Origin of the sequence: Methylotenera mobilis JLW8, from assembly GCF_000023705.1 — a bacterium.
Classification (GTDB): domain Bacteria; phylum Pseudomonadota; class Gammaproteobacteria; order Burkholderiales; family Methylophilaceae; genus Methylotenera; species Methylotenera mobilis.
The window spans coordinates 1,903,159-1,960,829 of sequence record NC_012968.1 but is presented as its reverse complement, the minus strand read 5'-3'; the positions used below and the strand labels follow the sequence as shown (position 1 = coordinate 1,960,829).

Sequence of the window (57,671 nt, the reverse complement as noted above, 5' to 3'; positions counted from 1 at the left end):
ATATTTCTAGTTTGATGTATCACGACCGAACTTTTACTGGCAGAACTGCTATTTGGGATTTTTCTGGATATTATATTAACCAATCACCTGTTGTTGGTTTTGGATATGGCTCGTTTTGGGGAGTCGGTTCCAGTTCAAAAGCTATTGGCCAAGGCTTTATTGATGGCCTGTTGCAGGCTCATAATGGATATGTTGATATCGTTTTGGAGCTAGGTTATTTAGGGTTGGCTGTGGCCACACTATTTATTCTAGTATTGGTTAATAATATTTTTAAAACATCAAAAAAGCACAAAATGCTTGGGATGCTTTTGTTCTCCAGCCTACTGTTTGTATTGCTAAACAATACGATGGAGTCGAGCCTATTTCGAGGGTATGCACCACTTTGGATTGTGGTTTTACTTTGTGTCGGCTTGGCTAGTCCCGAGTATGAAAAAATTGATCAAGAAAGATTATAAAAGTGGGATGTTTTGTTTCTACATTTTGCTTGTCCAGTTTTAGGTGCTCGGTAAATATGTGGCTTAGTAACTTAGCTTGTGAAAACTTTTTATTCAGTGCATTTGCTCTGCTAGGTTGCATTGGTCAATGTTTAAATTTTGTTGTGTGGATTGGGAAATGACGATAAGAGTAACTGTCTGTTTATGTACGTTTCGGCGTCCAGCTTTGAGTAATGCGTTGCAAAGCCTTGTTAATCAGATAATTCCCGATGGTGTAACGATGGATGTCGTGGTTGCGGATAATGATCCGCACGAGTCAGGTAGACCGATTGTTGAATCATATGCAAAAGAGGGATCACTACCCATTACTTATGTCGTGGCTCATGAACCAGGTGTTGCCTCAGCTAGAAATTGTTCAGTGGCTAATGCGCGCGGTGAGTGGCTTGCATTTATAGATGATGATGAAGAGGCTGATGTAGATTGGGTGCAAGCGTTACTTAAGTGTGCTGAGGCTCATCAGGCGTCGGTCGTTATTGGCCCAGTAATTGCTTGTTATCCATCTGAGGCGCCATCTTGGATTGTTAATGGCGATTTTTTTGGAAAGCGTGTTCCTGCGTCAGGCACTCAGCTTGGAACTGGTGCAACTTGTAATGCTTTAGTGCGAAAAGATGCACTGCCAGATCAGCTTTGTCCCTTCAGTTTAGAATTTAACACTACCGGTGGAGAAGACACTGAGATGTTTTCTCAGATGGTATCGGCAGGACATCGGATTGTATCTTGTCAGGAAGCACGCGTGACTGAAACCGTGGAGCCACATCGCTTAAATGAGGATTTCTTATTACGTAAAGCAAGGCGTGTTGGAGAGACCTATGCACGAATCTTTATTTCGCCCAAAGGTATAGCACTACAAACTATAGATATTGTTAGAGCCTGTATACAAACACTCGTTGCAAGTGTGATTTCGTTAATGTTGCACCCTTTAGGTATGGAGAAATCAATGCACTATAAAATCAAAGCTTATGCAAACTTAGGTAAGTTGTTACACATGATGAAACGAAATCCGATTGAACTTTATAAAGGATGATTAGTTGAGAGTATTGCATGTCGTTCGTCAATTCCATCCTGCTATTGGAGGATTGGAAAATTTTGTTTACTGCCTTGTGCTTGAACAGCTACGCACTGGAATAGATGCTGAAGTATTGACCTTAGATTCAGTTTTTCATCAGAGACCGTTTGTCCGGTTACCTTATGAAGAGCTTGTTGGTCCTATTAAAGTTAGGCGTATTAATTGGTCTGGATCCTATAAGTATCCGTTTGCCCCCACAGTCCTCAATCATTTAAAAGGGTATGACATTGTTCATGTACATGCAGTAGATTTTTTTATTGATTTCCTCTCTATTACACGCTTATTGCATGGTAGTCGGCTTGTACTATCCACGCATGGTGGGTTTTTTCATACGCAATATGCCAGCACTCTTAAAAAAATATTCTTTAACACAATCACGCGATTCTCGTTGCGTAATTACAGTCAAGTTTATGCTTGTAGTAATGGAGATTACCAATCTTTTGAGCCCATTTGTAAGGGTAAATTAAGGCTTATTGAAAATGGTGTTGATGTAAATAAATTTTTTGATGCGTCAGCAAAGCAAGCAACTAGAAAATTCGTGTTCATCGGTCGATTTTCAGATAACAAGCGTATTGATTTGTTGGTTTCTGTGTTTTCAGAACTCATCAAACTACATCTAGATTATAAGTTGTTAATCATTGGTAAGGATTGGGATAATAATCAAGCACGGCTTATTCAACAGATTCATTCGCTTGGGCTTGGTTCTAATGTTGCAATACATAATGGTTTAGATGACGCTTCGATTAAAGCGATGTTTGCTGAAGTAAGTTTTATTATTAGCGCCTCTGAATATGAGGGCTTTGGGATGACCTTGGTTGAGGGGATGTCAGCGGGCCTTATTCCTATTGCTAGTCCCATAATAAGTTTTAAAAACATCATCTCGCAAAGTGGTTTAGGGTTGCTGGCTGACTTCACAGAGCCTCATGTGGCAGCGCAAACAATTCATGCATATACTGAATTTTGCCAATTAAACTATACCTCTTTGCGAGAGCAAGCAAAGGTGGCGTCCCAATCCTATGGGTGGGTGGGTACGGCAGAAAGGTTTCAGGCTGCTTACGACGAACTATTGGGCGACAGTTATCGTATGTTACAAGGCGTCCGTTTTGATACGCGAGATAGTAGCGAGGTTTTTAAGGCTTTTGATGCGTCAATAACTCAAGAGCATTTCTTAAGAGTTGCAATAGCTAATGCACACACACTAAACCTAGCTCGTAACGATAGCCAGTACCTGAAAGTGTTAGGCGATACCTTGGTTCTGAATGATGGGATTGGAGTCAATATTGCTAGTCAATGGAAGTATGGTAGGGGGTTTGCTGAGAATTTGAATGGTACGGATTTGATTCCTAAGTATCTCGCACAATCCCAAACAAAATTAAGGATATTTTTGCTTGGTGCAACTGACCAGGTTGTTAGTGCATGCTTCCAACGTTGTAAAACTTTGTTTCCTCAGCATGAGTGGGTTGGTTTTTACAATGGGTATATAGACGCAAATGAGCATATTGCTGTCTGTGAGCGTATACATGAGTCTGGTGCTAATTTATTATTAGTTGCGATGGGTAATCCGCTGCAGGAGAAATGGATTCATCAATATGGTGAAACTACAGGGGCAAAGCTGTGTATTGGTGTTGGGGCGTTGTTTGACTTTATGGCAGGTAGCGTTACGCGTGCACCAAGCTGGGTTAGGCGTATACATTGTGAGTGGATATATCGTTTAGCGATTGAGCCTAAACGTATGTGGCGAAGATATATGGTGGGAAATTTTTTATTTTTAATTGCTGCTTGGAGGAACTGCTCGCGATGAGTCAGATGCCTAAAGTCTTGCATATATCTGCGGATTATCCAGATGCAAATCGAGCCGAGACTACTCATGCTGTACGTAATTTTATAACCTCCAATAAGGAGCTGGATTATTTTGTCGTTTCATTAAATCGGGTTGTAAATCCCTTGAAATGTAATTGTATTGAGGGGGACGATAAAGGGGATAAGCGCGTTATTTCCATGCGATATTGGGGGATGCCATATGGCGTGCTACTTGCACTATCTATGCTGATCGTGGCTGTTAGGATTAGATGGCAATTGAAACAACGTGGCATCCGAGTGGATGTGATTCACGCGCACAAACTTACTTTCGAAGGCTTAGCTGCATGGTTTTTAGCACGCTGGTTATCAGTGCCTTTGGTTCTGTCTGTCCGAGGGGAGGCTGAGTCAAAGATTTTGCGCTTCAAGCCACATTATAAATGGCTGATTAAACGGATGCTACGGGATGCTGTTCAAGTGCTATATGTTTCTGCTTGGTTTAAGCCAATCTTAAATCGACATTTTGATATATCACCGCATAAGCAATCTCTTCTTCCCAATTTTGTTAAAGAAAAAGGTGCTACGTATTCTGACGAGTATAAACCAGATCATCTAGTCACAATTCTAGATCTTAATGTTTTTCCAAAAAAAGGATTAGATCGTCTTTTGCCTGCATTTAAGCGAGCTCTAACGCGATACCCAAATGCAAAGCTTGATGTTATCGGCCGAGGTAGTGTGCAGGTGATTTCAGAAGTTGAATCAATCATCAAACATCTTGAACTGCAAGATAGTGTTGTGCTTAAAGGTACTTTTGATAATACCGAATTGTTGAAACTGATACCTCGTTATGCGGGGTTGGCACTACCTAGCCACAACGAAACCTTTGGCATGGTATATGTAGAGGCATTGTTGTGCGGGATTCCTATTCTCTATTCACAAAATACTGGAATTGATGGTTTTGTTGATTGGATTCCAGCTAAGGTTGGGGTTGATGCAACTTCAGTGGATAGTGTTGCTGATGGGTTGGAAGCTATATTAGATAATCAGTATAACTATCGTCAGTGGTTAAAAGAAAACCATGAGGTAATTCAGTTTAGTTTTGATCGTGAGTCATATCTTGCTACTTACAACAAATTTATACGTAAGTTTCTTGTATGTACACATTGATGATTTTGTTTCAGAATCGGTGACAGCCAGTTTCATACAATTAAGAACAGAGTAAGTACATTTTCAAAAGCAATTAGCATGTCACTCGTATTTTAAGGTGATTAGTGGTCAGCTGATTAGCAGTTTTTCATAAGGGCTCGGTGGTAAGAATGTTTGGTGAATGTACATTGATATGCAGAAATTAATAAGAAAACTGATTTGTATGACATTACTTTCTTTGCTTAGTTGTTTTCATACAAATGTTAATGCCAGTACAGAATGTTCAAGTGCTATACGTGGGGTAAATTTAGCTGGTGCTGAGTTTGCCGGAGACAAGTTACCGGCAATGGCGGGTAAGAATTATTTTTTCCCTAAAATTGAACATCTGCAACGCGCTAATAATGCTGGATTTAATGCTATACGCTTGCCAATATCATGGGAAAGTTTACAACCCAATTTGTATGGTGCGCTTGATGAGACGTATGCCAACTTACTTTTGTCTTTTTTAAATCAAGCTTATCTCAACCATCAGGTCGTTATCGTCGATGTACATAATTATGGACGTTACAAAAAAGAGCTTATTGGTAGCGCACAAGTCCCTTCGGAGGCTTTTGCTGATATGTGGAAGAAATTGGCCACTATACTTCATAAGCATCCAGCGTTATATGCTTATGGCCTAATGAATGAGCCACACCACACTCAGGGTTTGTGGCATATTACGGCCCAATTTGGTCTAAACGCTATTCGTGAGGTTGATACATCACATTTAATATATGTTGCCGGTGACGATTGGAGTAGTGCGTCATCATGGCCTAAATCTAATCCACAACCATTTGTCACTGACCCTAGTGATAAGATTGTTTATGAAGCCCACATTTATTTTGATGATGACTTTAGTGGTCGGTATGCAAAGCCTATTGGTAACGTAAACTTAAAGGCTAGGACAGAAGCCAGATTATTGCCTTTTGTTTCCTGGTTAAAAAAATATAAGCAAAAGGGCGTTATTGGTGAGTGGGGCGTACCTACTGATGACCCTGCCTATGATGATGCAACCGAGACCTTTTTATCAATCACAAATACCGAGTGTTTAGATTGGTTTGTTTGGGTGGCTGGTTATATGAGACCTAGCTATGTTCTGTCACTCGATTCATTAGATGGAAAACCGAAGCACTTATTGCAGAAATTAAAAGACAGGCTAATTAAAGAGCCTGCTAATTAATCACGTGCTGTGGATTCAGAGTTGAGTGCTCTTTCTCATTATCACTTTAAAACATAATATCAATAGGAGTCATGGATGAAAATAGCAATTGCCGGTACCGGTTATGTAGGCCTTTCTATGGCGGTTTTACTTGCGCAGCATCACACGGTAGTTGCGCTGGATATCTTGCCTGAAAAGGTGGATATGTTAAACCGCAAAGAGTCACCGATTGAGGATGCTGAAATTGAAGAGTATCTTAAAACCAAGCAACTTGACTTTAAAGCAACGCTGGATAAGAGTGAAGCTTATCAAGGTGCAGACTATGTAATTATTGCTACCCCAACTGATTATGACTCTGAAACAAACTATTTCAATACTAAGTCAGTAGAGGCTGTGATTAAAGATGTAATGGTGGTTGCACCTAATGCGGTAATGATCATCAAATCAACTATTCCTGTAGGCTTTACCGCAAAAGCACGTGCACAATATCAGTGCGATAATTTGATTTTCTCACCAGAATTTTTACGCGAAGGAAAGGCATTACACGATAATTTATATCCTTCTCGCATTGTGGTTGGTGAAACCTCTGAGCGAGCGCAAGTTTTTGCTAACCTGCTGGCAGAGGGTGCACTTAAAGCAGATATTCCTGTACTGTTAACTAACAGTTCAGAGGCTGAGGCGATAAAGTTATTTTCTAATACTTACCTTGCAATGCGTGTGGCTTATTTTAATGAGTTAGACACTTACGCCGCTACGCATGGTTTAGATACCAAGCAGATCATAGATGGAGTTGCTTTAGATCCACGTATTGGTAGTCATTACAACAATCCATCATTTGGTTATGGTGGATATTGCTTACCTAAGGATACTAAGCAGTTGCTTGCTAACTATAGTGATGTGCCGCAAAACCTTATTAATGCCATTGTTGAATCTAACACAACACGTAAAGATTTTGTTGCTGCGAGCATTATTAAACGTAAACCTAAAGTAGTGGGCATCTATCGTCTCATTATGAAAAGTGGCTCCGATAATTTTAGGGCTTCTAGTATCCAGGGCATTATGAAACGTATCAAGGCTAAGGGGATAGAGGTCATTATTTATGAGCCTGTGTTAAATGAGCCAGATTTCTTTAACTCAAAAGTTTATACAGATTTAAACGAATTTAAACTGAAAGCGGATGTCATTGTTTCTAACCGTATGGCTAAAGAGCTTGCGGATGTTGTAGACAAAGTTTATACACGCGATTTGTTTGGTAGTGATTAAATTGACATTAAAACCTCTAAGACATATAAAGTATGGTGAAGTGAATAGTATTAAAACAACTTTATCAATTCAGAATCTAATGGAAACTAGTGGCGTTAAGTTTGGCACTAGTGGGGTACGTGGTTTGGTGTCAGCGATGACATCGGAGCTCTGTTTTGCGTATACCTTAGCGTTTGTACAAACGCTAAATTTGCCGTTAGGTAGCCGCATTGTTATTGGTATGGATTTGCGTCCGAGTAGCTCTGATATTGTACGTGCTTGTGCTAGCGCTATTAAGCATGCCGGATATCAGGCTGAGTTTTGTGGGGCACTACCTACGCCTGCTTTAGCATATTATGCTCAAGTAAACGCTGTCCCTGCCATTATGGTTACTGGGAGCCATATACCCTTTGACCGTAATGGTATTAAGTTTTATGGATTATGTGGTGAAATTACCAAAGCAGATGAAGTTAATATCAGTCGAGCACAGGTAGGCATGCCGGCTGAGTTACCGTTAATCGCTTTACCTAGTGTCAGCTCAGCAGCCGCGACGCTTTATCTTAATCGCTACCTTGAGTTTTTTCCGCAAAACTGCTTAAGTGGTTTACGCTTAGGCTTTTACGAACACTCCAGCGTTGCACGAGATATATTGCGCACATTGCTTGAAGCACTAGGGGCTGAAGTAATCTCACTTGGTCGTACAGATGAATTTGTGCCGATTGATACAGAAGCCGTCAGTGATATTGATATACAAAAGGCCCGTGACTGGGCCAGTGAGTATAAATTTGATGCGATTTTTTCTACAGATGGTGATGCTGACCGCCCTCTTATCGGTGATGAGTATGGTAACTGGCTACGGGGCGATATTGTCGGTATTCTCTGTGCACAATACCTTAATGCATCCGCGGTAGTTACACCTGTTAGCAGTAATACTGCATTGGAACTCAGTTGTGCTTTCCAAAAAATTACACGTACACGTATTGGTTCACCTTATGTGATTGCCGGGATGGAGGCATTGATAGCTGATGGAGTAGAAAGAAATCCACCTGTACCTTCGCAAGTTGTGGGTTTTGAAGCTAACGGTGGTTTCCTACTGGGTTCTACGATTCGGCGTGATACTAGCGCACTTTCACCTTTGATGACGCGAGATGCAGTACTGCCAATATTGACTATATTGGCGATGTCGATAGAAAGTAATAATCTAGTATCGCAATTAGCAAGTAAGCTACCAGCTCGTTTTACAGGGAGTGGTCGTTTACAATCATTTCCATCAGAGACCAGCAAGAATATCATTCAGCAATTAGCACATTCCAATGTGGTGGTTGAGGACTTGTTAGGCGAGCTTTGTGGCGTAGTGGCTGATTTAGACCTAACTGATGGATTAAGAATCATATTTCAGAATGATGAGATTGTGCATTTTAGGGCATCTGGTAATGCCCCCGAGTTACGTTGCTATGCAGAGGCGAACTTTCAACAACGGGCAGACTTTTTGTCGCAGCACTGTTTACAGTTACTAAAAGCGTATGCATTTGATGCATAGTGATTTAGTGATAATTGAAGATAAATATTAAATGGAATTCAATATGACAAAAATAATCCCAGTAATTCTTTCTGGGGGGGCGGGTACGAGGTTATGGCCACTATCACGTGCTGCATTACCTAAGCAGTTATTACCTTTATTGTCTGAGCACTCCATGTTACAAGAGACTATATTACGTCTTGCTGATTGGCCAGAAGTATTAGCGCCTATGGTGGTATGTGGTAATGATCATCGTTTCTTAGTGGCAGAGCAGTTGCGTGAGATACAAGTTTTACCGCACTCTATTATGTTAGAGCCGGTAGGGCGTAACACGGCCCCTGCAATTGCAGTTGCAGCTTATGGCGTTGAAGAGGGTGCTGAGGATGCGCTAATGCTGGTGCTGCCAGCAGATCACGTGATTCGCGATGTAAAAGCATTCCATCTTGCAGTGCAAGTTGCCGCAAAAGCAGCAGCTCAAGGTCGATTGGTAACGTTCGGCATTCAACCCTCTAGCCCGGAAACAGGGTATGGCTATATTAAAAAAGGTGATACTGACAGGGTGGCGGAGGGAAGTTTTACAGTTCAAAAGTTTGTAGAGAAACCTAATCGTGACGTGGCCGAGGGTTACGTAGCCTCTGGGGATTATTTTTGGAATAGCGGTATGTTCTTATTCAAGCCATCGGCATACTTAGCTGAGCTTGCCAGATTACGTCCAGATATTGCAGACATAACTAAACAATCATTTGAAGGTAGTTATAGAGATCTGGATTTTTGTCGTCTGGAAGAAAAGTCATTTATGCAATGCCCTTCTGACTCTATTGATTATGCTGTGATGGAAAATACTCATCTAGCTGCGTTAGTACCAGTAGATATGGGTTGGAATGATGTGGGTTCTTGGACAGCATTGTGGGAGGTGCAATCACAAGATGAGGCTGGTAATGCACTACGTGGCGATGTCTATGTGGATGATGTGAAAAGGTCATTAGTGCGTGCTGAAGGCCGCATTGTAGCAGCAATCGGTGTGGAGGATTTGGTTATAATCGAAACGTCCGATGCGGTGTTAGTCGCACATAAAGATCGTGCGCAGGATGTTAAGAAGATTGTAGATCATTTAAAACGTAATGGGCGTAGTGAGCATGAAGTGCATGCACGAGTTTATCGGCCGTGGGGTAGCTATGAGGGTGTTGATATAGGTGAACGCTTTCAAGTCAAACGTATTATCGTAAATCCTGGCTCCAAACTGTCGTTACAAATGCATCACCATCGCGCTGAGCATTGGGTTGTTGTGAGCGGAACGGCCTTAGTTACACGCGATGGTAAAACTGAAATGCTGTCTGAAAATCAGTCTACATATATTCCTATCGGCGTTACTCATCGATTAGAAAATCCAGGGAAATTACCATTACATTTGATTGAAATACAGTCTGGTAGCTATTTGGGTGAGGATGATATTGTACGTTATGAAGATACTTACGGACGTTCTTGAGTAGATGAAAAGTAGATAATTAGTCCGTATGGACTAATGGTTTAGTGCAAAGCTGGCTTATTACCTAGTGCCATTCTGCTAAAATACCCCATTAATTAACTTACCTAATTTTTGTGGCCAAAGATTAAAAGATATAATTTTTTAGATAAATGATAGTCAGGATTTAATAATGATAAAGAAAGTCACAAAAGCTGTCTTTCCTGTTGCTGGTTTGGGTACACGCTTTTTGCCTGCGACTAAGGCTAACCCTAAAGAGATGTTACCCATTGTTGATAAGCCTTTAATTCAATATGCGGTAGAGGAGGCAATTGCCGCCGGAATTACAGATCTTATTTTCATTACCGGTCGTAACAAGCGCTCTATATCAGACCATTTTGATATGGCTTATGAGTTAGAAAGCGAGCTAGAGCGTGCCGGTAAGACTGCATTGCTGAAAGTTGTGCAAAGCATTGTGCCTAGCCATGTTAATTGTATTTATATCCGTCAAACTCAGGCGTTGGGTTTGGGGCACGCAGTACGCTTAGCTAAGCCTGTGGTAAATAATGAGCCTTTTGCCGTGTTGCTGGCGGATGATTTGCTGGATGGTAAGGTTTCCATCGTGAAGCAAATGGTAGACGCTTACGACTATTATCGTTGCTCACTATTAGGCGTAGAAAATGTACCAAGTGATCAAACTAAAAGCTACGGTATTGTTGCGACCACACCACTTAACGAACGGATTGAGCAGGTGTCCGCGATTGTTGAAAAACCAGATCCTAAAGATGCGCCATCGACATTAGCTGTGGTCGGGCGTTATATTTTAACGCCTAGAATCTTCCACCACTTAGATAACGTGCAGGCTGGTAAAGGTGGTGAAATACAGTTAACGGATGCTATCTCAGCATTGTTGACCGAGGAGCAGGTGCTGGCTTATCGTTATGAAGGCACGCGCTATGATTGTGGCTCTAAGTTTGGTTATTTAGAGGCAAATATCAAGCTTGGTTTGAGACACCCTGAAGTGGGTGCCGAGTTACGTGCTTTGATTGAGTCTCTTCAATTAGAACACGTTGCTACTAAATCGAAGAGTGCATAATTACTTTATTACGATTAGCGCACAATGAAAAAGCCCCGAATTTTCGGGGCTTTTTTATGCGAAGACTACTGAATTACAGTGAGCGACGACGACGTGCTACAAAACCCATTAAGCCCAAACCAGCTAACATCATGGCATACGTGTCTGCTTCAGGTACTGGTGATACGTTAATGCCACCAGCGTATGAACCGCCTAGTGTGCCGGTCGCATTACCTGTGACTAATAAGTGGTAATCGCCAGCACCTAATGCAGTAGCGCTAAAATCAGTGCCACTTAGGCCTAGGTCTGTAGTACCTTTAAATAATGATAGAGTTAAGCCAGTAATATCAAGACGAGTAATTTTACCAACTTTAACAAAAATAGAGCCAACACCGAAATCTGTGTCGCTAGTGCCTGCTAAGCTGAAGTTGATGGTGTCTGAGAAGCTACCTTTAGCTACAGAGTAGCTGCCAAACTCTGTGTAATCGCTTGATAATGTACCTAAGTTGTAGGTAGCCGCTTGTGCGTTAGAAACCGCAGCAAATATTGCAGCACCGATAAGTAGTTGTTTTACAAGTTTCATTATTATTCCCTTTATTTAACTTAAAAAGTAAAATTTTCTGTTGATACGATTAGAACTGATATCAAGTAATGGGACAATAGGTCGATTGGACTAACGGGCGTTGTGGTAGTCGGTAATACGCAAATAGAATGCTTGAGTTTTGGCGTTTGTATTCAGTGAGTGGTGCACTAGACTTTACGTTAAATATCCGTTGCGGTAAGCATAGTGCAAGGCGCTAAGCTTAACACATCATTTAATTTGCTGAATCGCTTTGGCAGACTCATTAATCAGTTTGGAAATGAGTGTTTCGTCAGGCTTGGAAACTAAGTCTTGAGCGGACCCTTTTGCACCGGTAGGGCTGATTTTAAACGTACTTTTTTCCGTTACTTCTTCAAGTTTATATTCACCTTGGCAAGCTCTGCAGTAGGTTAAGTCACCTTTTTTAGCGTGGCTTTGCACAACAATGGTGGGGCCACACATTAAGCAATCATGTAAAGGTATACCTTCATCAGAATGCCCTACGATATGGCTTAATTGATCACTATCGGCCAACTGTAATAGATATTCACTAAATTCTGGGTCAAACTGCGTGCCGATGTTTGCTTTAATGATAGAAAGTGCTTTTTCTATGGGCATGCCTTGTCTATATGGTCTGGTGCTGGTCATGGCATCAAATGCGTCGCATACGCCGATGATTTTTGCGACAACTGGGATTTGAGTACGCTGGAGGCCTGAAGGGTAGCCTCGGCCATCAGGTGTTTCATGGTGCATGTAAATGGCATCGATAGCTAGAGATGCTAATGGATGGCCTGCTATCATTCTTCTGCCGATATCCGGATGCGTTTTTATCACCGCATATTCTTCATCTGTGAGTTTATCTTTTTTGCTAAGTATGGCATCGGGGATGCCCACTTTACCTAAATCATGAAGAAATCCGCCAATCGAGATTTTGGCGGTTTCAATAGCAGAAATGCCAGCTTGGTGTGCAAGCAGTTGCGCGAAGCGGGCAACTCGCCAAAGATGGCCGCCGGTATATGGGTCTCTGGCTTCTACTACCCATGCCATTACCATTAAGCTTGCAAGAACTTTCTCGTGATTATCTAGCTGCAGTGATTGCGGCTTAAAGTGAGAGAGTAGTGGTTTTAAAAGTTGCATTTAGCGCTCCGCTGTTAACAATTGTTAGGTGGTGATATTTAGTCTGCAAGAACCGTTAATCCTTACATCAATCTTAATTCTAATCAAATGTTAGAAAGCACTATGGTTGGTGAGTTAGTCTATTGGGGTTTACGGTTTTACCAGTTGATTGACTGGCCATCATAGGCAATAAAGCAGCCGGTGTTGCTCAGCTTTAAATACTCAATCACGCGTCGCATGCCTGCAACGCTGGTTTTAGTGTCAATCAACGCATTGCTGCCACCCATATCGGTTTGCACCCAGCCTGGGTGCAATATCACCACCGAGATTCCTTGCGGCTGCAGGTCTGTAGCTAGGCTTTTCATTACCATATTAGCTGCCGCTTTGGAGCTTCTGTAAATATAACTGCCGCCGCTAGTGTTATCGTCTATGCTGCCCATTTTGCTGGTGAGGGTGGCAATTTTTTTAAGACTGCTTTTTGCAATATGTGGTGTAAAAGCAGTGGCTATTTTATATGGTGAGATGCTGTTCACGGTGAACGCATCCAGCCAGTCATCGGTATTGATCTGATGGGTGCTGCTATCTGGGTAAATGCCCGCGTTATTAATCAGCACGTCAATTTTCTCATCTTTTAACTGCTGGGCTAGTGCATCAACTTGTGCAAAATCAGCAACATCTAATGTGAATATTTGGATGTTGCTATATGTGTTTGCCAATTCTTGTAAAGCGCTTGCCTGCTTTGGCACACGGCAACAGGCCAGTACCCGCCAGCCATCTTTTGCATATTGCTTGGTAAATTCTAAACCTAAGCCACGGTTGGCGCCGGTGATGAGTACCTGATAATTTTCTGACATCAATAACTCCTGTTTACTCATGTGATGAGTAAAGTAATTTAATGGATTTTCTGGATTTTAGATTCCATCATTTACAAATGTAGATTGTTGCGTAAAAACTCAACAAAAGACGTCAGTTTAGGTGCTAACTGCCGCTCGCTCGGATATACCGCGTGGATGGGGCGCGCCGGTGGTAGATAGTCGTGCATCAGCTCAACTAAGTGGCCAGATTCAATATCTTTTCTCATCAGTTCCTTGGGCATCATAATAATGCCTATCCCTTTTACTGCGGCAGTTAATAATGCCTGTCCGTTATCAGACTCAAATCTTGGCACTTGTTCAAACTTAGCCCCCAATTGTTTTTGTATGAGCTGCCAGCCTCCTTGATGATGCCAGTTGGTAAAGCCTAAACATTGGTGTTTTATCAGCTCATCTGGTGTTGTTGGCGTTCCAGCCTTGGCTAGGTAATTTGGAGAGGCACAAATGGCTACTTCAAACATTGATAGCTTTCTGGCGATGAGCGTAGAGTCTTTCAGTTCGCCAATACGAATCGCTACATCAAATCCTTCTTCTACCAAGTCTACATAACGGTCGGTGAGTGATAAGGAGATATTGACCTCAGGGTATTGATTTAGGTAATCACAAACTAACGGCGTTAGTGTGAGTGAGCCAAACCATATAGAGGCATTCACCTTGAGATGCCCTCTGGGATTGCTGCCCATCGCCTCGGCACCTGCTTCTGCATCATTAATCTGGCCTAGTATTTTTTTGCAGTTATCGTAATAGTTTTTCCCGATTTCGGTGAGGTTCTGTTTACGAGTTGTTCTAGCTAATAAAGTTGCACCCAAGCGCTGTTCTAATGCAGTGATGTGTTTGCTCACCATGGCTGGTGTAATTTTAAATACTTCTGCAGCGGCAGAGAAACTGCCTAACTCTACGGCTGATACAAAGACTTCCATGCCTAGTAGCCTATCCATATTTGATACTCCTGGTTAAATATGTTTTGACTATTATAGTATTTATTGTCATTAATAATGCGCTCAGAATGGCATCCGTAACGTAGATTCACTTCAAAATTAGGAGACATCATGAAAGTATTATTAGTAGGCGCATCAGGCACTATCGGCAAGGCTATCATCCAAGAGTTCGCCCCTCGCCATGAAATTATTGAAGCAGGTAAAAATCATGGTCAGCACCAAGTGGATATCACCAATATAGATAGTGTGCGTGCGTTGTTTAGCAAAGTAGGCAAGGTAGATGCCATTATCGCGGCCGCAGGTAATGTGCATTGGGGTTCATTTAATGAGATGACGGCGGATGAGTTTCGTGTCGGTTTAAATGAGAAGTTAATGGGGCAAGTGAATTTAACGCTGGTTGGTCAAGACTTTTTGAACGATGGCGGCTCTATCACCTTAACCAGTGGTAGCTTGAGCCATGACCCATATGTGGGTGGTGCAGCCTTTACAACAGTAAATTCTGCCGTAGATGGTTTTATTCGTGGCGTTGCCGTCGAGCTTAGTCGTGATTGTCGCATTAATTCGGTGAGCCCGAATGTGCTGGAGGAGTCATGGGCTATTTACGGTGGTGGTGTGCCTGGTACTACCCCTGTGCCAGCAGCTAAAGTAGCGCTTGCATACCGTAAGAGCGTAGAAGGTCGTCAATCAGGCGAAACTTATCGCGTTTGGTAAGATGCATACAGTTGGCAGTCACTGTGGCTGCCAACTGTATTTGCACTGTACGAGGGCATATGCCTAGCTGAAATTAACTTCACTCAGTGTTTTAGCCAAATAATCAAATAGCACACGGACACGTTCTGCAACCGGGCCACGCTGTGGGCGGTAAACATAAACACCCCAAGGGGCGGGTGATTGATCTTCTAGCACGGTAACCAGCTGACCAGATTTAATGTATTGCTCACATATAAAGTTAGGGAGTTGTCCATAACCGATGCCGGCTAGCACCGCAGCAAGTTCAGCCTTGATGTCATCTGTGATGAACGCTGGTGCGCTAGGAAAGCAATCAGGTTCGTCCGCAAAAGTCCAAGACCACATTCTGCCTGTGTTTTGGTCGATAAGCCCTGTGTAGGGCATGGTGCATAGGTCGTTCACTTGTTGGGGCGCACCGGTCTTTGCAATGAGTGCAGGGGCGCCCACGATGTGAAATTTAATTTCATTCACGCGCCGAGCAACGTTTCGATTATTGCTAAAAAAACCGATACGCACGCCTATGTCCATTTGGTCTGCCACGACATTATCAATCAGATTGGAAAATCTTAAATCGAGTTGAATGTTGGGGTACTCTTTGGCGAAGGCGGTGAGTGCTGGTAGAAGGTATTGCTGGCCAAATGTATTTGGCATAGTAATCTTTACCGTGCCTTCTATTGCCTGCGGCGTATCTGCATGCTGATTAAGCTGAAATAATGTATCCACCTGCTCAAGCACCTCTTCACTTTTGAGCGCCATTTGCTTACCAAATTCGGTAATGGTAGTGTTACGTGTACTTCTATAAAACAATGGTTCACCTAGGCGCTCTTCAAGCTCTTTGATGGCGCGGGTGACAGATTGTGGTGAGATGCCTAGCCTAATAGAGGCTTCTTTAAAGTTTGAAGATTCAGCTACGGCTTTAAATATGCGTAGCATTTCTAATTGATTTTGCATGGGTTATGTAATTCATTAATCTGGAATTATCAATTCCAGATTATTCCATATAATGATAGCGAACAGTATGCGATAGTGCTATTTTTGCATAAATTGTTATAAGTGTTAGAACGGTAGTTTTTGCATCAGTTTATAAAAATCAATATTAAAACAACAGATTAGAGGGTGACCATCATGATTACTTTGAATATCAATGGTAAAGAACAGCAGTTGGACGTGTCTGATGATATGCCAATTTTATGGGCATTAAGAGATGTTTTGCATATGACTGGTACCAAATTTGGTTGCGGCATGGCGCAGTGCGGTGCATGCACTGTGCATGTAGATGGGCAGCCTACACGCTCATGTATTACGCCTATCTCTGCGGCGGTAGGTAAAAAAATCGTGACGATTGAAGATGTGCAGAACGATAAAGTGGGCCAAGCGGTGCAGGCTGCATGGAGTGAAATTGATGTTGTGCAGTGTGGTTATTGTCAGTCTGGCCAAATTATGGCGGCAACAGCTTTACTCACTACAAATCACGCCCCCACTGATGCCGATATTGATGCAGCCATGAGCGGTAATATCTGTCGTTGCGGCACTTATCCGCGTATCCGTGCAGCGATTCATGCTGCTGCCAACAAGCTAGTTTAAGGAGCCATCACATGAACTCCCCTTTAAATATCTCAAGACGCACTTTCCTGAAAGCTTCTGCACTTGCAGTTGGCGGTTTGGTGATTGCATTCTCTATCCCTACAGCTAAACGCTTTTTAATGCCTGGCGCAGGAAAAGCGGCTGAAGGCACCGCTGAGGCAAAACTGCCAGCGCCTAATGCCTTTTTGCGTATAGGTACCGATAACACCATTACCGTCATGCTTGCCCACAGCGAGATGGGGCAAAGCATATGGACAACCTTACCTATGCTGATTGCAGAAGAGTTGGATGCAGACTGGAGCAAGATTAAAGTTGAACACGCAGAAGCTGCACCTGCTTACGTACATACGGCGTATGGTATTCAAATCACAGGCGGTTCTTCTACCACTTGGTCTGAGTTTGACCGCTACCGTCAGGCTGGCGCATTGACACGTCAGCTGTTGATCGCTGCGGCAGCTGAAAAATTAGGCGTGCCTGCCGCTAACCTTAAAACTGAAAATGGTTTTGTGATTAACGGTGATAGCAAAGTGAGCTACGGTGAGCTCACCGAGATTGCCGCTAAATTAGAAACACCTAAAACCGTAGTACTGAAAGACCCTAAAGACTGGAAAGTGATTGGTAAAGCGACTAAGCGCTTAGACGGTCCAGAAAAAATCAACGGTACTGCGGTGTTTGGTCAGGATATTCATTTTGATGGACTGATGACTGCCATGGTGGCACGCTCCCCAGTATTTGGTGGCACGGTTAAATCGTTTGATGCCAGTGCAGCTAAGCAAGTGAAAGGTGTGCGTGATGTCGTGCAAGTGCCAACTGGCGTGGCAGTGATTGCTGATCATTACTGGGCGGCTAAACAAGGGCGTGATGCGTTAAAGGTTGAGTGGGACTTAGGTGCTAATGCCAATTTAGATTCAGCCGTGATGCTCACTGAGTACAGAGCGTTAGCTACCAAGCCGGGTTTAGTCGCGGCGCAACAAGGGGATAGCAAAGCAGAATTACCTAAAGCGGCGAAAACTATCGAGGCTGAATACGCATTGCCATACTTAGCGCACTCGCCGATGGAACCGTTAAACTGTTCAGTACGTATTGATAAAGATGCTTGTGAAATTTGGACAGGTACGCAGATGCAGAGTACAGACCAGCAAGCCGCGGCAAAAATATTGGGTTTAAAGCCAGAGCAGGTCAAAATTCATACGATGTTCCTTGGTGGTGGTTTTGGGCGTCGCGCTAATCCTGCTGCAGATTTTGTGTCGGAAGCGGTACAGGTGGCCAAAGCTGCAGGTGTGCCGGTGAAAACAGTGTGGAGCCGTGAGGATGATGTACATGGCGGTTATTACCGTCCTATGTATTTGCATCAAGCTAAAATCGGGGTGAATGCAGATGGCTCACCTGTGGCTTGGGAGCAAGTGACGGTGGGGCAGTCTATTATGCTGGGCACACCGTTTGAAGCCTTTATGATTAAAAACGGCGTGGATGCTACTTCGGTAGAAGGCATTGCCGATTCGCCGTATCTCAAGAGCATCCCTAACTATCATGTGAGCTTGCATACGGTAAAAGCGACGATCCCTGTGCTGTGGTGGCGCTCTGTAGGCCATAGCCATTCAGCTTTTGTGATGGAAAGCCTGATTGATGAGCTTGCACATAATGCGAAGAAAGATCCCTTGGACTATCGCCGCGAGCTGTTAAAAGATCATCCACGTCATCTAGCTGCCCTGAATTTAGCCGCAGAAAAAGCTGACTGGGGTAAGCCTTTGCCTAAAGGTATGTTCCGTGGCATTGCCGTGCATGAGTCATTTGGCAGTTTTGTCGCGCAAGTGGCCGAGGTGTCGGTGAACGAGGGGGTGGTAAAAGTGCACCGTATGGTCTGTGCGATTGATTGCGGCTTGGCAGTTAACCCAGACTCGTTGAAAGCGCAAATGGAGTCATCCATTTCTTTTGGTTTGGGCGCTGCGCTGCAAAGTGAAATTACCTTTAAGGAAGGTAAAGTGCAGCAGTCTAACTTCCATGATTATTTAGTGCTGCGCATGAAGGATATGCCTAAGGTGGATGTACATATCGTGCTAAGTACCGAGAAAATGGGAGGCGTTGGTGAGCCTGGCTTGCCGCCGGTAGCACCAGCAGTGACTAATGCTATTTTCGCGGCTACGGGTAAGCGTATTCGCCAATTGCCGATTGGCAACCAACTGGCTTAGTGTTGTGAAGTCTGCTGATTTAGAAGTATTAGAGCGCGCGCTTGATTGGCTAAACGATGGCCATCAAGCACACTTGTTTACCGTGGTGCAAACATGGGGTTCTGCCCCGCGTTTGCCCGGTGCGGTACTAGTGGTGCGCGATGATGGGCATTTAATTGGCTCGGTATCGGGTGGTTGCATTGAAGATGATTTAGCCGATAAAGCGCGTAACCAGGCGCTACCTAACCAGCCTAGTGTTATGGAGTACGGCATTAGTAGAGAAGACGCACAACGCTTTAGAATCCCCTGCGGTGGTAGTTTGCAGATCTTTGTGGAGCCCTTAAACCATGCATCACAGTTGCTGCCTATCGTACAAAACCTGCGTGGCCGTAAGCTCACCAAACGCTCAGTCCGTATTAGTACTGGCGAAATCAAACTGACAGAAGTATTACCAGAAGGTGCACCACGCATCGAGGGGGATTGGTTTCACACTTATTTTGGCCCGCAATGGCGCTTACTGATTATTGGTGCCAATCAGCTCGGCGCAACCTTGGCCAGTATGGCGCAAGCCTTAGATTTTGAGGTGCTGGTATGTGAACCGCGTCAGGAGATTCGGGACGAGTGGCATGTGGATGGCGTGACCTGGATGTATGGCATGCCGGATGATGTGGTTCTGGATATGGCGCCAGATGCGCACACTGCCATAGTGGCGGTAACGCACGACCCTAAGCTCGACGATATGGCTCTGCTTGAAGCGCTCAAGTCCGATGCGTTTTATGTGGGTGTGCTAGGCTCGCACAAAAATCAGGAAAAACGGCGGGTGCGTATGCGTATGTTTGAACTAAGCGATGCGGAAATCGCCACTATGCGCGGCCCGGTGGGCTTGCGTATCGGTAGTCGAACACCGGCAGAAATCGCTGTTGCCATTCTGGCTGAGTTGATTCAGGTGCGGGCGCAGCAAACCACGGTTGGATTAGCTAACGAGGTAAGCTGCGCGGCTTAGGGTTTTAAATTTCTAGCGTGTTCGATCTTTATAAATCTACACGCTTTAATTTGCTAAGTTGTTATTCTCTATACTCTAAATTCCTCACGCTCTAAATCTTGTAACGTATCAATATCTGCCAGTATGCCTGCATCCTCACATGGCAGCAGGCATATTGCGCTGGTATGGCGTTTGACGATAGCGCGAGCGCCTTCATCTCCCTTCAAGGCTTCCAGCTCACTGCGGTATTGTGCCGCAAAGGCAACTGGGTGTCCGCGTTGCCCATGATAAGTAGGTATCACGATAGACTCTCTATCATTTAACTTATTCGCAACCATGCGGATAGTAGTAGGTTGAATATACGGCATATCGGCTAGCGCAATCACAAAGCCCTGTTGGGCGGCCTCAAAGTTGGCTGAGTGACGGATGGCGGCGCATAAGCTATCGGCCATTTCCAACTCAGTTTCTTCGCATGCCAACACGTTGACACCAGCCTGTCGCAATAGCGTAGCGAGCGCGGTGTTGTCTGGCCGCACTACGGCGATACAATCGGGTACGGCCTGCATCAGGTTTTTTGCTGCAGCAAGTGCAATAGGGCGGCCATCTGCCATGGGCTGTAACAGCTTGTTGCTAGCGCCAAAGCGTCGAGAGAAGCCAGCTGCCAGTAAAATACCTATCATGAATAGTCCCTGTGTAATTACTTAAGTTTGGACACGGCTAGCTTGGCTAGGGTTAGTTGTGGCATAACCCTTCACTACAAGAAGTGAAATCCTAGGTGAGCCTTGGCTAGGCGATACCCATAGTCTTCAGTTTACGATAAAGAGTGTTGCGGCTGATGCCAAGCTGGCGTGCTACAGCAGAAACATTACCGGCTTCTGTCTGCATAGCTCGCCTGATGGCCTGATTGGTCAGGTCGTCTAAATCCACAGGGTTGGCTGTGGCGACATTGGCAATCAAACTTGGTTTGCTTAACGACATTTCGTCTATAAAGTCTTGTGTGAGGTGTAGCGTGCTAATGGCTGCACCATCTGCCAATGCTAAAGCCGTTCTGAGTACATTATGTAGCTGACGGATGTTACCAGGCCACGTATGCGCTTGGAATATGGCTCGTACTTCTGGTGTAATTTCTATAGCGCCCGCTTGCTCAATATTTAAAATGACATCAATTAGCGCTTGCAGATCGGAGCGTTCGCGCAAGGGTGGCAGTGCAACGCTTAGACCGTTGAGTCGGTAATACAAGTCGCTACGGAACTCACCACTCTCTACTTTTTCTTTCAGTTTCAGGTTGGTTGCACTAATCAGCGAAAAGTTTACAGGGATGGTTTTTGTGCTGCCCAATGGTGTAACGGTGCGCTCTTGCAGTACCCTCAGCAACCTGGCCTGCAATGAAAGCGGCATGTCGCCAATTTCATCTAAAAACAACGTACCGCCATTAGCCTGTTCAATTTTACCTGGGCTACCTTTGCGGCGTGCGCCGGTAAAGGCACCTTCTTCATAGCCAAACAGCTCGGCTTCAATCAACCCCTCTGGCAAAGCTGCACAATTGACTGCCACCCAAGGGCCTTTGTGCTGCGCACTGGCTTCGTGAATAGCACGTGCAAATAGCTCTTTGCCCACCCCGGTTTCCCCTTGAATCAGAATAGGAATATCGCGCGACAGTACTTGTTTGATTTGTTGCACCGCGCGTGAGATTTTGGCATCGCCACTATCCAGTAAATCTAAATTGGCAGCGCTGGTTCTTTTCACTGTAGCGGGTGGCGTGGTGCTAATCTGCGGCTTTTTATTCAGCGGCTCCATTTGTACATAAATGCGCGCGCCGTTATTGAGTCTTAATGGCACGATGAGTTTATCGGTGCTTCCAACCTGCCTAAGCAAGCTTGCAAATGGCACGTCAAACAGATTGTTGAAGTTAATAGCCTGCTGCGATGCGGTGTTGCTGGTGTTTAGGCTGAGTTGGAATTGCCCGCTGCGATTAGTCGCCACTAATTGGCCGCTGTCTGTAAAAATAGCTACACCTTCCCACAGGGTGCCGATAAACTCTGGGCGCGCATGGAAATGCAATGCAATCTCGCCTTTGTGGCTTGCCATAAACAAGCGGTTCTCAATCATCTGCGCAGACATCTTGACCAATGCTAATGTGTGCTGTTGCGACATATTGAAGTCGTTAGAAACATCCAACGTGGCAATCAGTTGATTCTCTGCTCCGAAAATTGGTACCGCAGAGCAACTGAGTGAATGGTGATATGCCATGAAGTGCTCAGCACCTTGCACCGTGAGTGCCGATTGCTCTATCAATACCGTGCCAATCGCGTTGGTGCCCCTATGGTTCTCGTTCCATGATGCGCCGGCAGATAAGGCAATACGTTGTTCTTCATTGAGAAAGTGATGGCCGCCTAAGCTATGCAGAATCACGCCTTCATCATCGGTCAGAATTACTACATTACGGGTATGGGCAATTTGCTCGTTGAGCGTTTCCATCTCAGGTTGTGCGAGCTTGAGTAGTTGCTGGTTTTTCTCACGTTTCAGTGCTAGTTCTTGTGCTGTGACAACTTCTAAACTTTGCGGCGAGTTTGTATCAATACCATTCGCCAGACAGCGTCGCCATGAGCGCTCAATCGCTTCTGCAATCGCCCCTTGCTCCACGCTGCCATTGCTTAAAAATTCTTGCCTGGCTTGCAGGATGGCGGGGGTGTTATCTGTTGCAGCATTACTCATATATTGGCTAATGACCTTAAATTAATTGAACACCTGTCACGTGACAACTGTTCAATTCTGACACAGTATTAAAAGTTAAATACCCCCAACGTTAAAAGAGTATTTATTTCCACGAAAGTTCTAGTTGATTGATTTTAAATAAATTTCCAATGAAATTTTATTTAAGTTTGCGGCTTTTTATTGTGTTGGCATGCCTGTTGCAATATTAGCACTGTTACCAATATCGTTTCAATGCATGAGATTAGTAATACAGAACTTAAATAATTTTATAATTTGGGGATGCAAAATGAATCATCTATTTAAACGTAAATTTGGCGTTAGCCTAGCTTTAAGTGCAGGCCTATTTGGCATGCTAAGTACTCCAGCTTTTGCTGAAGATGAATTATCAACACTAATGAAGGATGATAATCAGTGGGTGCACCCACGTAAAGATTTTAGTAATTCTGGCTACAGTCGCCTTAGCCAAATCAACAAAGGCAATGTGAAAAACATGAAGCTAGCCTGGTCTTTTGCCACCGGCGTTAACCGTGGCCATGAAGGCGCACCGTTAGTAGTAAACGGCGTAATGTATGTGCATACTGCATTCCCTAACAACGTTTATGCACTAGATCTGAACGACAACCAGAAAATACTTTGGTCTTATTTCCCGAAACAAGACCCATCAACACAGGCTTTGCTGTGCTGTGATAACGTTAACCGTGGTTTAGGCTATGGCGAAGGCAAGATTTTCCTGCAACAGAATGATGGTTTGTTAGTAGCCCTGGATGCTAAAACAGGTAAAAAACTATGGGATACACAAGTAACCAATCCTAAAGAAGGTGCATCAAACACAAATGCGCCACACGTGATTAAAGATAAAGTGATTACAGGCTGTTCAGGTGGCGAGTACGGCGTACGCTGCTATATCAGTGCTTATAACATTAAAGACGGTGCTTTGGTATGGCGTGCTTACAGCACAGGCTCAGATCAAGACGTTTTAATCGGTAATGATTTCAATAAAGATAATCCGCACTACAGCGCATTATCACTTTACCAAGATGTAAACGGTGGCAATAAAATTGGTGGTTCATTTAAAGCTTTACCTAAAGATCAATTGAAATTTCCTGAAAAAGACTTGGGCGTGAAAACTTGGTTGAAACCTCAGGCTAAAAAAGACGGCTGGCAAAACGGTGGTGGCCCTACTTGGGGTTGGTACTCATATGATCCAAAATTAAACCTGATGTACTACGGTACTGGTAACCCAAGTACTTGGAACCCAGATGTGCGTCCAGGTGACAACAAATGGTCGATGACTATTTTTGCACGCGATGTCGATACCGGTGAGGCTAAATGGGGTTATCAAATGACGCCGCATGACGAGTGGGATTACGACGGCATGAATGAAATCATCTTGTGGGAAGCTAAAGGTAAGAAATTGGCTAGCCACTTTGACCGTAACGGTTTTGGCTACACATTTGACCGTACCAATGGTTCATTGTTAGTTGCAAACAAAATGCATCCGTTTGTGAACTGGGCATTTAATGTAGATCTTAAAACTGGTATACCGAATAAAGATCCTAAATTCTCAACCCACCAGGATTACAACGCACAAGGCATTTGTCCTTCTGCACTTGGCGTAAAAGACCAACAGCCTGCTGCTTTCTCACCAAAAACTGGCATGTTCTACGTACCGCTTAACCATGTATGTATGACTTATGAGCCGGTAGAGTCTAAATACGTTGCCGGTCAGCCATGGGTAGGTTCAACCTTAACCATGTTCCCAGGCCCAGATGGCGTAATGGGTGGCTTTATGGCTTGGGATGGCTTAAAAGGCAAATCAGCTTGGTACAAAAAAGAGCAGTTCTCAGCTTGGGGCGGTGCACTTGTGACCTCTACCAACCTAGTGTTCTACGGTACATTAGACCGTTGGTTTAAAGCAGTAGATGCTAACAACGGTAAAGAGTTGTGGAAGTTCCAAGTCGGTTCAGGCGTGGTGGGTAATGCAATCACTTACAGCAATAAGGGTAAGCAATATGTTGGCGTGCTATCTGGTATTGGTGGCTGGGCTGGTGTTGCAATGAACCTGGGCCTAACTAATTCTACAGACGGCTTAGGTGCTGCAGGTGGTTATAAAGACCTAGTGAAATACAACGCTGCACCTGGCGGTGGCGCAATGAACGTATTTAGCCTGTAACTAAATTAAGCCATAAGGAAATAAACATGTATCAATTATTAAAGAAATCAGTGTTGTTAAGTGCATTGCTCTTGAGCGCGCAAGCAGCCCATGCTGCTGACCCAGCAGAAAGTCTTGCACAAAAAAGCGGATGTTTAATGTGTCATGGTATACAGAATGCCGTTCTTGGCCCAGCTTATAAAGATGTCGCCACCAAATATAAAGGTGATGCAGATGCAGAAGCGCGCTTGATTGCAAAAGTCAAAGCGGGTGGAGGAGGTGTTTGGGGCAAGATGGCGATGCCACCTAACAGCCCACAAGTAAAAGATGAAGACATTAAAACGATTGTGAAATGGATACTGAAACAGGCCTAGCTGTTTGAGTGCTCCATCATAAGGGAAAAGGGTCAACCGTGAGGTTGACCCTTTTTTTTGTGAGCTTCGCTATTTTTATAGTATGACTAGCTAAACTGTTACTAAGCTAGGCATGTCTCATAAAAATGCGGATGAACAAGACCTGGCGCATCAGATGCTTTAATCGGTACGTGATTTGGGCGGCTCTGCGCCTACTACGCGATTACGCCCGGATTGCTTGGCTAAATATAGCGCGGCATCTGCGCGTGGCAGTACGCTGTCTACAGACTCCCCGTGCACACGCTCGGCAACGCCCGCACTAAACGTAATGAGTACACGTTCATTATTGTGCAGGAAGAAATTTTTGGTGAGGTCGCGTTGCAGCCCGGAAACAACGGTGACGGCATCGTTCTGGTTGGAGCCCGGTAATAGAATCACAAACTCCTCGCCACCATAGCGTGCCAATACATCTGTGCTGCGTAAAATGCCTTTGACTACTTTAGATAAATGCGCCAGTGCTTTGTCACCCGTAGAGTGGCCCATGGTGTCATTGATTTTTTTAAAGTGGTCAACGTCCAGCATTGCCAGTGAGAGCGATGTGCCGTGCCTGTCTGAGCGTTCAAATTCGCGAATTAAGGCTTCATCCATCCCGCGCCTGTTGAGCGCGCCTGTGAGGAAGTCTTCGTGCGCAGCCTCGCTAATGTAATCTAACTTGAGGGTAAGCTCGTTAATTTTCTTTTCAGCCGCTTCAGCTTTCTTCTGTGATTCTAGTAGCGTCTCATGGTTGGCCTTGGCTTCAGTATTCATTTCACCAATATCATCTACTAAATGCTCTAGTATCGTATTGAGCTCACCAATGTCGTTAACGGCATTAATTTGATTGTGATACTCCTGAATCTTGTTCTGATAGGTGCCTGTAGACGAGGTGATGTCAGCTAATCTGCTAACAAAGGTGTTCACCATGCTTTTAAGTGTTTCTTTAGCTTCAATCAGGCCTGGTTTAATTTGTGCTTGTTTGAAGATAAGCTCTTTCAAGCTACTTTCGGCGTTATAGACGGTGTCAATTTTTAATGGCTTAGAAACAATCTCTTTAACAATGGCAATTTGTGCATGCAGCCACTCGTCCTCAATGGTCAGTTCAGCCATGCTGGAGACTAGTAAACGTAATATCTCAATCAGCGCCTCTTGCATTCTGCGCTGTGCGTCCGTTTGCATTTCCGCTCGCAGTAGAGTTGAGCGTAGTGTGCTGTTCAGATCTTCGATTTGCGCTAAGGTTTGCGCTGCTTCAGCCTCTTTAATTAATTCTTCCACTCGGTTTGCTGCACTAGGAGAGTCCGCGAATTTTGGCATGACAATAATTCGAATGGTTCTTACCAATATGTCGCGCCATGCAGCAGCAATATCTATATATGCCGAACTGCCGTTGTCGGGTGGTGGTGAGTGCTTAGTTGCTTGTACATCATGATGGTTAAGTGATGGTGTGTGACTGGCAGATATTTCAATGTCAGCTGCTTTGCCCTCACCCCATGAGGTGATGAGAGTCTGAATCTTTTCGGCCAGCTGGGCTGAATCGCTGCCAAATGTCGAAATAACGCGATTGAGTCCCTCACGTTTGTTTGAGATAGTAAGTTCGGTATGGTTAAGCTCTAGCTGTTTGAGTAAATAGCGTAGTAGCGGCCCCCACTGTATATCACTATCTTTATCTGCATCGTTAAGAATAAGTGCGCGCAGCTGTGTATCCAGATTAACCGCATCATTTTTTTCAATCAGATTCGGAATACGTTTTGCAATCGCTGCGTATTTAGGATGCTCTTTGCTTTTTTCTGCCAGTATTTTATTCAGAGTGGTATCTAGTAAAGCTTTGCTGCTAGGTGAGGTACCCCCTGCAATTTCATCGTAAACTCTACTGTAGTTTTCAGGCGTAGGCGGTTTCTGGCTCTTTGAGAGCTGAATTAAAGTTTGGCGAGCAATTTCAAGTGGTGTAAGTTTTTGTTCCATAAGATCCGACTGATTAATCCTTTTGGGTGATTGTTACATGATGTCACGCTTGTAACAAGCCACCATCTTACTCTGGAGTCAATTTAGCAACAATTATATTAAGTGAAAGAGTAAACGTTCGTCGCTTGGTCGTACAAATACTAAATCTAAAGACAAAAAAAATGACCCGATAAAGGGTCATTTTAAATGGATTCTTTAAGTACTAAATCTTCTGAATGTTAGAAGCTTGTTTACCTTTTGGTCCGTCAGTCACGTCGAAAGATACGCGTTCGTTTTCTTTCAAACTTTTGTAACCGCTATCATTGATAGCTGAGAAATGTGCGAATAAATCGTCACCGCCTGCGTCAGGAGTAATGAAACCAAAACCTTTAGAATCATTAAACCATTTTACTAAACCTGTTGCCATATCTTATTCCATACTTTTTAAAAAGGGAGGCACCCTGAAAGTTCGGGTTTTTAAATACAATCAATCTACGAAAGACTAAAAAATTAAAAATTCAAACGCCTACATTGCTTTTTACGGACAAATTGAGAAGCTGTCAAGCATAATTTACATTATCTTTGTAGGGTTATACTTGATAGTGATTAAAATCAGATACTTATTTAACTGATTGGCTTGCTAAATTATGCTTCAGAGGCTATAGTGCGCGTGCGTTAGGTAGTGCTTGCGTAAACTATTTTTATACTTAAATATCCCCAATGTTTTACGATTGCATCAACTTTTGATTCGCTTTTTGCTTTAACACGGGTTTTACATTATTTTGGAGCAAAGCAATGGCAAAAGAAGAGTTGATCGAAATGAGTGGCGTAGTAACAGAAATTTTGCCGGATTCGCGCTATCGCGTAACCCTGGATAACGGACATGTCTTGATTGCATATACCGGCGGTAAAATGAAAAAGAATCACATTCGTATTTTAGCGGGTGATAAGGTTACGCTGGAGCTATCACCTTATGATGTTAACAATGGTCGCATTACATTTAGACATATTGATAATCAGCATACTTTTACTCCTAGAAAAAGAACTTATTAAAAAAGCTTATTAAGCACATTGTTTGTCATTGTTCTGAATAGCTGATAAATTGGCGCTATGCAAAGAGGTTTTAATAAAAAACTGTTGTGGGTAATTGTGGTTTGGTTTGCAATATTGCAAGCCTTTATGCCATTTATCCACGCCCATGTGCAGGCGGATACCACTGCCTATGGACATGGCTTGCATATGCATGAGGCGGATTTGTTTCAACCGCTAGATACCGTACACACGCTTAAGAACGTGAATGATGTACAAGTGGTTGGCGTAGATAAAGCTCTAGTTAAAACCAAAAATCTAGAGGCATTGCCGGTGCCCCTGTTTTTGATGCTGTTTATTATTCCGTTGCTGGCAATCTCTATCAGGCGATATAAATATGCGTTTGTAGCGCATATTAGCATTCCTCCTTTTCTCCAGTCTGTCGCGGGACAGCGCGCTCCTCCCTACTTCTAAAAAATCAAGATTGAACACTCGTGCTGGTCGCGGGTGATTTTTTGCTTTTTTAGGATTGTGATATGTCTATATTCAGCCGCTTCTGGCTAGTGATAGCGCTATTGGTCAACGGTATCCATCTTCTACATGCCGAGCCCAAGACTCAATGCTGTGCTATGTTACCTTCATCGCTTGCCGCTAAAGACGGTTCTAGCTTGGCCAACTCTGGTTCAGCTAGCTTTGATGCAACCAATTTGTCTAGCTTGCTAATTGCACAGTCACTTGTCTGCGGGGCTGTGCATTTTTCTGCGCATCAAATAACTAAAACGCAGCGTGGTGTCCGCTGCATCCCAATAGTAGGAGTGCTGTCATGAACTATTTCCTTATATTAATTACCGGAGCGCTATTGTTAAGCAGTAATGCGCAGGCCGCGGATGTGGTGATGAGCCTAGCGCAGCAAAGAAGTCTGGGCGTGGTAGTGGCGCCAATTGGTAAAAATACTTTATTGAGTAGCCGTCGCTTCCCTGCGGAAATTGTAATCCCGGTCGGACAGGAGCGGATTGTCAGTGCGCCGCAGTCTGGTTTGATAGATCAGTTGCAGGTGGCGGCTGGGCAGACTGTTAAACAAGGGCAAGTGATTGCGCATTTAATCAGCCCAGATCTGCTAAGTTTGCAACGCGACTATCTGCAGGCGTTAACGCAGGAGAAGTTGGCTGCCAAGGCTTTAACGCGAGATACCGAGTTGTTGCAGCACGGCGTGATTGCTCAGCGCCGATATTTTGAGGCGGAAAGTGCACATGATGAAGCCAGTGCCAATTTAGCGCAGCGTAAGCAGGCGTTAAAGCTGGCTGGCGTGAGTGATGGTGCTATCGCCAAGTTAACTCCATCAGCCGGTATGGCTAGCGGACTCAGTTTGGTAGCGCCAATTTCCGGCCAGGTGTTAGAGCAAATGGTGACAACCGGTCAGCGTGTCGATATGGCAACTCCCTTATACCGAATTGCAAAATTGTCTCCGCTGTGGCTGGAAATTCACGCGCCGCTTGAAGGTTTGCCATTTGTAAAAGAGGGCATGCAAGTACAGATACCTAAGCTACATGCAAGTGGGCGCCTAATCGCCGTGATTCGCAGTGTGAATAAGGCCGACCAGACCCTGCATTTGCGTGCTGAAGTAACCAATGGTGCAGAAAAATTATCGCCAGGGCAGTTTGTAGAGGCTGAAATTAAGCTGGATGGTCAGGCGCAGTATTTTAGTGTGCCTAAATCTGCGCTCGCAAGGCAGGGTAACAATGCTTTGATATTTGTACAGACGAAAACGGGTTTTAAGCCGACGAAAGTGACGGTTATTTCTGAGCAAGGGGATGAGACTGTTATCGATGCCCCGTTTGCCGGTGGAGAGAACATTGCCGTGACTGGGATTTCTGCCATTAAGGGCACTTGGTTGGGTTTGGGAGGTGAGTGATGCTGGCTAAGCTGATTCAGTTTGCGCTGACGCAACGGTTGTTAATGGTAATTGTGACTCTGGGCTTGGCGTTTGCTGGTGTGGTTGCTTATCAGGCATTACCGATAGACGCCTTTCCTGACGTGTCTTCTACGCAGGTGAAGATTGTGGTTAAAGCGCCCGGCATGACGCCAGAGGAGGTGGAAGCCAGAATTACTGCGCCGATAGAAGTTGAAATGTTAGGAATACCACATCAAGTTGGCGTGCGCTCTGTGGCTAAGTATGCACTCACTGACATTACCATTGATTTTGAGGATGGTACGGATATTTATTGGGCGCGGCAGCAACTGTCCGAGCGCTTAAATTCGGTTTGGCCTAATCTGCCCGATAATGTTTCAGGCGGCATGGCGCCGATGACAACGCCATTGGGCGAGATGTTTATGTTTACCGTAGAGAGTGATGAGCTTAGCTTGCAAGAGCGCCGTAGTCTGCTGGATTGGGTGATTCGTCCACAATTGCGCACTGTGGCTGGAGTGGCCGATGTGAACGTGTTAGGTGGTCTAGTGCGTAGCTTTGAAGTTGTACCAGACAATGCGCGTATGTATGCACGAGGCGTGGCGATAGATCTATTGCAGCAGGTATTGCAAACCAATAATCGCAATGGTGGTGCTGGGCGGTTGAACGATGGAGAGGGCTCTTTGTTAGTGCGCTCAGAGGGCGGCTTTAAAACCATAGCAGATGTTGAGAACACCGTGGTGCGCACCGATCATGGCATGTCGGTTAGAGTGGCTGATGTTGCCACCGTACGTATCGGTTCAATTACGCGCTATGGTGCCGTGACTAGCAATGGCCAGAATGAAACTGTGCAAGGCCTGGTGTTGGGCTTACGCGGTGCCAATGCACAAAAGGTAGTCGAGGGCGTAAAAGCTAGGCTGGCGGAAATAGCGCCGCAGCTGCCTAAAGGCGTCAAGATTAACGTGTTTTATGATCGCGGTGGCTTGGTGGAGCGCGCGGTGAATACCGTGACCAAGGCGCTGCTGGAAGCGGTTGTGCTGGTGCTGATTTTGCTGGTGTTGTTTTTGGGTAATTTTAGGGCAGCGCTGACCATTGCTTTTATTCTGCCGCTGTCAGCTTTGTTTACTTTTTTATTAATGCGCAGTTTTGGCATGTCTGCCAATTTAATGAGCTTGGGTGGGCTTGCTATTGCCATTGGTATGCTGGTAGATGCGGCGGTGGTTGTGGTGGAAAATGTAGTTTCGCATTTAGCTGATAAAAAGCAGGCGGGCACTTTGCCGCGTATGCATATTATTTACCGTGCGGTACGTGAGGTCAGCGTGCCGGTCACCGCCGGGGTGCTGATTATTATTACGGTATTTTTACCGTTACTCACATTGCAGGGGCTAGAAGGTAAGCTGTTCAGCCCAGTGGCCTTGACCATCATGTTTGCGTTGGCCGGATCGCTTGTGTTGTCATTAACCGTAATTCCTATGCTGTCTTCATTTTTGCTAAAAGAAGTCAGTCATGATAATCCTTGGCTGGTGCGTAAAGCGCTAGCACTGTATGAACCTGTATTGTTATGGTGCTTGGCGCATGCCCGGGTGATTGTCGGTGCAGCCTTGATAATGCTTACGCTTACTGCTGTGGTGTACACCCAGATAGGTAAAACCTTTATGCCGGTAATGGATGAAGGCGACATTATTATCGGGGTGGAGAAATTACCGTCAATTAACCTCAACCAAACCATTACTACGGATATGAATGTGCAGCGCGCCATATTAAGCCAAGTGCCGGAAGTGAAGGGCGTATATTCACGTGTAGGCTCAGATGACTTGGGACTGGACCCGATGGGCTTGAACCAGACGGATAATTTTCTGATATTAAAGCCGATGCGTGAGTGGCGTGTGGCAACAAAAGATGCGTTGATTGATGAGCTACGCAAAGTGATGGATCAGCTTCCCGGTTTGGCTTATAGCTTTACACAGCCTATTGATATGCGCGTCAATGAAATGATATTGGGCGTGCGTGGCGATTTGGCGATAAAAATCTTTGGCCCAGACTTAGCTACGCTGAATGCAAAAGCACAACAGATTGTTAAGATTTTGGCGGCCATTCCCGGTAGCCAGGATGTTTATACGCCGCAAAATAGTGGTGTGCAATATTTACAAATCAAAATTGATCGCATGGCGGCTGGGCGTCTAGGCTTGAGTGTCAATGAGATCGAGACGATATTGCTCGCGCAGTTGGAAGGCAAGCAGTTGGGCGTGGTGCAGGAGGGACAGAAACGTACTCCAGTGCTGATTCGAGGCAGTCAGGATTTACGAGCGTCTCCCGCAGACTTCGGTAATTTGATGCTGACACTTGATAATGGTACGAATATACCGCTTTCCGCTGTGGCAAGAATTGAGCGTGAAGAGGGTCCCGTGAAAGTGGATAGGGAGCGCGGCGCACGGTTTGTGGTAGTGACTGCCAATGTACGAGGTCGTGACTTGGTGGGCTTTGTGGAGGAAGCCAAGCAGCGCGTGCAGGCTGAAGTGAAGTTTGGAGAAGGTTATACGGCAAAGTTTGGCGGGCAATTTGAAAATCAGCAAAGAGCCTCTGCGCGCTTGGCTATTGTGGTACCGGTTGCTATCGGGCTGATATTTTTACTGCTGTTTGCAACGTTTGGTTCAGTTAAGCAGGCTATGCTGATCTTGTCTAATATCCCGTTTGCTATGATCGGTGGCGTGTTCTCACTTTGGCTTTCCGGGGAGTATTTATCCGTGCCTGCCTCTGTAGGGTTTATTGCCTTGCTGGGCATTGCTGTGCTGAATGGGGTGGTGATGGTCAGCTATTTTAATCAACTGCAGGCACAGGGTATGGCAATGGCCACTATCGTGGTGGAGGGTGCTAAACGTAGGTTAAGGCCAGTGTTGATGACGGCAAGCATCGCTGCTTTTGGCTTGATTCCCTTATTGTTTGCCACTGGACCAGGGTCTGAGATTCAGCGGCCTCTGGCGATTGTCGTGATTGGCGGGTTGGTAAGTTCAACCGCATTGACATTGGTATTGCTACCAATCCTTTACCGCAGGTTTTTTAATGGGGTTACAAAATGAATCAGCAGTTAAATGGGCAGGGCTTATTGATTCTCATGGCACCGGTGAGCTTGGAAGAGGCATTGGTAGATTTGTTATTACAAAAAGACGAGATATCAGGTTTTACTAGCAGTAGTGTCAATGGTCACGGCAGGCAGCATGCTGAGCTCAGTTTGGTTGAGCAGGTAGCAGGGCGCCAAAGGCGCGTGCAGTTTATGATGCACGCTAGTTTTGCTGGACTGCAGGATTTAGTGACAGAGCTAAAAGGTAAGTTTAGCGATACCGGAATCCATTACATCTTGCTGCCAATTGCAGAGGCGCAATCTATATAAAGGTTATTGCTAGGCCTAGGCTAGAGGGCTGGGGGGTACTCTGGCCATCGGTCACGCTGACTTGTGGTGTTGGTGTGTTTTCGGCTGCATGCACGCTGGCTGGAGTTGGCTAACTAGGTTGGAGCCAAATCAATTGAGCTCGCAGAAAAGAAAAAACCCTTACAAGTTTTCACTTATAAGGGTTTTGAAATGTTGGCGGAGTGGACGGGACTCGAACCCGCGACCCCCGGCGTGACAGGCCGGTATTCTAACCAACTGAACTACCACTCCTTGAACTTTATGTAGAGATAAAATCAATACATATTCAGTTAAAGCTCAAATGTCGTCAGTGCAAATTTTTGGTGGGTGCTAACGGGGTCGAACCGCTGACATTCGCCTTGTAAGGGCGACGCTCTACCAACTGAGCTAAGCACCCTGCAGCACTAACGAAGGCCGCATATTACAGATAATGCGGCATGTTATCAACACCTTTTTCACTTAATTTAAATAAAAATGATATTTTTTTTATCGGGACGATTTTTTGTCCCTAGATTCTAATTTTTTTGGGTTTTGTAGAGACTAAATGGAGTCGCTGTCAAGTCTAATTTGGTTGCGACCCGCGGCTTTAGCGGCATACATGGCATCATCTGCGCGTTTTAAAACTTCTTCTTCATTTGAGTTGTGGTTTACGAAGACGACTACACCTATGCTGGCAGAACATAAATGTTCAATGGTAGATTTTGCATCATGTGTATTTAATGACAGTAGATAAGGTGCTAATAGTGCATTGCGTATTTTTTCCGCAATGCGGTTGGCCTGCTGTACGGATTTCTCTTTGTCTGTGGTTAGCGTGCCGAGCAGAACTACAAACTCATCACCACCAAAGCGCGCAACGGTGTCAGTTTGACGCACACAGCTTTTGATGCGCTCCGCTACTTCAAGCAACAGTGCATCGCCAAAGGCATGGCCGTAGGTGTCATTGATCGGCTTGAAGTTATCTAAATCTAGGAACATGAGCGCACAGTAGCGGCCACTGCGCTTGCTTAAAGACATGGTTTGGTTCAGGCGGTCTTTGAGTAAGCGCCGATTGGGTAGGGTGGTGAGTGCATCGTAAAACGCCAGTTGGCGCACCTCATCTTCCAGCTGTTTGCGGTCGGTGATGTCTAGGTTATGTCCTTGCAGATAGAGCAGTGCCCCATTCTCGTCTTTAATCGGGGTAACGCGGCAATAGAAGTCACGATACACGCCATCATGCCGCTTCAATCTAAAGTAATGGTCGTGGCCAGATTTCTTTTCAAAATCCACTTGCCAGATTTTCTGTGCTTCGGCTAAATCCTCCGGGTGCACGACTGAACCCCATTTTTCTATGGTTAGGCTATCTTCTGGATTTTGGCCGGTAAAGTCAAACCATTGCCTATTGGTATAGGTAAATACCTTGCCATCAAACGCCCACATATGAATATTGGTGTTGTTTAGCAGCACCGATAACTTTTGCTCGCTTTCTGCCAGCGCTTTGCTTCTGTTGGCAAGCTCGGAGGTACGTTGTCTGATTCTTTCCTCCAGTGTTTCTTGGTTTTGCAAGATTTCGTCGGTAGCGCGCCGGAGTTTGCCTACCACCACTTTGATATGCTTGATGAATGGATGGAAAATCAGCATCGCTTCTAGCGCCAGCAGGAGCAGGGTGACTATCCATAAGGCAGTTTCTGCTTCTTCCAGACGCTTGATGGATGCTTCACCTTCTAATTGGTACTGGTGTACGGCTTTATCTAGTGATGAAACCAAAGTGGTTGGCGCGGTCAGGGTGATGTAACGCAAGGCTGGGTTGTCGATGGCTAGCTTGTCATTATCCGTGGCTATTAATGCACGCACCGTGTTGATGTAAGTTCTGACTTGTTGATTGAGTGGTTGCTCACCCTCGTAATACATTTTTTTAATGGCAGGCGACATGGTGCTGGGTAGCCCCAGCTCTGGGTTGCCATGCAGCAAGCCGTGATGCGAGACCGCCATCAACTCGACCGACTCTGTTAGTTTTTGGCGAATCGCTGCGCGTTCGTGATTGGGTGCGGTGACTAATAAATTTGCAAATAGCGCAGTGCGCTGGCTTAACATCCGTTGCCGACCGCTTACGTTGACAACCGCCGCTGTGCCGTTTTGTTCTGAGATAACAAGCTCAAGGCTATACCAGGCTGCGGTTGATAGTGTTGCTACGAGAGAGAGTGCCAGCACGTAACGCCAAGTGAGCGATTGGGCGATGCCTAGGTCATCTTTGATATGTAGTGGTGTGAACAAGTCTTTTCTCAGTTCTTGTCACTGTGAATGACAATTGACTATCAGCCCAATTTTCAGGTCAATGAGGAGGCGTTTACGCGTCCGTCATTTGCGTTGAAAGCGTTAGGTTCAGTACTTGATCCCACTCTAGCAAAATTGTCTGTACAGGTAAAGTGACCCTATTGAGTATATGGGTAAGTAGGTGCTTATAGCGTTGAGGTGTGCAGAATGCCTTTATGGATTGGATCCTATATTTTTCGTAAAGGACAACTGCTTAGTGCATGTACGATGCGTTTTAAGCTTGATTTAAGCTTAAGCACCTAAAGTGATGTTCACCATTTATTAAAGGAGTTTACATCATGAAAAGATCATCATATACATCAGCATCCATTACAGCAGCCTCTCTGGTTGCACTGAGTTTATTATCACCGTTGGCTTTTGCGGATGACGATATCCATGAAATTGAAGCTGTGTCTAAAGAGTTAGGCTTAATCACCTTGGAACAAGCCAAAACAAAGGCGCTGGCGGCAAAACCTGGTGCAGTGGCTGATGTGGAGCTGGAAAACCGAAAGTTTGGTAAAGGCTGGGATTACGAGTTTGAGATCGTTGATGCCGACGGGCGTGAGTGGGAGGTTTTAGTGGACGCGAAAACCGGAGCGGTGCGCGACGTGAGCCGCGACTGGTTTTAAGCGATCTGCTGGTTTTAAGTGCTACGTGGGTTAAACCTGATTTCAACGCGTAAGCCGCCTAGTGCGGCTGAGCGGCTAAAACTTAGGTTGGCCCCGTAGCTATTGGCAATATCGTAAACGATAGCCAGTCCTAGGCCACTGCCGGCAACGGTTTCATCTGCTTTAAAGCCACGCTGCGTGAGCGAGTTTAATTCATGTACTGGGCAGCCGGGGCCGTCGTCTTCCACCACAAAAATGGCGGATTCGCTGCCTGTGACCGTGAGTGATACATTGCGGGCACACCATTTACAGGCGTTATCCAGCAAGTTGCCCAGTATTTCCAATAAATCTTCACCATCACCATGAAAACGCGTGCCTTCGGCAACTTCCCAGGTGATATTCACTGTTTTAGCTTTATAAATCATGCGCATCGTATGTGCTAACTGGGCAAGCTCGGTTTTTAAGTTTACCTGCTGTATCGGCTTGGTATTACCCATTAAACGTGCCCGCTTGAGTTCGCGTTCAATAATTTGGTCTAGTGATGCCGTTGCTGCGTAAATGGATGCACGAATTTCAGGCAGGCTGTCAATTTCTGCGCGTTCTGCAGTCTGGTTCAGCAATGTCAGCTTGGTCTTCAGGGCGTGCGCGAGGTTGCCTAAAGACTCTCTGGAGCGTTTAGATTTTTGCTGTACGGTATGCAGTAGATGGTTAAGCTCGGCAATGAGCGGTGCAATCTCTTCTGGCCCCTTCGATGCAAGCTGATCGGCCTCACCACGTTCCAGCTTGGCAATGTCGCTTTGCATTTGTTTTAACGGCAGTAGCGCGCGCTGTATCATCAGCCGTTGTATGGCGAGCAACAGTAAAAGGCCAAACAGTGAGATTGCGGCATAAATCAGCTGAAAGTGCGCGATACTTGCTTGTAACGGGCCTAGGTTTTCTGCGATGGCAATGGTGATGGGTAGCCCTTGTTTTTGGTAACCATGCGCCACAATCAGCAAGGACTGTTGTTCTGGCCCTTGGCGATAAAGTAACTGCTGCGCGCCCGCCGCTAAAGGGTTGATATCTATATCGGTATCCCACAATGAACGGGAAATCAGGCGCTGCTGGCCTGCAATCACCACGTAATAGTTGCCGGAAAATGGGCGCTGGTAAATGGCGCTTAAGCGTTGCGCGTCAATTTCCAGTTGCTTGGATGTGTTGAGTTGGGTGCTTGCAAGCAGGCTTTCCCCCTCATGCTGTAAGCGTTTAATGAGTTGGTCTTCGCTGAGCTTGTTAATCGCATAACTGACCACTAGCCATTGCAACGACAGTAGCAGTATCAGGCTAAGCGTAATGCTCCACGATAGCCGGTCTTTGAGTGAGCGCATTAGGGAGCAACTCCAAACACATAGCCTTGGCCGCGCCTAGTTTGTATATGTTGGCTGCCAATTTTTTGGCGCAGGCGGTTGATATACACTTCAATCACGTTGCTGTCTTTATCTTCATCATACTCATAGACATGCTCTGTTAATACTGATTTGGACAAGATGTGCCCAGGGTGCAGCATAAAGTAGCGCAACAACCTGAATTCAACATTGGTAAGCTGCTGCTGGTTGCCATCGTCAAATATAATGCTTTGCGTGTGTTCGTTCAGCTTGAATTGGGTTGACTGCAGTTCGCTGGCACGGTTGAGCATGCTGCGCTTGAGTACCGCCCCGACTCGCGCCAGCAGCTCTTCAATTTGGAACGGTTTGCTAACATAGTCATCGGCGCCGCTGTTAAATCCAGCAACTTTATCCTGCCATCCGCCTCTTGCGGTCAGGATAATGACCGGGGTGTTGATTTGTGCGCTGCGCCAGTGCGCCAGTATCTCCAGCCCGTTGCGTTTGGGGAGGCCTAAGTCCAGTATGGCTAAATCATAAGGCTCTAATTTTCCTTGTATTTCTGCCTCTATACCGTCGGTGGCTAAATCCGTGGCATATCCCGCACGTTGCAGGCTGGTTTGCAACTGCTTGCCGAGTATGGGATCGTCTTCAACCAAGAGCAGGCGCATGGCTTAATCCTCGCGTTCCATTTTGAGCAGTTTGCCAGTTTTTGCATCCAGTTTGATCTCCCAAACTTGGCTACGTGCATCCAGCAGTTCTACCTCATAAACATAGATACCTTTTTTTCGCTCCAACTCAGCTTCTAAAACCTCACCTGGCTTGATAGATTTGGCTAGTTTCGTGATTTTTTCTAAAGGCAGGATTTGCCCTGTACTCAATAACTGGCGCGCGGTTTGCTGATTAATATCAGCCTTTGCTGAATTGTTGGTAAAAACAATCATGCCTGCTAACAGTGTGCAGACTGCAATAAGTAATACAAGAATGCTGAGTTTTTTTATCATCATCTGCTGTGTTGGCGTGGGGCGAGTGGTCGCCTTCGTCCAAAACTCCAAGAGTTTAAGTCAAGTGTTAAGTAACGATATTGTGCAAGCGTAAGCTTAACTCAAGCTGAATGATGGTGCTTGATATGTAGACGCCTGACTTGCTCAGGCGTTCCGGCACATCTTTTAGCGTGTGCTATACGGCTAAGATGGTTAGTTGATTTTGTAGCTGGCAATTGCGCGTGATACGGCGATGTATGAGCCCGACCAGCCTATGCCAATTGCAGCCAAAATGACAGCCAGAAATAGCTGAAAATTAAAAAGTGATAAGCTGAAATCGTTGCTGTATAGATGTGCAATTTGCGACATGGAGACATTGAATGCGTGAATGATGCCCATCAGCATTAGCACGGCAAGTAAGCCGCCAAATAGGCCGTACAGCGCGCCCGCATACAGAAACGGCATGCGTATAAAGCTACTGGTGGCGCCAATCAGGTTGCTCACTTCAATTTCATCTTTTTGCGTTAAGATTTGCATACGTACGGTATTGCCGATAATCACCAGCAGCACTATTGCTAATAGGCCAGCAATCATCGTGATGAGCTTTTTACCCAGGCTTAATAACGATGATAGGCGTTTTACCCACTCGGTATTCAGTAATGCTAGCTCGACATTAGGCAGGTTTTGCAGGGAGTCTTTGAGTTGAATCAAGCGCTCTGGATCGGCAGACTTGGCTTGAATAAAAAAGGCATCCGGTAGAGGATTTTTACCCAGTTGCGAAACCGCATCGTTCACGTCCTGATTGCTTTGCGATTTAAGCTGCAGTTGCTGCCACGCTTCTTCTTTAGTCACCAAATGAAAGCGATCAATCTCCTGGTTTTGCGCCAACTGACGCTCCAGCTTTTTAATTGCATCAGCACCGGTATCTACCTTGAGAAATAGGCTGATTTCGGTATCTTTTTGTATATGGTCTGTGAGTTTTGATAAGTTATCTACCGCCAAGTAAAACAGGCTAGGCAGACACATGGCCACCCCAATCACCAAACAAATCATAAAGGTTGACAGCATGTTGGCCTGCATACGGCTGAGCACTAGCTTAAGGGTTTGGATATGTTGGTTTAGCCAGTTACTCATGATGTAAAGCGCTCGATAGCAGATGACTCTTGGTTGAAATTAGTTGTGCCTAGTGACGGCTCGCTCAGTGTGCCTTGGTTAATGTGCAGCACGCGGTTTTGCGTCGCACTCATGCCCAGTGCGTCATGCGTAGACATAATCACCGTGACCCCCACTTGGTTAAAGGCATAGAAAATTGCCATAATGTCTGCGGCGTAGCTTGCATCTAAATTGCCGGTTGGCTCATCTGCCAGCAGGATAGAAGGGCGGCTGACCACGGCGCGGGCGATGGCCAAACGCTGCTGTTCGCCGCCGGATAATGTAATCGGCATGGCTTTTTCTTTATGCAGCAAGCCTACTTTATCTAGCGCGGCACGTACGCGCTTGGCGGCTTCTTGTCCGGTGATACCATTGATATGCAAAGGTAAAATGACGTTCTCAAAACAATTTCTATCGTAGAGCAGTTTGTGATCCTGAAAGATCAAACCAAAACGACGGCGCAGGAATGGGATGGCAGACGGCTTTAATTGGCTGACATTCTGATTGGCAATCAATACAGTGCCACTGGTTGGGCGCTCGGTTGCCGCGATCAGTTTTAGCAGTGTGCTTTTACCCGCGCCGGATTGGCCGGTAAGAAATACAAACTCACCAGCATTAATATTAAAGCTAATGTTTTTGAGTATCTCATCGCTGCCGGGGTAGCGCTTGGTGACTTTATCAAATTGAATCATGCTGGTGTTTTAGTCTTATCTATTATTTGGGTCTTAATCCGTGTATTTCGGTTTTAATCTATGTGTGCGGATTAAAAATAGTTTATGCGTCAAGCATGGCATCAATAAACTCATTGGCGTTAAACGGCCTGAGGTCGTCAATGGCCTCGCCGATACCAATGTAGCGAATGGGGATAGGGCGCGCCTGTGCGATGGCAGCAATCACACCGCCTTTTGCCGTGCCATCCAGCTTGCTCAGTACCAAGCCAGTTACGCCTAACGCGTCATCAAAAATCTTTACTTGCGACACCGCGTTTTGCCCGGTGTTAGCATCCAGCACCAGTAACACCTCGTGCGGCGCACCAGGTAAAGCTTTATCCATCACTCGTTTTACTTTAGCAATTTCATCCATCAGGTGCATTTGTGTTGGTAAGCGCCCAGCAGTGTCCGCCAGCACGATATCGATATTTTTAGCGCGTGCCGAGTTGATCGCGTCAAACATCACTGCAGCAGGGTCGCCACTGGTTTGCGCAACCACGTGCACGTTGTTGCGCTCGCCCCACACTTGCAGCTGCTCGCGTGCCGCTGCTCTAAAAGTATCACCGGCGGCAATTAGTACGCTTTTGCCTTCTGATTGAAATTGCTTGGCTAATTTGCCTATGGTGGTGGTTTTCCCAGCGCCGTTTACACCAGCCAGCATAATGATAAATGGCTGATGCTTGCTGGTGGCTAGTGGCTGCTCTAGCGGTGACAGTAAGTCAGAGAGCGCGTCTTTTAATGCGGCTTTGAGCTGCACAGTATCATCCAGACTTTGACGCTTTACCCGGCCTTTAATGTCATCCAGCAAATGCTGCGTTGCATTGATGCCCACATCCGACGTAAGCAATATGGTTTCTAATTCTTCGTAGACTTCGGCATCAATTTTTCCGCCGCCAAAAATACTGGCAAGTTGGTTGCCCAGTTGGTTTCTGGTTTTTGCTAACCCCTGTTTTAAGCGCGCCGTCCAACTTAGGCTTGGGTTGGGACTTGAGCTTGGATTGGAGTTTGCGCTCGCGACCGCAGGACTGGCTTCTGGGCTGGCAGGTGTTTTGTCTTTTTTGAAAAAATCGAACATAAGTTTTTAACTGAGTTTAGTAGCACTATTTTAGCTTAATTTCGCCTGTGGCAAACCAGTTCATTTGATGTATGTTAATGAATCTATGTATTTTTAATTGTAGGTTGCCAAATGTTAATATTGCCGCAACTTAATTGCTGCGTCTTGGCGTGGCGATAGTAATTTATATAGATGCTTGTTCGCCTGAACCAAGCCATCTGAACTAAATTAAGTCATCTGAACTAACTCAATGGTATCCTTGTCCCAAAAGCTGATTCTATGCATCAGCTAAACTGGCCAGTTTGCCCGTTTACTAGTTTGCCCGTTCCAAATTGATAAAAATAACTGGAGATTAAGTCCTGTGCGTACAAAAAGCCTTTTACTACTTTTGTTAGTAATGCCGATTACCGTGTTTGCAAATCCGCTCATCAAAGAGTTTAAGCTGGATAACGGCCTTAAATTAGTGGTGCAGGAAGACCATCGTGCACCGGTCGTGGTGTCTCAAGTGTGGTACCGCGCAGGCAGCCTGGATGAAGTGAACGGTAAAACCGGTGTAGCACATGTGCTGGAACATATGATGTTTAAAGGCACAAAAAGTGTGCCGGCCGGCCAGTTTTCACGCTTAGTCGCCGCTGCCGGCGGTAAAGAAAATGCATTTACCAGTACCGACTACACTTGCTACTTTCAGCAGTTAGAAAAATCGCACTTGCCCTTATCCTTCAAGCTGGAGGCTGACCGTATGGAGAATCTGCAGCTGACTGAGGAGGAGTTTGCCAAAGAGATTAAGGTGGTGATGGAGGAGCGTCGCTGGCGTACCGATGATAAGCCACAATCACAAGTGAATGAGGCATTTCAGGGGGTAGCGTATCGCGCACACCCGTATTCGCGCCCGGTAATTGGGTTTATGAATGACCTGGAAAATATGACTGTAGCGGATGCGCGCGAGTGGTACCACAACTGGTATGCGCCCAATAACGCTACGCTAGTAGTAGTGGGCGATGTGAAAGCCGATGAGGTTTATCAGTTGGCGAAACAGTACTTTGGCAAAATTAAACCCAAAGCATTGCCTGAGCGTAAGCCTCAAGTGGAGCCTGCGCAAATAGGCGAGCGCCGTGTAGTGGTGAAGGCGCCAGCAAAATTACCGTATTTGTTGATGGGCTACCATGTGCCCCCGGTGATTAACCCTGAGGCCGATTGGGAGCCTTATGCACTGGAGGTGTTAGCCGGTGTGCTAAGTGGTAACCCCGCTGCACGTTTAAATCAAAGCTTGGTGCGCGATACGCAATTGGCGATAGATGTAGATGCTGGCTACGATTTATTAGCGCGTGGTCGCCAAAGCTTATTTTCATTAGATGGCACGCCGAGCGAAGGTAAAACCGTGCGCGACTTAGAGCAGGCATTAATCCAACAGGTTGAAAAAATTAAGCAAACAGGCGTGTCGCAGCAAGAGTTAGATCGTGTGAAAGCTGGTGTGATTGCTGCGGATGTGTACCAACGTGATTCCATGTTTTATCAGGCGATGCAGTTGGGGACCATAGAAACCATCGGTTTTTCCTGGAAAATATTGGAAGACTACCCTAACAAGTTGCGCGCAGTGACTGCTGAGCAAGTGCAGGCGGTAGCAAAAAAATATTTGTTGCAAGATAACCTCACGATTGCGACATTGGATCCGCAGCCGATTTCCCCTGATGCTAAGCCTCAGGGTAAGCCGCACGTGCATTAGTTAAACATTACACTTTATTAACTATTACGCTTTGATTTTTAAGGTAAAAATAATGAGTTTGCAATTTATAAAAAGAATAGTGACAACAGGTTTTCTGATGGCTAGCACTGGGATGATGTTTACTGCAACCAGCGCACAGGCCGCAGTTAACATTCAGCAATGGCAAACATCGGCTGGTTCCGCTGTGTATTTTGTAGAGAACCATGATTTGCCGATTTTAGACTTGAGTGTGAATTTTGCTGCGGGCAGTGCACGTGATACGGCAGAAAAGTCTGGTGTGGCGAGTATTACGCGTTACTTAATGACACTAGGTGCCGCCGGCATGACGGATGAAGTCATTGCGAAAAAATTTGCAGATGTAGGTGCGGTGTTGGGCGGCAGTTTTGATGCAGACCGTGCGGCGTTATCGCTACGTACTTTAAGCAGTGAGCGTGAGCAAGCACAGGCGCTCAATGTGTTTACACAGATTATGCAAAAGCCTGATTTTCCTGATGCAGTGCTGGCGCGTGAGAAAGCACGCATTATTTCAGGCTTGCAAGAATCTGCCACCCAGCCGGAAAGCATTTCGAGTAAAGCATTTATGTCCGCACTGTATGGTACTCATCCCTACAGTCTGGATGATAGCGGTGAAATTGACACAGTGGCCGCGATTAAGCGTGATGATTTAAACGCATTTTACCAGCAGTATTATGGTGCTAAGGGCGCGGTGATTGCTATTATCGGAGATGTAACACGCGAGCAAGCACAGAAAATTGCGGAAAGCATTAGCGTGGGTTTGCCTGCATCGTCAGCACCAGCGCCGATTGCACCCGTCATGGCGCCTAGTCAGCCGAAAGAGCAGCGCATTGCGCACCCTGCATCGCAGTCGCACATTTTATTAGGGTATACCGGCATTAAACGCAATGATCCTGACTTGTTCCCACTCTACGTGGGTAACTATATTTTAGGTGGCGGTGGCTTTGTGTCTAGGCTCACCGAAGAGGTACGCGAGAAGCGTGGTCTAGTGTACAGCGTGTATAGCTACTTTATGCCAATGACGGAAGCGGGCCCATTTCAAATCGGCTTGCAAACCAAGAAGGATCAAGCAGAGGCGGCGCTAGCGTTGGTGCGCGAAACCTTAGACAAATTTCTTAAAAATGGTGTCACTGAAGCGGAGTTAAAAGCGGCTAAAGCCAATATTATTGGCGGCTTCCCAATGCGCATTGATAGCAATAAGAAGATTTTGGATTACCTGAGTGTGATTGGTTTTTATAAGTTACCGCTCAACTATTTGGATGGCTACAATAAAAGAGTGGAGAACGTAACGGCTGCGCAAATTAAAGATGCGTTTAATCGACGACTCAATACGCAGAATTTTGTTACCGTCATTGTGGGCGACCCTAACGCGCAGTAACTCTCGCAAAATAACTTATGGCGTCATTTTGTTGTGTTTAAATGCGCTGCTTGCTGAGTAGCGATGATGCCTTTATTTGCCTAAGGTATGATGTAAATTAGTAGTAAAATGCGGTTTATTGTAATCAATCGCACCGCATTTATATGGCCGAAAAAAAACTAAATACTGTACGCATCAATGCGGGTGAGTGGCGCAGCCGCTTACTCAAGTTTCCCGATGCGCAAGGCTTGCGCCCCACGCCAGAACGTGTCCGGCAAACTGTATTCAATTGGTTGGGGCAAGACCTTACCGGTAAGAAGTGCCTGGATTTGTTTGCTGGTACTGGGGTGATGGGGTTTGAAGCGTTATCACGCAATGCGCAATCTGTGGTGTTGGTAGAGAAAGCCACGGCCGTGTATAGAGCGCTGTTAGACAATAAGTCCACGCTCAAGGCGGATGCTGCACAGGTGTTGAATCTGGATGCGTTGGCTTTTTTAGATAAAAATCAGGAATCGTTTGATGTGATTTTTGTAGATCCGCCCTATCACCAGGGCTGGTTAGACAAAATACTCGTGCAGTTGCCCAAGCGGTTAAGTGAGCAGGGCGTAGTCTATGTGGAGGCTGAGTATGCATTGGTTGATGACCACACATGGCAAGTATTTAAACAGAGTAAAGCAGGTAATGTTTTTTATCATCTGCTAAAATTGCGCGATGATACCAGCCATGACACAAACTAAAAAACGCATTGCTGTTTACCCCGGCACTTTCGACCCGATTACTTTAGGGCATGAAGACCTTGTCCGTCGTGCCGCTTATTTGTTTGATGAGGTTGTGGTTGCTGTTGCAGGCAGCACCAGTAAAAGCACCTTGTTTAACCTAGAAGAACGCGTGGCATTAGCGCAAGATTTGTTTACCTCTTACGACAATGTCAAAGTCGTGGGTTTTAGCGGTTTGCTGATGCAGTTTGTGCAAGACCAATCCGCACAAGTGGTAATACGTGGTCTGCGTGCTGCTTCAGACTTTGAATACGAGTTTCAACTGGCAGGTATGAACCGTAAACTTTACCCTAAGTTAGAAACACTGTTTTTAACGCCTTCAGAACAGTATATGTTCGTCTCTTCAAGCCTGGTGCGTGAAGTGGCTAAGTTAGGCGGTGCGGTAGATCAGTTCGTGTCTAAATCAGTTGAAGATGCGATTGTGAAGAAATTAAAAGTGAGTCTTTAGTTTATGGCGTTAATGATTACAGATGAATGCATTAATTGCGACGTATGCGAGCCAGCATGCCCCAATACTGCGATTTATCAAGGTGAAGAGATCTACGAGATCAACCCGGATTTATGTACCGAATGTGTAGGGCACTATGACAAGCCGCAATGTCAGCAGGTGTGCCCGATAGACTGTATCCCGCGTGATCCGGATAAAGTCGAATCTAAAGAACAACTGATGGAAAAGTATCATAAGATAACTGCTTCTAATTAAGCGTCATCTCATTAAGAATCAACGAGTTAATAATTATCGAGCTAATAATAAGGATAAGCAAATGCGCATGCTACATACTATGCTTCGTGTTGGTAACATGGAGCGCTCCATTAAGTTTTATACCGAAGTGCTAGGCATGAAGCTCTTACGTCAGCACGATTACCCGGATGGTCAGTTTACTCTGGCTTTTGTGGGCTACGGTGCCGAGAGCGACCATACCGTATTAGAGCTGACCTACAACTACGGTGTAGAAAGCTACGATATGGGCAAGGCTTACGGCCATATTGCGATTGAAGTAGATGATGCTTACAAAGCCTGCGAAGCGGTACGTAATGCAGGGGGCAAAGTGGTGCGTGAGGCTGGCCCGATGATGCACGGCACTACCGTGATTGCTTTCATCGAAGACCCAGATGGCTATAAAGTCGAGTTTATTCAGGCTGGTACTTACTGATTCTATCGCTTAATCAAGCGAGAATTTGTTACCTTTGTTTACTGAGCTTGTACCGTCTGCGCCAGAGCGCTACGTTCATATTCGATTTTGCAGTAGATTAACTAGACGGTGATTGAGATGACATCTGCCAATGCAATCAGTCAATCTTGGGTGTTATATCTGCTAGAGTGTAAGAATGGTGCCTATTACGCAGGTATTACCAATGATTTGGCCTCAAGATTCTCTGCTCATGTGGCAGGTAAAGGTGCGCGTTACACTCGTGCCAACCCGCCAGTTAAAATACTAGCAACTAAGCCTTACCCGAATCGCTCGACTGCCAGTGTGGCCGAGGCACAGTTAAAAAGTTTACCTAGGCATAAAAAACTCAATTTCTTTGAAGCTGACATATGAGGTTAACTAATGGCGGATAAAGTTGCTCTATTAAAAGCCGTACAGGCTGCGCAGGCAGGGGATTGGGATGCGGCGCATCAAATCGCGCAGGATTGTAGTAGCCCTACTGCCAATTGGCTGCACGCCGTGCTACATAAGATAGAGGGCGACGAGTGGAATAGCAAGTATTGGTATGCGCGCGGTTCTGGGCACAACTATCAGGACTTTGCTGATATTGAGGCTGAGTTGGGGGCGATTTACCAAAGTTTGGTCTGAACAATAAGTCTTAAGTTTAGTCTGAACAAAAAGTCTAATCTGAATAAATGGTTCAACCTAAATAAAAAGTTTAATCTAAATAATCAGAACGATATGTAAACATATCTTGTCTGCACTTATGTCTTGCTCGTACTTAGGATGGTATCTGTAGTGTGTATGATATTAAGTGCGATGCTAGATTGTTACGGTATTTAAATTGCTGCGATATTTAGATTGTTCTTCATCATCAAGCAGTTGTTGTGCCAGTGTGTTAGGTAGGTAAGTAAGCATAAGTAAGACGACTACCTAACCAGTGCTTAAAACATCATCAAGAAAATAACTCAAATAAACGCTAACCAAATGGTTAGCACGATAAAGGTGTAAAGGCCTATGGATCATAACGTCACACTCATTAGTACTATCGCCGCCGGATTTGGCCTTGCATTAATTTTTGGTTTTATTGCCGAGCGCTTTAAGCTATCCGCCTTGGTAGGTTATTTGGTTGCCGGCATGTTGATTGGCCCCGCCACCCCTGGTTTTGTGGCTGATGCCCATATTGCATCTCAATTATCAGAAATTGGCGTCATGCTGCTGATGTTTGGTGTCGGGCTACACTTCTCCATTGATGACTTAATGTCGGTGAAACGTATCGCTATTCCGGGTGCCATTGTGCAAATGAGTATTGCCACCGTACTTGGGATGTACGTGGCTAATACTTGGGGGTGGACGTTTGGTGAAGGCTTGGTATTTGGCTTGGCGCTGTCTTGTGCTAGTACCGTTGTGCTTTTAAGGGCGCTGGAGTCGAGAAACCTGATGCAAAGCATCAACGCTAAAATTACGATAGGCTGGTTGGTGGTGGAAGATTTGCTGACGGTGTTGGTATTGGTGCTGTTGCCGCCTTTAGCAAGTTTATTGGGTGGCACCGCGGTAGATGGCGGAGCTACCTCAATCTGGCAAACTCTCGGCATGACGCTATTGCAAGTGGCTGCATTTATCGTGATTATGTTGGTGGTTGGTAAGCGTCTGTTGCCATGGCTACTATGGCACGTGGCTAAAACAGGCTCTCGCGAGCTTTTTACCCTATCGGTGATATCGGCTGCTATTGGTATTGCCTACGGTGCCGCTGCGCTGTTTAGCGTTTCATTTGCATTAGGCGCCTTCTTTGCCGGCATGGTGATGCGTGAGTCTGAGTTTAGCCATCGTGCCGCGCAGGAGTCATTGCCGCTAAGAGACGCATTCGCTGTGCTGTTCTTTGTTTCAGTGGGGATGCTGTTTCAGCCATCTATTCTGCTAAGTAAGCCATTGAGCGTGCTTGCGGTAGTTGCGGTGATTATCGTCGGTAAGTCAATTGCAGCAATGGCGATTACACTGGCCTTCCGTTATCCGCTCAATACTGCGCTGGTAGTTGCCGCCAGTCTTGCACAAATCGGCGAGTTCTCATTTATCTTGGCGGGCTTAGGTGTATCGCTAGGCATTCTGCCGGCCGAGGGTATGAGCCTGATTTTGGCCGGTGCGTTAATTTCTATTGCGATTAACCCTTTATTGTTTTCCGCCATTATGCCATTCAGAAAATGGCTGGTAGGACTCTCAAGTTATGCGCGCGAGCTTGAAACTAGGGCAGACCCTTATGCTGAATTGCCGATGAGTACCGAGCGTAAGTATTTGGAAGGGCAGGTGGTGCTAGTGGGTTACGGAAGAGTTGGCAGCCGTATTGCCAACGAGTTAAAGGAACACAATATTCCTTTTGTTGTTGCCGAGCAGAATCGGGCCATTGTGGAAAGTTTGCGTAAGAAGGGTATCCCTGCTGTTTCTGGTAACGCATCTGAACCTGGTGTGTTAATCCAGGCACACATTGCTAATGCCTCTATGTTGGTAGTGGCAACGCCTGAGCCGATTGATGTTCGCAAGATGGTGGATACCGCTAAAGCGCTACGGCCGGAAATTGAAATTGTGTTACGGACGCATAATGAAGATGAATCTGAGTTATTGCGTAAAGATAACTTAGGCACAGTGTTTTACGGGGAAGAAGAGCTGGCGGTTGGTATGTCCAAATTTGTGGTGAACCAATTTGCGCCTAAATAATTTTAGCTAAGTCTTTCATTTAAGCTAGGGCGAGAAGTTACAAGCAATTTACATAAAGCTAACATTCATTAGTTGCGCTTTTTCAGAGAGTAACGTGCTCTTCGCAGACGTCTGAAATTATTTGACATGCCCATTTCTCAGATCTGTCGAATATCGTGAATTTTATTTGAGGATAAGAGAAAAAGTTTAAAAATTGCTGATGGATATAAAGTAATTTATAAAATGTATTAGGGGAATCAAACCAAAAAAGTCATAATTTTATTAACATTTATATACCAATTAAGGATATAGTTAAGTCATTAACTAATTGATATATAAAGTTATAACCATATTTAAAGTAAGGTTTTCAGTGGTGGCCGATTAAGATAAATCAAGAAAAGGCGATATCATGAGTAATCATATTAGTGATATAAACCGAGCAGATATTCTTTTCCGCAAAGTGGTCGAAGCAGCACCAAATGCAATGGTCATGGTTAATAAGTCTGGCCTAATTGAGTTGGTGAACACACAGGCTGAGATTATTTTTGGATACAATCGAGCCGAGCTACTTGGGCAGTCCATTGATTGCCTACTACCTGAAAGATTTCGTCACCAACATTCACATCATCGGGATTCTTTCTTTTCAGATTTGCAGCCTAGAGCCATGGGAGTTGGTCGCGATCTATTTGGTCGCCGCAAAGATGGTAGTGAGTTTCCTGTTGAAGTAGGGCTTAATCCAATCGAAACCGAAGACGGTATCAAAGTACTCTCAGCGATTACCGATATATCAGAACGAAAAAGAATGGAAGAGCGCTTCCGCAAAGTAGTAGAAGCAGCACCAAATGCAATGGTCATGGTTAATAAGTCTGGCCTAATTGAGTTGGTGAACACACAGACTGAGATTATTTTTGGATACAATCGAGCCGAGCTACTTGGGCAGTCCATTGATTGCCTACTACCTGAAAGATTTCGTCACCAACATTCACATCATCGGGATTCTTTCTTTTCAGATTTGCAGCCTAGAGCCATGGGAGTTGGTCGCGATCTATTTGGTCGCCGCAAAGATGGTAGTGAGTTTCCTGTTGAAGTAGGGCTTAATCCAATCGAAACCGAAGACGGTATCAAAGTACTCTCAGCGATTACCGATATATCAGAACGAGTAAAAGCAAGTATAAAACTTGCTGAACATCACGAAGAGCTGGAGCGAAGTAATAAGGAGCTTGCAACGTTTGCTTATATTGCGTCACACGACCTAAAGTCACCATTGCGAGGTATTTTTCAGATATCCCAATGGATTGAAGAAGATCTTGGCAAAGCAGATTCGGCATCTATTCCAAGTCATATGAATTTACTACGTGGACGCCTTCGCCGTATGGAGCATCTACTAGACGACTTACTCGCATATTCTCGTGCGGGTCGTCTTGAAGGTGGCCTCAGTGAAATAGATATTGGAATGCTGGCGCAGAATATATTCGAAATGCAGGCCCCGCCAGATGGATTTAAACTTTTGCTTGCTGACGATCTTCCCATATTTACCACTCTAGCTACTCCGTTGGAGCAAGTTTTACGCAATCTTTTCACCAATGCAATTAAACATCATGATAGTCCAATTGGCACTATAAAGTTAGATTGCGAAATCAAAGATAAGAATCACTACGAATTTAGCGTTACAGATGATGGGCCAGGGATTCCACCAGAATACCATGAGCGGGTTTTTGTCATGTTCCAGACATTGAGGCCACGAGATGAAGTAGAAGGTAGCGGCATGGGGTTGGCACTTGTAAAGAAAATTGTAGAGACCTATGGTGGTCATGTTTGTGTCATTTCAACAGGCATTCGCGGAACCAGTATTCGATTTACTTGGCCTATAAAGATTGAAGGGAGAGGGAGCATTGCAAACACTCCAGAAAAACTATAGGGAAGTAACACTTCTAGTGGTGGATGATGATGATATTGATGCCATTGCCTTAGAGCGTGCATTGCGAAAACTTAAATTGTTAAATACAGTTTACCGCGCACGAGATGGTCAAGAAGCACTGGATATGTTACGTTCAAACAGTGTTCCACAACCTTATATTATTTTGCTTGATCTCAATATGCCCCGCATGGGCGGATTGGAATTTCTGCAGGTGTTGCGTACAGACCCATTACTTACACATTCCGTAGTGTTTGTTTTGACTACATCTAAGTCTGATGAGGACTTAGTTGCAGCCTATCGAAAACATATTGCTGGGTATGTATTTAAGCAGCACATGGATAGAGATTTTCTCGAGGTGATTAGCCTAATTGAACATTACTGGAGACTGGTAGAGTTGCCAGTTAGTAAGGATTAATTGTGAGACTGCTACTAGTTGACGATGATGAGTTGGATAGAATGGCCGTTGTTCGTGTGCTACAAAGTCCAAAGTTAATTAAAGATATTGTGCATGCAAGTACTGCAGTTTCTGCATTGAAGTTGTTTGAAGAAAGTGCTTTTGATGTAGTGTTGCTTGATTATCGGCTCCCAGATATGGAGTGTATCGAGATTCTAAGGAAGCTCACCAACCATGCCACAAAGCATGCTGCTGTAGTCATTTTAACTGGAGCAGTTGATGATGAGGTTGTAGAAAGAAATTGTATTGCAGCTGGAGCGCAGGATTTTTTACTTAAGCAAGAGCTATCACACCGTCACTTAACAAAGGCTTTGGTGCACGCTCAGGCACGTCATGCGCTTAATCAGCAACTTGTTGAAACATATGCAAGATTGAAGTATTTGGCTGAAAATGATCCCATGACTGGATTGTCAAATAGGCGTTATTTTGAGGAGAAATTGCGTGGCGAAATCAAGAGAGCGCAGCGATTCGAAAGCAAAATTGGGTTGCTTTTCCTGGATGTTGATAACTTTAAACTTATCAATGATAGTTTAGGGCATGATGTAGGTGACCAGATTCTACAGCAGATTGCGAACAGACTATTAACATTAATCCGTCAAGGGGATATTGCTTGCCGTCTAGGAGGTGATGAGTTTGCTATTGTTGTAAATGACATAGACGAGGAAACGTCACTAGGGTTACTCGCACAACGTATTTTAGATTGTTTACACGAACCAATCGTGCTTGCAAAAACCCAACATTTCATTTCTATCAGTATCGGTATTTCAACCTATCCAGAATGCGCTCATACCGCAGAGGATATGCTTAAACACGCAGATTTGGCTATGTATCACGTTAAACAGCATGGCAGAAACGGATTCCATTTCTTTACCCAAGAATTGCAAGAGCGTGTCATGAATAAAATTGTTCTCGAAGAGCAACTTCATTCAGGAGTGCTCCAAAGTCAGTTGCAGCAATACTATCAGCCAGTAATTAATGCGAGTAATTTTAATGTCTGTGGTGCTGAGGTGCTACTTCGTTGGAATCACCCAACACGAGGTATTCTTACACCAGATTCCTTTTTAGACGCTGTAGAAGAACTTGGTTTTTTATCTGAAATTGATACCACCAGTAGACGTTTAGCATGTAATCAACTAGCTGAGTGGCATTTAACCAAGTTGGTCGATAAAAATTTTGTTTTAGCAATTAATGCTAGCGAGCAATTGTTGAATGAAGAAAGCTTTTTGACCACAATTAAATCTGATCTGGACAATGCTGGATTATTTGGTAGCTCATTGTCTATTGAAGTTACAGAGGGTGTTTTAGTTTCAAATTTTGATAAAACAGCGGCAATCTTGAACAAACTTAAGGATATTGGCCTGACTGTTGCTATTGATGATTTTGGTACGGGATATTCATCAATGGCATATCTAAAATGGCTGCCAGCGTCCACACTAAAAGTTGATCGATCATTTGTGCAAAATGTACCTGAAAGCGCTGCTGATTGCCGCGTGTTAAAGGCGATTATTACTCTAGCTAAAAGTTTGGATATGTCTGTGATTGTTGAAGGTGTTGAAACGATTGAACAAGCATATTTGTGTCGTGAGTATGGAGCAGATATGTTTCAAGGGTACCTATTCTCTAGAGCGCTATCACCAGAAAATTTTGCTGACTTTATTACTAAGCACAATCCAAATGCTTGGATAAAATAAAAATTCATCTGCTGGAAGATGGTCATGGAGCCATTCTTGTCTAAGATAGCTGTGTATGAGGCTGGCTGCTGAAAACGAGTTCAATAAAAAAACCTGCAATTGCAGGTTTTTTTATTTGATTACGACAACTTTGACTTAGCCAAAAAAGTCTTTAGCTTTATCTACCCAGCTTTTATTCTTCGGGCTGTGCTTGCCAGCATCGGCTTGTGTGCTGCTATCGAATTCACGCAATAGCTTTTTCTGATGCTCAGTCAGTTTTACCGGTGTTTCAACCACTACATGCACCATTAAATCGCCGTAGTCGCTAGAGCGGAGTGGTTTAATGCCTTTGCCACGTAATCTAAATACACCACCAGTTTGCGTTTCAGCAGGAATCTTCATTTTTGCTGAGCCGTCCAGTGTTGGCACTTCAATTTCACCGCCTAATGCTGCGGTGGTGAAGCTGATTGGCATTTCGCAATGTAGGTTGCCGCCATCGCGCTGGAAAATCTCGTGGGTTTTAAGGTGAATCACCACATACAAATCACCGGTTGGGCCACCGTTAACACCGGCTTCACCTTCACCGCTTAGGCGGATTCTGTCGCCTTCATCCACGCCTGCCGGAATCTTAACGGAGAGCGTTTTGTTTTGTTTTACGCGGCCAGCACCGTGGCAGCTTGTGCATTTGTCTTCGTCTTTAATGACTTTACCTGTGCCGTGGCACTTAGGACAAGTTTGCTGTACTGAGAAAAAGCCTTGTTGCATACGTACTTGACCGTGGCCACCGCAAGTTGAGCAGGTAACAGGTGATTTGCCTGATTTAGCGCCAGTGCCACCACAAGGGTCACATTTTGCCTGTACTGGGATACGGATCTTGGTTTCAGTGCCTTTAGCTGCTTCTTCTAGCGAAATTTCCATGTTGTAGCGCAGGTCTGCACCACGATACACATTGCTGCGTTGGCCGCGTGCGCCACCGCCAAAAATGTCACCGAAGATGTCGCCGAACGCATCGCCGAAGCCCGCGCCGCCAAAGCCGCCTGCGCCCCCACCCATGCTTTGGTCAACACCAGCGTGACCATATTGATCGTATGCGGCACGTTTCTGGTCATCGGAGAGCATTTCGTAGGCTTCTTTAGCCTCTTTAAATTGATCTTCCGCTTTAGGGTTGTCCGGGTTGCGATCAGGGTGGTATTTCATCGCAAGTTTGCGATAAGCCTTTTTAATCTCTTCTTCAGAGGCATCCTTATTAACGCCGAGGACCTCGTAGTAATCTTTTTTAGCTGCCATAAATTTAGTCTGTAGTAGTTAGTTGTGACTTGCTGGTTAAATGGAAAAGTCGTTAGCATCATTTGACGCTAACGACTGTCGACCATAAGCTAGCGCTAAAATTAGTCTTTCTTCACTTCTTCAAACTCTGCATCCACTACGTCGCCATCCACAGTTTTTTCGCCTTCTGGGCTAGGTTGCGCATTTTGAGCGTTGGCTTGTGCTTGTTGCTCAGCATAAACTTTCTCACCTAGTTTTTGTGACGCAGTGGTTAAAGCTTCAGTTTTTGCTTCGATTTCAGCTTTGTCATCTGATTTCAATGCTTCCTCTAAGTCTTTAACTGCAGCTTCAATGGCTTCTTTTTCTGCTGCTTCTAATTTATCGCCGTGCTCTGTTAATGATTTTTTCACAGAGTGTACCGCGCCATCGGCAGCGTTGCGTGCATCAACAAGTTCACGTAATTTGCGATCTTCATCAGCGTACTTGATTGCATCTTCTTCCATCTTCTTGATTTCTTCTTCAGAAAGACCAGAGTTTGCCTTAATGGTGATCTTGTTTTCTTTGCCAGTTGCTTTGTCTTTTGCTGAAACATGCAAAATACCGTTGGCGTCGATATCAAAAGTCACTTCAATTTGTGGCATGCCACGTGGTGCTGGAGGAATGTCGCTCAAGTTAAATTGACCAAGTGATTTGTTTGCAGACGCCATTTCACGCTCGCCTTGCAGCACTTGAATCGTTACCGCGTTTTGGTTGTCATCCGCAGTCGAGAACACTTGTGATGCCTTGGTAGGAATCGTGGTGTTTTTCTTGATGAGTTTAGTCATCACGCCACCTAAGGTTTCAATACCTAATGACAATGGCGTTACGTCTAGCAACAATACGTCTTTTACGTCGCCTTGTAACACGCCACCTTGAATCGCTGCACCAACTGCAACTGCTTCATCTGGGTTAACGTCTTTACGTGGCTCTTTACCAAAAATCTCTTTTACTTTCTCTTGCACTTTCGGCATACGGCTTTGACCGCCAACTAAAATCACGTCGGTGATGTCATCCGCTGAAACGCCCGCATCTTTCAATGCAGTACGGCAAGGAGCAATCGTGCGCTCGATTAAGTCTTCTACTAAAGACTCTAGTTTTGCGCGAGTGATTTTCACCACTAAGTGTTTAGGACCGCTTGCATCAGCAGTAATGTATGGCAAGTTCACTTCAGTTTGTTGTGCACCTGAAAGCTCGATTTTTGCTTTTTCAGCAGCTTCTTTCAAACGTTGTTTAGCTAACAAGTCGTTGCGTAAATCCAAGCCGTTTTCTTTCTTGAACTCATCAGCCAAGAAGTCAATTAAACGGTTGTCGAAGTCTTCACCACCCAAGAATGTGTCGCCGTTGGTCGATAACACTTCAAACTGGTGTTCGCCGTCGATGCTTGAAATTTCAATGATAGAAACGTCGAATGTACCGCCACCCAAGTCATACACCGCAATTTTACGGTCACCTTCTTGTTTGTCTAAACCGAAAGCTAATGCCGCTGCTGTTGGCTCGTTGATGATACGTTTAACTTCCAAACCAGCAATACGGCCTGCGTCTTTAGTTGCTTGACGTTGGCTGTCGTTGAAGTAAGCCGGCACAGTAATCACCGCTTCAGTCACTTCTTCACCCAAATAGTCTTCCGCAGTTTTTTTCATTTTGCGTAAAACTTCAGCTGAGATTTGTGGCGGAGCCATTTTTGCACCGCGAATCTCTACCCATGCGTCGCCGTTGTCAGCTTTTGCAATGGTGTAAGGCATCAAGCCGATATCTTTTTGTACTTCTTTTTCTTCAAAACGGCGACCAATCAAACGTTTTACCGCGTATAGCGTGTTTTTTGGGTTGGTCACGGCTTGGCGTTTAGCTGGTGCGCCCGCTAAGATTTCGCCATCTTCTTGATAAGCAATGATTGAAGGTGTAGTGCGTGCGCCCTCAGCGTTCTCAATCACGCGAGGTTTGCCGCCTTCCATGACGGCTACGCAAGAGTTCGTTGTACCTAAGTCAATACCAATAATTTTTCCCATTTTATTTCCTTTTACTTTAAATTTGTTCCAACTGCTTTTAGCGCTAAAGCTTAAAAACAGCTTAATTGATAACCTTGTTTGCTAGATGGAGATTGTTTTTTTAAATTCAAGTGTTTTTCTAAATAGAAGTACTTTTTCTACAGAAAAAACGAATTATTTGGCCACCATCACTAATGCAGGGCGTAATACGCGATCATTTAATGTGTAGCCTTTTTGCAGTACGCTAGTCACTGTGTTTGGTTCGCCACTGTTTTCTAACATTGAAATAGCCTGATGTTTGTTCGGGTCGAACTTTTCACCCAGTGGGCTGATTTCGGCAATGTTGAATTTTTCAAATACGCTAGATAATTGTTTAGCGGTCAGTTCCACACCATCTTTGTAGCTTTGAACTTCAGTCGCTTCAATAGCGAGTGCTGCGTCCAAGCTGTCTTTTACCGCCAGTAACTCACCTGAAAACTTCTCTAAAGCAAATTTACGTGCTTTGTCGATATCGTCAACAGCGCGGCGGCGAATGTTTTCACCTTCAGCTTTTACATAAAGTACGCTGGCTTTTGCTTCTTCAAGTGCAGCTTCCAGTTCAGCAATTTTTGCTTCTGGTGTTTGTACATTTTCTGTTGCTGTTTCTAGCTCAGGTTGCGGCGTAGATTGTTCGTCTTGCATGGTTGTCCCCGGTTCATTATTAACACTTCTGTGAATGTGGGGATGCAGAAGTGGAATTCAAGCCAACTTGCAAAATTTTTATAGAATATTTTTGAGGGCGTCTATTACTTGCGCATGTGTTGGGGTTTGATTGATATTGCCAAGGTTAATGGCAGGGGCGTGCGCGCCTGCATATACGCCAGTCAGCGCAGGGTTGGTATCAGTGTAAATCGCCACAGTGGGAATGCTTAATGCCACACTTAAGTGTGATAGACCAGTGTCTACGCCGACTGCGGCCTGGGCTTG

54 protein-coding genes and 2 tRNA genes (2 of these 56 only partly in view) are annotated in these 57,671 nt (G+C 45.1%); 34 read left to right on the top strand and 22 right to left on the bottom strand.

The genetic code is table 11. The annotated features are described in order from the left end of the window. From MMOL_RS09070 to galU, 9 genes are all read left to right on the top strand, one after another. Positions 1 to 455, top strand: partial view of an O-antigen ligase family protein gene (locus MMOL_RS09070; RefSeq protein ID WP_148207859.1) — the 3' end only. Its footprint begins 928 nt before the window's first position; the window shows 455 of its 1,383 coding nt (coding positions 929-1,383); its start codon lies beyond the left edge, outside the window; its stop codon occupies positions 453 to 455. Between the two features lie 127 nt (positions 456 to 582). Next, positions 583 to 1,518 (top strand): glycosyltransferase family 2 protein, encoded by a 936-nt coding sequence (locus MMOL_RS11945; protein ID WP_015832728.1) that lies wholly within the window; start codon positions 583 to 585, stop codon positions 1,516 to 1,518. 4 nt (positions 1,519 to 1,522) lie between these two features. Next, entirely contained in the window at positions 1,523 to 3,361 is a 1,839-nt protein-coding gene (locus tag MMOL_RS11940; RefSeq protein WP_015832727.1) for a WecB/TagA/CpsF family glycosyltransferase, read from the top strand. Next, positions 3,358 to 4,524 carry a glycosyltransferase gene (locus MMOL_RS09055; RefSeq protein ID WP_015832726.1) on the top strand — a complete coding sequence of 389 codons (1,167 nt, stop codon included), beginning with the start codon at positions 3,358 to 3,360 and terminating at the stop codon, positions 4,522 to 4,524. The genes MMOL_RS11940 and MMOL_RS09055 overlap by 4 nt, the downstream gene beginning before the upstream one ends. A 160-nt stretch (positions 4,525 to 4,684) precedes the next feature. Further along, positions 4,685 to 5,722, top strand: coding sequence for a glycoside hydrolase family 5 protein (locus MMOL_RS09050; RefSeq protein ID WP_015832725.1), 1,038 nt, complete (start codon positions 4,685 to 4,687; stop codon positions 5,720 to 5,722). Between the two features lie 75 nt (positions 5,723 to 5,797). Next, complete coding sequence (locus MMOL_RS09045; RefSeq protein ID WP_015832724.1) at positions 5,798 to 6,964, top strand: nucleotide sugar dehydrogenase; 1,167 nt, start codon at positions 5,798 to 5,800, stop codon at positions 6,962 to 6,964. Positions 6,965 to 7,004: 40 nt separating this feature from the next. Beyond that, positions 7,005 to 8,483, top strand: a complete 1,479-nt coding sequence (locus tag MMOL_RS09040; RefSeq protein ID WP_238524369.1) for a phosphomannomutase — start codon at positions 7,005 to 7,007, stop codon at positions 8,481 to 8,483. A gap of 43 nt (positions 8,484 to 8,526) precedes the next feature. After that, positions 8,527 to 9,948, top strand: a complete 1,422-nt coding sequence (locus MMOL_RS09035; protein WP_015832722.1) for a mannose-1-phosphate guanylyltransferase/mannose-6-phosphate isomerase — start codon at positions 8,527 to 8,529, stop codon at positions 9,946 to 9,948. Positions 9,949 to 10,117: 169 nt separating this feature from the next. Continuing rightward, positions 10,118 to 11,020, top strand: coding sequence for a UTP--glucose-1-phosphate uridylyltransferase GalU (galU, locus tag MMOL_RS09030; protein WP_015832721.1), 903 nt, complete (start codon positions 10,118 to 10,120; stop codon positions 11,018 to 11,020). 73 nt (positions 11,021 to 11,093) lie between these two features. On the opposite strand, the gene MMOL_RS09025 is transcribed toward galU, so the two are convergent. The 4 genes from MMOL_RS09025 to MMOL_RS09010 form a co-directional block, all read right to left on the bottom strand. Beyond that, on the bottom strand, positions 11,094 to 11,582 hold the full coding sequence (locus MMOL_RS09025; protein WP_015832720.1) for an FxDxF family PEP-CTERM protein: 489 nt from the start codon (positions 11,580 to 11,582) through the stop codon (positions 11,094 to 11,096). Between the two features lie 228 nt (positions 11,583 to 11,810). Further along, positions 11,811 to 12,716: an HD-GYP domain-containing protein gene (locus MMOL_RS09020; RefSeq protein WP_015832719.1), complete on the bottom strand. Its 906-nt coding sequence runs from the start codon at positions 12,714 to 12,716 to the stop codon at positions 11,811 to 11,813. Positions 12,717 to 12,853: 137 nt separating this feature from the next. After that, positions 12,854 to 13,549: an SDR family oxidoreductase gene (locus tag MMOL_RS09015; protein ID WP_015832718.1), complete on the bottom strand. Its 696-nt coding sequence runs from the start codon at positions 13,547 to 13,549 to the stop codon at positions 12,854 to 12,856. 71 nt (positions 13,550 to 13,620) lie between these two features. After that, complete coding sequence (locus tag MMOL_RS09010; protein ID WP_015832717.1) at positions 13,621 to 14,505, bottom strand: LysR family transcriptional regulator; 885 nt, start codon at positions 14,503 to 14,505, stop codon at positions 13,621 to 13,623. Positions 14,506 to 14,616: 111 nt separating this feature from the next. Here MMOL_RS09010 and MMOL_RS09005 point away from each other — a divergent pair, with 111 nt between their 5' ends. After that, positions 14,617 to 15,216 carry a short chain dehydrogenase gene (locus tag MMOL_RS09005; RefSeq protein WP_015832716.1) on the top strand — a complete coding sequence of 200 codons (600 nt, stop codon included), beginning with the start codon at positions 14,617 to 14,619 and terminating at the stop codon, positions 15,214 to 15,216. A 63-nt stretch (positions 15,217 to 15,279) separates the two neighbouring features. On the opposite strand, the gene MMOL_RS09000 is transcribed toward MMOL_RS09005, so the two are convergent. Continuing rightward, positions 15,280 to 16,185: a LysR family transcriptional regulator gene (locus tag MMOL_RS09000; RefSeq protein ID WP_015832715.1), complete on the bottom strand. Its 906-nt coding sequence runs from the start codon at positions 16,183 to 16,185 to the stop codon at positions 15,280 to 15,282. 174 nt (positions 16,186 to 16,359) lie between these two features. Here MMOL_RS09000 and MMOL_RS08995 point away from each other — a divergent pair, with 174 nt between their 5' ends. From MMOL_RS08995 to MMOL_RS08985, 3 genes are read left to right on the top strand one after another with little or no spacing between them, the layout of a single operon-like run. Next, positions 16,360 to 16,818 carry a (2Fe-2S)-binding protein gene (locus tag MMOL_RS08995; protein ID WP_015832714.1) on the top strand — a complete coding sequence of 153 codons (459 nt, stop codon included), beginning with the start codon at positions 16,360 to 16,362 and terminating at the stop codon, positions 16,816 to 16,818. An 11-nt stretch (positions 16,819 to 16,829) separates the two neighbouring features. Then, positions 16,830 to 19,007: a xanthine dehydrogenase family protein molybdopterin-binding subunit gene (locus MMOL_RS08990; RefSeq protein ID WP_015832713.1), complete on the top strand. Its 2,178-nt coding sequence runs from the start codon at positions 16,830 to 16,832 to the stop codon at positions 19,005 to 19,007. 4 nt (positions 19,008 to 19,011) lie between these two features. Next, entirely contained in the window at positions 19,012 to 19,989 is a 978-nt protein-coding gene (locus MMOL_RS08985) for an XdhC family protein (RefSeq protein WP_041928804.1), read from the top strand. Between the two features lie 68 nt (positions 19,990 to 20,057). Here MMOL_RS08985 and MMOL_RS08980 read toward each other — a convergent pair whose 3' ends face one another. Together MMOL_RS08980 and MMOL_RS08975 are read right to left on the bottom strand one after the other, a co-directional pair. Beyond that, positions 20,058 to 20,648, bottom strand: coding sequence for a nucleotidyltransferase family protein (locus MMOL_RS08980; protein ID WP_015832711.1), 591 nt, complete (start codon positions 20,646 to 20,648; stop codon positions 20,058 to 20,060). A 106-nt stretch (positions 20,649 to 20,754) separates the two neighbouring features. Continuing rightward, positions 20,755 to 22,683 carry a sigma-54-dependent Fis family transcriptional regulator gene (locus MMOL_RS08975; protein WP_015832710.1) on the bottom strand — a complete coding sequence of 643 codons (1,929 nt, stop codon included), beginning with the start codon at positions 22,681 to 22,683 and terminating at the stop codon, positions 20,755 to 20,757. Positions 22,684 to 22,969: 286 nt separating this feature from the next. Between MMOL_RS08975 and MMOL_RS08970 the strand changes: the two genes are divergently transcribed. After that, complete coding sequence (locus tag MMOL_RS08970) at positions 22,970 to 24,856, top strand: methanol/ethanol family PQQ-dependent dehydrogenase (RefSeq protein WP_015832709.1); 1,887 nt, start codon at positions 22,970 to 22,972, stop codon at positions 24,854 to 24,856. A 26-nt stretch (positions 24,857 to 24,882) separates the two neighbouring features. Beyond that, positions 24,883 to 25,209: a c-type cytochrome gene (locus MMOL_RS08965; protein ID WP_015832708.1), complete on the top strand. Its 327-nt coding sequence runs from the start codon at positions 24,883 to 24,885 to the stop codon at positions 25,207 to 25,209. A 159-nt stretch (positions 25,210 to 25,368) separates the two neighbouring features. Here MMOL_RS08965 and MMOL_RS08960 read toward each other — a convergent pair whose 3' ends face one another. Then, positions 25,369 to 27,186, bottom strand: coding sequence for a sensor domain-containing diguanylate cyclase (locus MMOL_RS08960; protein ID WP_015832707.1), 1,818 nt, complete (start codon positions 27,184 to 27,186; stop codon positions 25,369 to 25,371). Between the two features lie 202 nt (positions 27,187 to 27,388). Then, positions 27,389 to 27,592, bottom strand: coding sequence for a cold-shock protein (locus MMOL_RS08955; protein ID WP_015832706.1), 204 nt, complete (start codon positions 27,590 to 27,592; stop codon positions 27,389 to 27,391). 368 nt (positions 27,593 to 27,960) lie between these two features. Here MMOL_RS08955 and infA point away from each other — a divergent pair, with 368 nt between their 5' ends. From infA to MMOL_RS08925, 6 genes are all read left to right on the top strand, one after another. Further along, a complete protein-coding gene (infA, locus tag MMOL_RS08950; RefSeq protein ID WP_015832705.1) occupies positions 27,961 to 28,218 on the top strand; it encodes a translation initiation factor IF-1 in 258 nt (85 codons plus the stop codon). A 57-nt stretch (positions 28,219 to 28,275) separates the two neighbouring features. Then, a complete protein-coding gene (locus MMOL_RS08945) occupies positions 28,276 to 28,668 on the top strand; it encodes a hypothetical protein (RefSeq protein ID WP_015832704.1) in 393 nt (130 codons plus the stop codon). Between the two features lie 62 nt (positions 28,669 to 28,730). Then, positions 28,731 to 29,021 (top strand): hypothetical protein, encoded by a 291-nt coding sequence (locus MMOL_RS08940; RefSeq protein WP_015832703.1) that lies wholly within the window; start codon positions 28,731 to 28,733, stop codon positions 29,019 to 29,021. Continuing rightward, a complete protein-coding gene (locus tag MMOL_RS08935; protein ID WP_015832702.1) occupies positions 29,018 to 30,106 on the top strand; it encodes an efflux RND transporter periplasmic adaptor subunit in 1,089 nt (362 codons plus the stop codon). The genes MMOL_RS08940 and MMOL_RS08935 overlap by 4 nt, the downstream gene beginning before the upstream one ends. Beyond that, entirely contained in the window at positions 30,106 to 33,177 is a 3,072-nt protein-coding gene (locus tag MMOL_RS08930) for an efflux RND transporter permease subunit (protein ID WP_015832701.1), read from the top strand. Before MMOL_RS08935 ends, MMOL_RS08930 begins: the two co-directional genes overlap by 1 nt. After that, positions 33,174 to 33,488 carry a DUF3240 family protein gene (locus tag MMOL_RS08925; protein WP_015832700.1) on the top strand — a complete coding sequence of 105 codons (315 nt, stop codon included), beginning with the start codon at positions 33,174 to 33,176 and terminating at the stop codon, positions 33,486 to 33,488. Before MMOL_RS08930 ends, MMOL_RS08925 begins: the two co-directional genes overlap by 4 nt. 193 nt (positions 33,489 to 33,681) lie before the next feature. On the opposite strand, the gene MMOL_RS08920 is transcribed toward MMOL_RS08925, so the two are convergent. The 3 genes from MMOL_RS08920 to MMOL_RS08910 all read right to left on the bottom strand — a co-directional run bounded on the left by MMOL_RS08920 (position 33,682) and on the right by MMOL_RS08910 (position 35,756). Beyond that, positions 33,682 to 33,758, bottom strand: a tRNA-Asp gene (locus tag MMOL_RS08920). A 69-nt stretch (positions 33,759 to 33,827) separates the two neighbouring features. Beyond that, positions 33,828 to 33,903 (bottom strand) — tRNA-Val (locus MMOL_RS08915). 143 nt (positions 33,904 to 34,046) lie between these two features. Next, positions 34,047 to 35,756 carry a diguanylate cyclase domain-containing protein gene (locus tag MMOL_RS08910; protein WP_015832699.1) on the bottom strand — a complete coding sequence of 570 codons (1,710 nt, stop codon included), beginning with the start codon at positions 35,754 to 35,756 and terminating at the stop codon, positions 34,047 to 34,049. Between the two features lie 338 nt (positions 35,757 to 36,094). Between MMOL_RS08910 and MMOL_RS08905 the strand changes: the two genes are divergently transcribed. After that, positions 36,095 to 36,424 carry a PepSY domain-containing protein gene (locus MMOL_RS08905; protein ID WP_015832697.1) on the top strand — a complete coding sequence of 110 codons (330 nt, stop codon included), beginning with the start codon at positions 36,095 to 36,097 and terminating at the stop codon, positions 36,422 to 36,424. A gap of 14 nt (positions 36,425 to 36,438) precedes the next feature. Here the strand turns inward: MMOL_RS08905 and MMOL_RS08900 are convergent, their stop codons facing one another. The 6 genes from MMOL_RS08900 to ftsY all read right to left on the bottom strand — a co-directional run bounded on the left by MMOL_RS08900 (position 36,439) and on the right by ftsY (position 41,684). Further along, positions 36,439 to 37,770: a sensor histidine kinase gene (locus tag MMOL_RS08900; RefSeq protein WP_015832696.1), complete on the bottom strand. Its 1,332-nt coding sequence runs from the start codon at positions 37,768 to 37,770 to the stop codon at positions 36,439 to 36,441. Continuing rightward, entirely contained in the window at positions 37,770 to 38,435 is a 666-nt protein-coding gene (locus MMOL_RS08895) for a response regulator transcription factor (protein WP_015832695.1), read from the bottom strand. Before MMOL_RS08895 ends, MMOL_RS08900 begins: the two co-directional genes overlap by 1 nt. A 3-nt stretch (positions 38,436 to 38,438) precedes the next feature. Beyond that, positions 38,439 to 38,771 carry a PepSY domain-containing protein gene (locus MMOL_RS08890; protein WP_015832694.1) on the bottom strand — a complete coding sequence of 111 codons (333 nt, stop codon included), beginning with the start codon at positions 38,769 to 38,771 and terminating at the stop codon, positions 38,439 to 38,441. A 189-nt stretch (positions 38,772 to 38,960) separates the two neighbouring features. After that, on the bottom strand, positions 38,961 to 39,881 hold the full coding sequence (gene ftsX / locus MMOL_RS08885; protein WP_015832693.1) for a permease-like cell division protein FtsX: 921 nt from the start codon (positions 39,879 to 39,881) through the stop codon (positions 38,961 to 38,963). Beyond that, positions 39,878 to 40,591: a cell division ATP-binding protein FtsE gene (gene ftsE, locus MMOL_RS08880; protein WP_015832692.1), complete on the bottom strand. Its 714-nt coding sequence runs from the start codon at positions 40,589 to 40,591 to the stop codon at positions 39,878 to 39,880. The genes ftsX and ftsE overlap by 4 nt, the downstream gene beginning before the upstream one ends. 82 nt (positions 40,592 to 40,673) lie before the next feature. Beyond that, on the bottom strand, positions 40,674 to 41,684 hold the full coding sequence (gene ftsY, locus MMOL_RS08875) for a signal recognition particle-docking protein FtsY (protein ID WP_015832691.1): 1,011 nt from the start codon (positions 41,682 to 41,684) through the stop codon (positions 40,674 to 40,676). Between the two features lie 376 nt (positions 41,685 to 42,060). On the opposite strand from ftsY, the gene MMOL_RS08870 reads away from it, so the two are divergent. From MMOL_RS08870 to MMOL_RS08815, 12 genes are all read left to right on the top strand, one after another. After that, a complete protein-coding gene (locus MMOL_RS08870) occupies positions 42,061 to 43,386 on the top strand; it encodes a M16 family metallopeptidase (protein WP_015832690.1) in 1,326 nt (441 codons plus the stop codon). A gap of 52 nt (positions 43,387 to 43,438) precedes the next feature. Continuing rightward, positions 43,439 to 44,779, top strand: a complete 1,341-nt coding sequence (locus tag MMOL_RS08865; protein WP_015832689.1) for a M16 family metallopeptidase — start codon at positions 43,439 to 43,441, stop codon at positions 44,777 to 44,779. 143 nt (positions 44,780 to 44,922) lie between these two features. Continuing rightward, on the top strand, positions 44,923 to 45,495 hold the full coding sequence (rsmD, locus tag MMOL_RS08860) for a 16S rRNA (guanine(966)-N(2))-methyltransferase RsmD (protein WP_015832688.1): 573 nt from the start codon (positions 44,923 to 44,925) through the stop codon (positions 45,493 to 45,495). Next, positions 45,482 to 45,982: a pantetheine-phosphate adenylyltransferase gene (gene coaD, locus MMOL_RS08855; protein ID WP_015832687.1), complete on the top strand. Its 501-nt coding sequence runs from the start codon at positions 45,482 to 45,484 to the stop codon at positions 45,980 to 45,982. Before rsmD ends, coaD begins: the two co-directional genes overlap by 14 nt. A 3-nt stretch (positions 45,983 to 45,985) precedes the next feature. Further along, complete coding sequence (locus MMOL_RS08850) at positions 45,986 to 46,237, top strand: YfhL family 4Fe-4S dicluster ferredoxin (protein WP_015832686.1); 252 nt, start codon at positions 45,986 to 45,988, stop codon at positions 46,235 to 46,237. Between the two features lie 61 nt (positions 46,238 to 46,298). Further along, on the top strand, positions 46,299 to 46,688 hold the full coding sequence (gene gloA / locus MMOL_RS08845; protein ID WP_015832685.1) for a lactoylglutathione lyase: 390 nt from the start codon (positions 46,299 to 46,301) through the stop codon (positions 46,686 to 46,688). Positions 46,689 to 46,805: 117 nt separating this feature from the next. Further along, entirely contained in the window at positions 46,806 to 47,078 is a 273-nt protein-coding gene (locus MMOL_RS08840; RefSeq protein WP_015832684.1) for a GIY-YIG nuclease family protein, read from the top strand. A 9-nt stretch (positions 47,079 to 47,087) separates the two neighbouring features. Beyond that, positions 47,088 to 47,333: a hypothetical protein gene (locus MMOL_RS08835; protein WP_015832683.1), complete on the top strand. Its 246-nt coding sequence runs from the start codon at positions 47,088 to 47,090 to the stop codon at positions 47,331 to 47,333. A 369-nt stretch (positions 47,334 to 47,702) separates the two neighbouring features. Continuing rightward, the gene (locus MMOL_RS08830; protein ID WP_015832682.1) at positions 47,703 to 49,394 is read left to right on the top strand and encodes a cation:proton antiporter domain-containing protein; all 1,692 of its coding nucleotides are present in this window, start codon (positions 47,703 to 47,705) and stop codon (positions 49,392 to 49,394) included. 388 nt (positions 49,395 to 49,782) lie between these two features. Further along, on the top strand, positions 49,783 to 51,291 hold the full coding sequence (locus MMOL_RS08825; protein ID WP_015832681.1) for a sensor histidine kinase: 1,509 nt from the start codon (positions 49,783 to 49,785) through the stop codon (positions 51,289 to 51,291). Further along, positions 51,266 to 51,706 carry a response regulator gene (locus MMOL_RS08820; protein ID WP_015832680.1) on the top strand — a complete coding sequence of 147 codons (441 nt, stop codon included), beginning with the start codon at positions 51,266 to 51,268 and terminating at the stop codon, positions 51,704 to 51,706. Before MMOL_RS08825 ends, MMOL_RS08820 begins: the two co-directional genes overlap by 26 nt. A 2-nt stretch (positions 51,707 to 51,708) precedes the next feature. Beyond that, the gene (locus MMOL_RS08815; RefSeq protein WP_015832679.1) at positions 51,709 to 53,436 is read left to right on the top strand and encodes a putative bifunctional diguanylate cyclase/phosphodiesterase; all 1,728 of its coding nucleotides are present in this window, start codon (positions 51,709 to 51,711) and stop codon (positions 53,434 to 53,436) included. A gap of 135 nt (positions 53,437 to 53,571) precedes the next feature. Here the strand turns inward: MMOL_RS08815 and dnaJ are convergent, their stop codons facing one another. The 4 genes from dnaJ to waaC all read right to left on the bottom strand — a co-directional run. Then, entirely contained in the window at positions 53,572 to 54,702 is a 1,131-nt protein-coding gene (dnaJ, locus tag MMOL_RS08810) for a molecular chaperone DnaJ (protein WP_015832678.1), read from the bottom strand. A gap of 101 nt (positions 54,703 to 54,803) precedes the next feature. Further along, a complete protein-coding gene (gene dnaK / locus MMOL_RS08805; protein ID WP_015832677.1) occupies positions 54,804 to 56,726 on the bottom strand; it encodes a molecular chaperone DnaK in 1,923 nt (640 codons plus the stop codon). A 153-nt stretch (positions 56,727 to 56,879) separates the two neighbouring features. Further along, on the bottom strand, positions 56,880 to 57,422 hold the full coding sequence (grpE, locus tag MMOL_RS08800; RefSeq protein ID WP_274377096.1) for a nucleotide exchange factor GrpE: 543 nt from the start codon (positions 57,420 to 57,422) through the stop codon (positions 56,880 to 56,882). A gap of 42 nt (positions 57,423 to 57,464) precedes the next feature. After that, a protein-coding gene (gene waaC, locus MMOL_RS08795; protein ID WP_015832675.1) for a lipopolysaccharide heptosyltransferase I crosses the window boundary here: on the bottom strand, positions 57,465 to 57,671 show its end. 753 nt of this gene lie beyond the right edge of the window; the window shows 207 of its 960 coding nt (coding positions 754-960); its start codon lies off the right edge, out of view; it ends in the stop codon at positions 57,465 to 57,467.

What these genes read in the sequence shown, in the direction of transcription:
- MMOL_RS11945 (WP_015832728.1), top strand. Translation starts at nt 583, where the DNA reads ATGTTTAAATTTTGTTGTGTGGATTGGGAAATGACGATAAGAGTAACT.
- MMOL_RS09055 (WP_015832726.1), top strand. Translation starts at nt 3,358, where the DNA reads ATGAGTCAGATGCCTAAAGTCTTGCATATATCTGCGGATTATCCAGAT.
- MMOL_RS09050 (WP_015832725.1), top strand. Translation starts at nt 4,685, where the DNA reads ATGTACATTGATATGCAGAAATTAATAAGAAAACTGATTTGTATGACA.
- MMOL_RS09045 (WP_015832724.1), top strand. Translation starts at nt 5,798, where the DNA reads ATGAAAATAGCAATTGCCGGTACCGGTTATGTAGGCCTTTCTATGGCG.
- MMOL_RS09035 (WP_015832722.1), top strand. Translation starts at nt 8,527, where the DNA reads ATGACAAAAATAATCCCAGTAATTCTTTCTGGGGGGGCGGGTACGAGG.
- galU (WP_015832721.1), top strand. Translation starts at nt 10,118, where the DNA reads ATGATAAAGAAAGTCACAAAAGCTGTCTTTCCTGTTGCTGGTTTGGGT.
- MMOL_RS09025 (WP_015832720.1), bottom strand. Translation starts at nt 11,582, where the DNA reads ATGAAACTTGTAAAACAACTACTTATCGGTGCTGCAATATTTGCTGCG.
- MMOL_RS09020 (WP_015832719.1), bottom strand. Translation starts at nt 12,716, where the DNA reads ATGCAACTTTTAAAACCACTACTCTCTCACTTTAAGCCGCAATCACTG.
- MMOL_RS09015 (WP_015832718.1), bottom strand. Translation starts at nt 13,549, where the DNA reads ATGTCAGAAAATTATCAGGTACTCATCACCGGCGCCAACCGTGGCTTA.
- MMOL_RS09010 (WP_015832717.1), bottom strand. Translation starts at nt 14,505, where the DNA reads ATGGATAGGCTACTAGGCATGGAAGTCTTTGTATCAGCCGTAGAGTTA.
- MMOL_RS09005 (WP_015832716.1), top strand. Translation starts at nt 14,617, where the DNA reads ATGAAAGTATTATTAGTAGGCGCATCAGGCACTATCGGCAAGGCTATC.
- MMOL_RS09000 (WP_015832715.1), bottom strand. Translation starts at nt 16,185, where the DNA reads ATGCAAAATCAATTAGAAATGCTACGCATATTTAAAGCCGTAGCTGAA.
- MMOL_RS08995 (WP_015832714.1), top strand. Translation starts at nt 16,360, where the DNA reads ATGATTACTTTGAATATCAATGGTAAAGAACAGCAGTTGGACGTGTCT.
- MMOL_RS08990 (WP_015832713.1), top strand. Translation starts at nt 16,830, where the DNA reads ATGAACTCCCCTTTAAATATCTCAAGACGCACTTTCCTGAAAGCTTCT.
- MMOL_RS08980 (WP_015832711.1), bottom strand. Translation starts at nt 20,648, where the DNA reads ATGATAGGTATTTTACTGGCAGCTGGCTTCTCTCGACGCTTTGGCGCT.
- MMOL_RS08975 (WP_015832710.1), bottom strand. Translation starts at nt 22,683, where the DNA reads ATGAGTAATGCTGCAACAGATAACACCCCCGCCATCCTGCAAGCCAGG.
- MMOL_RS08970 (WP_015832709.1), top strand. Translation starts at nt 22,970, where the DNA reads ATGAATCATCTATTTAAACGTAAATTTGGCGTTAGCCTAGCTTTAAGT.
- MMOL_RS08965 (WP_015832708.1), top strand. Translation starts at nt 24,883, where the DNA reads ATGTATCAATTATTAAAGAAATCAGTGTTGTTAAGTGCATTGCTCTTG.
- MMOL_RS08960 (WP_015832707.1), bottom strand. Translation starts at nt 27,186, where the DNA reads ATGGAACAAAAACTTACACCACTTGAAATTGCTCGCCAAACTTTAATT.
- MMOL_RS08955 (WP_015832706.1), bottom strand. Translation starts at nt 27,592, where the DNA reads ATGGCAACAGGTTTAGTAAAATGGTTTAATGATTCTAAAGGTTTTGGT.
- infA (WP_015832705.1), top strand. Translation starts at nt 27,961, where the DNA reads ATGGCAAAAGAAGAGTTGATCGAAATGAGTGGCGTAGTAACAGAAATT.
- MMOL_RS08945 (WP_015832704.1), top strand. Translation starts at nt 28,276, where the DNA reads ATGCAAAGAGGTTTTAATAAAAAACTGTTGTGGGTAATTGTGGTTTGG.
- MMOL_RS08940 (WP_015832703.1), top strand. Translation starts at nt 28,731, where the DNA reads ATGTCTATATTCAGCCGCTTCTGGCTAGTGATAGCGCTATTGGTCAAC.
- MMOL_RS08935 (WP_015832702.1), top strand. Translation starts at nt 29,018, where the DNA reads ATGAACTATTTCCTTATATTAATTACCGGAGCGCTATTGTTAAGCAGT.
- MMOL_RS08930 (WP_015832701.1), top strand. Translation starts at nt 30,106, where the DNA reads ATGCTGGCTAAGCTGATTCAGTTTGCGCTGACGCAACGGTTGTTAATG.
- MMOL_RS08925 (WP_015832700.1), top strand. Translation starts at nt 33,174, where the DNA reads ATGAATCAGCAGTTAAATGGGCAGGGCTTATTGATTCTCATGGCACCG.
- MMOL_RS08905 (WP_015832697.1), top strand. Translation starts at nt 36,095, where the DNA reads ATGAAAAGATCATCATATACATCAGCATCCATTACAGCAGCCTCTCTG.
- MMOL_RS08900 (WP_015832696.1), bottom strand. Translation starts at nt 37,770, where the DNA reads ATGCGCTCACTCAAAGACCGGCTATCGTGGAGCATTACGCTTAGCCTG.
- MMOL_RS08895 (WP_015832695.1), bottom strand. Translation starts at nt 38,435, where the DNA reads ATGCGCCTGCTCTTGGTTGAAGACGATCCCATACTCGGCAAGCAGTTG.
- MMOL_RS08890 (WP_015832694.1), bottom strand. Translation starts at nt 38,771, where the DNA reads ATGATGATAAAAAAACTCAGCATTCTTGTATTACTTATTGCAGTCTGC.
- ftsX (WP_015832693.1), bottom strand. Translation starts at nt 39,881, where the DNA reads ATGAGTAACTGGCTAAACCAACATATCCAAACCCTTAAGCTAGTGCTC.
- ftsE (WP_015832692.1), bottom strand. Translation starts at nt 40,591, where the DNA reads ATGATTCAATTTGATAAAGTCACCAAGCGCTACCCCGGCAGCGATGAG.
- ftsY (WP_015832691.1), bottom strand. Translation starts at nt 41,684, where the DNA reads ATGTTCGATTTTTTCAAAAAAGACAAAACACCTGCCAGCCCAGAAGCC.
- MMOL_RS08870 (WP_015832690.1), top strand. Translation starts at nt 42,061, where the DNA reads ATGCCGATTACCGTGTTTGCAAATCCGCTCATCAAAGAGTTTAAGCTG.
- MMOL_RS08865 (WP_015832689.1), top strand. Translation starts at nt 43,439, where the DNA reads ATGAGTTTGCAATTTATAAAAAGAATAGTGACAACAGGTTTTCTGATG.
- rsmD (WP_015832688.1), top strand. Translation starts at nt 44,923, where the DNA reads ATGGCCGAAAAAAAACTAAATACTGTACGCATCAATGCGGGTGAGTGG.
- coaD (WP_015832687.1), top strand. Translation starts at nt 45,482, where the DNA reads ATGACACAAACTAAAAAACGCATTGCTGTTTACCCCGGCACTTTCGAC.
- MMOL_RS08850 (WP_015832686.1), top strand. Translation starts at nt 45,986, where the DNA reads ATGGCGTTAATGATTACAGATGAATGCATTAATTGCGACGTATGCGAG.
- gloA (WP_015832685.1), top strand. Translation starts at nt 46,299, where the DNA reads ATGCGCATGCTACATACTATGCTTCGTGTTGGTAACATGGAGCGCTCC.
- MMOL_RS08840 (WP_015832684.1), top strand. Translation starts at nt 46,806, where the DNA reads ATGACATCTGCCAATGCAATCAGTCAATCTTGGGTGTTATATCTGCTA.
- MMOL_RS08835 (WP_015832683.1), top strand. Translation starts at nt 47,088, where the DNA reads ATGGCGGATAAAGTTGCTCTATTAAAAGCCGTACAGGCTGCGCAGGCA.
- MMOL_RS08830 (WP_015832682.1), top strand. Translation starts at nt 47,703, where the DNA reads ATGGATCATAACGTCACACTCATTAGTACTATCGCCGCCGGATTTGGC.
- MMOL_RS08825 (WP_015832681.1), top strand. Translation starts at nt 49,783, where the DNA reads ATGAGTAATCATATTAGTGATATAAACCGAGCAGATATTCTTTTCCGC.
- dnaJ (WP_015832678.1), bottom strand. Translation starts at nt 54,702, where the DNA reads ATGGCAGCTAAAAAAGATTACTACGAGGTCCTCGGCGTTAATAAGGAT.
- dnaK (WP_015832677.1), bottom strand. Translation starts at nt 56,726, where the DNA reads ATGGGAAAAATTATTGGTATTGACTTAGGTACAACGAACTCTTGCGTA.